Origin of the sequence: Rhodococcus sp. NPDC060084 (assembly GCF_042730335.1) — a bacterium.
Lineage (GTDB): Bacteria > Actinomycetota > Actinomycetes > Mycobacteriales > Mycobacteriaceae > Rhodococcus.
Genome location: NZ_JBHWWX010000031.1, coordinates 1 through 52,544 on the forward strand (window position 1 = coordinate 1; position 52,544 = coordinate 52,544).

A 52,544-nucleotide genomic window follows, 5' to 3' on the forward strand; every position below is an offset into this window, starting at 1 on the left:
GTCAGGTCCCCGTCCATGTATACGAAGGGCGACACGCACACCTCGTGAAACAGAACAACGACGCCGAAGACAAGTTCGACGACGAGAACTTCCCTGCGTACAGCATGGGACGCGCCGCCGAGCTGCTCGGCGTCACCCAAGCCTTCCTCCGGAGTCTCGACACCGCGAACCTGGTCAATCCGATGCGGTCGGAAGGCGGGCACCGGCGGTATTCGCGATATCAGCTCCGCATCGCCGCCCGCGCGAGGGAACTCGTCGACCAGGGCACCGCACTCGATGCGGCGTGCCGGATCATCATCCTGGAGGATCAGCTCACCGAAGCCCTCCGCATCAACGACGAACTGCGCCGAAGCAAACACGACGAGTAACCGGCAACGCGGTCAGCAGCACTTCGCGCCGGGGTTCGCGTCCGCGTCCGCGTGACGTTCCCGCCAGTACTGACGCTCGCTCGGGACACGACATCCCGGGTGGAGCCTGCGGTGCAGTTCCACGTAGCGCGCATAGTCGTGGTCACCCATCAACGCTCCGAGCCACCACCACACTCGGCGCAGTACCGCGGTCATGAGGTGCCCGTCTTCTCGTGAGCGTGCCGGCGCAACGGGCCGTCCCGCGTCACCGCCGCACCGGGAGGCCGGACCTTGCCCGACGCGATCAGTTCGTCCCACTGCTTCTGCAACTCCCGCTCGGCGGGGGTCGGAACGAACCCAGCGGGAGCGAAGATCTTGGACGGTACGTCCGGAGACTCCGTCGTCGGAAGCCCACCCGCACGTACGGCCTTGACGCACACGACGAGACCCGCCGCTACCACGACGAGCACGAGTCCCGCGAACACGATCGACAACGTGCCCTGGATGAACGTGTTCCGGATGACCGCGTCGATCTCGTCGAGGCTGTCCGCCGACCCGAACGCGGTCGCGCCCGAGTTCTTTGCGTCGACGAAGGCGCGGTGCTGTGCCCAGTACCCCACCGCACGGTCCGAGGAGAAGATCTTCTGCCAGGACGCGGTCATCGTCACGATCAGGTCCCACACAAGCGGAACACCGGGAATCCACGCCCACTTCGTCATTCCCTTCTTCACCACGATGGTGAGAACGACGGTCAGCGCGATCGCCGCGAGCAACTGGTTGGCGATGCCGAACAGCGGGAAGAGGGTGTTGATGCCGCCGAGCGGGTCGGTCACGCCCATCAGCAGGATCGCGCCCCACGCGGCGACCACGACCAGCGAGCAGAACCATGCGCCGGGCCGCCAGGACGGATCCTTGAAGCGGCGGGCCGGACCACCGAAGTTGCCGAGCGAGTCCGAGAGCATGAAGCGGGCGACGCGGGTTCCCGCATCCACGGTGGTGAGAATGAACAGCGCTTCGAACATGATCGCGAAGTGGTACCAGAACGACTTGAGAGCGTCGCCACCGAACAGGTCGCTGAGCACCTGGGACATACCGAACGCGAGCGTCGGCGCACCACCTGTGCGGGAGATGATCGATTCCTCCCCGACCGCTGCCGCGGCCCCGGCGATCTGCTCGGGAGTGATATCCGGCGACGACAGGCCGAGTCCGTTGACGTAGGCCGCCGCGGTCTCCGGGGTGCCTCCGGTGAGCACTGCGGGGGCATTGAGCGCGAAGTACAGGTGCTGATCGATGATGCAGGCCGTGACCAGCGCCATGATCGCGACGAACGACTCGGTGAGCATTCCGCCGTATCCGATCAGCCGGATCTGCTTCTCTTTCTCGAGCATCTTCGGGGTGGTGCCCGACGAGATCAGGGCGTGGAAACCGGACAGTGCGCCGCACGCGATGGTGATGAACAAGAACGGGAACAGCGAACCTGCGAACGCGGGTCCGTTCCCGGCGACCGCGAACGACGACACGGCCGGCATCTCGATCACGGGACGGGCGACAAGGATGCCCACGGCGAGCAGGATGATCGTGCCGACCTTCATGAACGTCGAAAGGTAATCGCGCGGCGCGAGCAGCAGCCAGACCGGTAGTACCGACGCCGCGAACCCGTAGGCGATCATCAGCCATGCGATGGTGACCGGAGAAAGGGTGAACCATTCCGTTCCCCAGTTCGTTTCGGCGACCCACCCACCGGAGATGATCGCCAGCAGCAACAGGGCCACTCCGATGAGCGAGACCTCCGCGACTTTGCCGGGTCGCAGGAACCGCAGGTACACGCCCATGAACAGGGCGATCGGGATGGTCATCGCGATGGAGAACAGCCCCCACGGGCTCTCGGCCAGGGCATTGACCACGACGAGTGCGAGTACCGCGATGAGAATGACCATGATGACGAAAACCGCGATCAGGGCGGCGGTTCCGCCGACAACGCCGAGTTCTTCGCGCGCCATCTGTCCCAGGCTGCGCCCACGGCGCCGCGTCGAGATCCACAACACGAGGAAGTCCTGGACCGCTCCGGCGAAGACCACTCCGACGACGATCCAGATCGTGCCGGGCAGATAACCCATCTGCGCGGCGAGAACCGGACCGACGAGCGGTCCCGCGCCTGCGATCGCGGCGAAATGATGACCGAACAACACCCGCCGGTCGGTCGGCATGTAGTCCTTGCCGTTCTCGAGCACCTCGGCAGGAGTGGCACGATCGTCGCGCGGTTGCACGATCTTTCGCTCGATGAACTTGGCATAGAACCTGTACGCGATCAGATAGGTACAGACCGCCGCGATGACGAACCACACGGCGTTGACGTCCTCGCCGCGCACCAGCGCGATCACGGCCCAGGCGACGGCACCGGCGACCGCCAAGAGGACGAACACGATGCGCGCGGTCAGCGACATCGGAGTTCGATCGACGACGCCGACCGGCGGCAGATCCGGGTCCGTACGGAGATATTCGACGTACTCGCGGCTGTGCGGCGACTGCTCGACGGCCATTTCGGCTCCTCACCGGGGCGGCGCGGGACCGTGCGCGACGCCACGGTGGTCCGCGTCGTCGCGCACGATGCTGGCCTGCGTCACGCTACTCGCGCGAAGCCGGTGAGAACCGGGAAAATGGTCCGAATGCAGAGGTTCGGGTGCGTACTGTTGCGCCGACGTACGGCGTCAGCCGCGCGCCGCCATCCGCGCCCGGACCTCGGGACGCCGCAACGGCGGAACGGTGCGGGGAGGCTGTCTCCGTTCGGGCAGCGACGCCAGCAGCCTGGTGGTCGTCGCGGCTACCTCGGCGACAGCCTGGTCGAACGGCTCCCGGGTCGCGTCGGACAAGGACTGGATTCCGGTGACCTTACGGACGTACTGCCGGGCGGCCGCCTCGATTTCCTCGGCGGTCGCTGCCGGCTCGAGTCCGCGCAGCTCTGTGATGTTCCGGCACATATCCCGAAGGGTAGCCCCGAACCACCGTTCCGACAGCGCCTAGCACGTTACGTACGTATACCGGCAGCGCATCACCGAACCGTCGCTTCGGTGACACGCACACGGTGTCCGCCCCGGCGGGCAACCGGGGCGGACACCGAGGGCATCAGGAGTCGAGACGCTCGATGATCGTCACGTTGGCGGTGCCGCCGCCTTCACAGATGGTGAGCAGTCCGTAACGACCGCCGGTGCGCTCGAGTTCGTTCAGGAGCGTCGACATCAACTTGGTGCCGGTCGCGCCGAGGGGATGACCGAGCGCGATCGCGCCGCCGTTGACGTTGACCTTCGCCGGATCGGCGCCGATCTCCTTGATCCAGGCCAGCACCACCGGTGCGAACGCCTCGTTGATCTCGATCAGATCGATGTCGTCGATCGTCAGACCGGTCTTCTCGAGCGCGTGCTGCGTGGCCGGGATCGGGGCGGTCAGCATGAAGATCGGGTCGTCACCGCGGGCGCTGAGGTGGTGGATCCGGGCACGGGGCTTCAGGCCGTACTTCTTCACGGCCTCGTCCGACGCCAGGAGGACAGCGGAGGCACCGTCGGAGATCTGGCTCGCAACAGCCGCCGTGATCCGTCCGCCTTCGACGAGGGGCTGCAACGATGCCATCTTCTCGAGGCTCGTCTCGCGCGGCCCCTCGTCGACGGTCGCGTCACCGAGCGGCACGGTCTCGTTGTCGAAGCGACCGGCAGCGATCGCGGCCTTGGCGCGCTCGTGGCTCTGCAGTGCCCACTGCTCGAGTTCTTCGCGGCTGATGTCCCACTTGTCGGCGATCATCTCGGCGCCCTTGAACTGGGACACCTCGTCGCTGCCGTAGCGCTCGGTCCAGCCCGTCGACCCGCCGAAGGGCGTGTCGAAGCCGTACTGCTGCCCGGCCGTCATCGCCGACGAGATCGGGATCTGCGACATGTTCTGCACGCCGCCCGCAATGATGAGGTCGGCGGTATTGCTCATGATCGCCTGAGCGCCGAAGTGCAGCGCCTGCTGGCTCGACCCGCACTGGCGGTCGACGGTCACCCCGGGCACGTGCTGCGGGTAACCGGCAGCGAGCCAAGCGGTGCGGGCGATGTTGCCGGCCTGACCGCCGATGGCGTCGACGCAGCCGAACACCACGTCGTCCACGTCGCCCGGATCGATTCCGGTGCGCTCGACGACGGCCTTGATGACGTGCGCGCCGAGATCGGCCGGGTGCACGCCGGACAGTCCGCCCTTCTTCTTGCCGATCGGTGTGCGCACCGCGTCGACGATGTAGGCCTCGGTCATGATTGCTCCTTATGCAGATCCGGGTTCGACAGTCCGTCGAGAACGATGGAAAGGTATTGCTGCGCAACTTGTTCTACGGTGAGGGCGCCACCGGGGCGGTACCACCGCACCGCGACCCACACGGTGTCGCGGACGAACCGGAAGACGAGTTCGACATCGAGATGCGGCCGGAACGTACCGTCGGCCACGCCACGCTCGAGGACACCTATCCACAACTCCCGGAATTCGGTGTTCCGTTCGGCGATGTACGCGAAGCGTTCGCCCTCGAGGTGCTTGGCCTCGTCCTGGTAGATCGCCACCGCCGAATGCGACCTGTCGATCGACTCGTACGACGTGGTCACCAGGGCCTCGAGCGTCGCACGGGAGTCGAGCCCCGACGCGACGATCTTGTGATACCGGTCGAACAGGTCGTCGAGGAATCCGCGCAGGATCTCGTCGACCATCGATTCCTTCGAATCGAAATGGTGGTAGAGGCTTCCCGAGAGAATCCCGGCCGCGTCGGCGATGTCGCGCACGGTGGTCGCGCGGACGCCCCGCGAAGCGAAGAGATCGGCAGCAATGGCGAGCAGTTCGGCGCGGCGTCCCGACTTACCGTTGCTGTCGTCGCGAGATGGAGTCATGGAGTCATCCTTTCAAGCTGCCGCGCGCGGTCCCGGTTGCGGGGAGCCGCGCGCGGGCGCATCAGGCGCGCTGCGAGGAGACGGAGACGACCTCGCCGGTCAGGTATGTGGTGTAGTCGCTCGCGAGCATCGCGATGGTGGCTGCGACTTCCCACACCTCCGCGGCCCGGCCGAAGGCTTCGCCCGCGGCAAGCTGGTCGAGCAGTTCCTCGCTGGTCACCTTCGCGAGGAAGGCGTGCCGTGCGATGGACGGTGCGACCGCGTTGATCCGCACTCCGTACTCCGCGGCCTCGATCGCCGAGCATCGGGTGAGCGCCATGACGCCGGCCTTCGCCGCGGCGTAATGCGCCTGCGAGTGCTGGGCACGCCAGCCGAGCACCGACGCGTTGTTGACGAGCACGCCGCCGTGATCGACCGAGCGGAAGTAGCGCAGCGCAGCGCGGGTCGCGCGGAAGGTGCTGGTGAGGGTGATATCGAGGACGCGGTCCCACTGGTCGTCGGTCATGTCTACGATCGGGGTTTCCCCGCCGAGACCCGCGTTGTTGATGAGCACGTCGATGCGGCCGAGTTGTTCGGCGGCACCGGAGATCAGGGCATCGACCTGTTCGGTGGACGAGACGTCGCACACGATCGACGCGACCTGCTGCTCGGGAAACTCCGCCGCGAGCTTGTCGGCGGCCTCACCGAGACGACGCTCGTGGAAGTCGGAGACCAGCACGTCGGCGCCCTCGAGCAGTGCGCGCCGCGCCGAGGAGAACCCGATTCCGGTTCCCGCGGCGGCGGTGACGACGACCTTCTTCCCCGTCAGCAGACCGTGGCCCGGTGTTTCGACGGGCGCGGTGGCCAGGGGTGAAATGGCGCTGGGCGAAGTGGTCACGGACGTGCCTCCCGGGGAAGGCCGAGCACGCGCTCGGCGATGATGTTGCGCTGGATCTCGTTGGATCCGCCGTAGATGGTGTCGGCGCGGGTGAACAGGAACAGTCGCTGCCACTCCGCGAGTTCGAGGTGTTCGGGGTCCGTGAGGACGGACGGCGTGCCGGCGTGGTCGTGGTCGGGACCCACCAGCGAGGCCGCACCTTCCACGTCCATCGCCAGTGCGCCCAGGTCGCGGTGCCAGTTGGCCCAGAACAGCTTCGCGACGGATGCCTGTCCCGGATCTGCGTCGTCCAGGGTACGCACCGCGTGCGCCCGCATCACCCGTAGTCCGATGCGGGCACGGGCGATCTTCTCGCGGACGGCAGGATCGTCGAGCGCGCCGTTCGCCGCGGCGACATCGGTGATGGTCCGGAGTTCGCGCGCGAACCCGATCTGCTGGCCGAGGGTCGAGACACCACGCTCGAAGGTCAGCAGGCCCATGGCGACCTTCCAGCCGTCGCCGGGTGTGCCCACCACGAGGTCGGCGTCGGTCACGGCGTCGTCGAAGAAGACTTCGTTGAATTCGGACGTGCCGGTGAGTTGCTGAATGGGACGCACCGTCACGCCGGGCTGGTCGAGCGGTACGAGCAGGAAGCTCAGGCCGTGGTGCCGGGACGATCCCGGTTCGGTGCGGGCGACGACGAAAGCCCACTGCGCGACGTGCGCGAGGGAAGTCCACACCTTCTGGCCGTTGATGACCCACTTGTCGCCGTCGAGACGGGCGGTGGTGGAGACGTTCGCCAGATCGGACCCGGCGCCGGGTTCGGAATAACCCTGCGCCCACAACTCGGTGACGTTGCGGATTCCGGGAAGGAAGCGCTGCTTCTGTTCCTCGGTTCCGAATGCGATGAGGGTGGGACCGAGCAGTTCCTCGCCGAGGTGATTGACGCGCGCGGGGGCGTCGGCTTTCGCGTATTCCTCGTGGAAGATGACGCGCTGTTCCATCGTCGCGCCCCGCCCGCCGTATTCGGTGGGCCAGCCGATGCAGGTCCAGCCCGACTCCGCGAGGTGGCGATCCCACGCGAGTCGTTGTTCGAAGAATTCGTGTTCGCTACCGGGTCCGCCTTTGCCTCTGAGCCCGGCGAACTCGCCGGTCAGATTCTCTTCGAGCCACTGTCGTACGGTGGCCGCGAACTCCGCATTGTCCAGGCTCTCGCTCTCGTGCACGTCTGTACGATAACCTACCAAGCAATTGCTAGGTAGGGAGCTACGTGAACACAACACCCGGAACCACGCCGGCCGCCCTCATCCGTGCCGTCGGCGACCACGCGAACGGACTCGCCGTCGTCGACGGCGATACCCGTCTGACCTTCTCTGAATTGCACGACCGTGTACGGGACTTCGCTGCCGCACTCGTGGCCCGCGGATTCCGGCCCGGTGACCGCGCCGCTATCTGGTCCCCCAACACTTTCCACTGGGAGATCGCCGCTTTGGGCGTGCACTGGGCGGGCGGAGTCGTCGTCCCCGTCAACACCCGCTACACAGGCAGCGAAGCCGCCGACATCGTCGAGCGAGTGCACGCCGCAGCCCTCGTCGTGGCCGGGGAATTCCTCGGCAGCGACCGTTTCACCCAGTTGCGCAACGCTGCACCCGAACTCGTCCTTCCGACCGTCGTGCGGGTCCCGCTGGGCGGGAACGACGCTCCCCGCGACGACGTATTCGAGTGGGACGACTTCCTGGCAACCGCGACCGAGGATCTGCGCACCGAGGCCGACGCTCGCGCGAACGCCGTGCAACCCGACGATGTGGCCGACATCCTTTTCACTTCCGGCACCACCGGCCGCAGTAAAGGCGTACTGAGCGCGCATCGCCAGACCATCGGTGTCGCCGACGCCTGGGGTGACTGCGCCGAACTGTCTCCCGACGACAACTATCTGATCATCAACCCGTTCTTCCACAGCTTCGGCTACAAGGCCGGCTTCATGGCGGCACTGCTCGAGGGTGCGACGGTGATCCCCATGGCGGTGTTCGACACCGAGAAGGTCATGGAGATCGTGTCACGGGAGGACATCAGCGTGCTTCCCGGAGCACCCACGATCTACCAGTCGATTCTCGATCACCCCCGGCGCGACGAGTACGACATGTCGACGCTCCGCATCGCCATCACGGGAGCCGCGCCGGTGCCCGTCTCCCTGGTCGAGCGGATGCAGCGGGAACTGAGCTTCGACGCGGTACTCACCGCGTACGGGCAGACCGAAGCCGTGGTCGCCACGATGTGCCGGGTCGACGACGATCCGGTGACCGTGTCCACCTCCTCGGGCCGCGCCACCGCCGGCTTCGAGGTACGCATCGGTGAGAAGGACGAGATCCTGCTCCGCGGACCCAACGTGATGCTCGGATACCTCGACGATCCCGAGGCGACCGCCGCCACCATCGACCCGGACGGCTGGCTGCACACGGGCGATGTCGGCGTGCTCGACGAGCGCGGTTACCTCGACATCACCGACCGGCTCAAGGACATGTACATCAGCGGCGGGTTCAACGTGTACCCGGCCGAAGTCGAAGCCGAGTTGCTCCGTGTTCCCGGGGTACACGAGGTGGCGGTCATCGGGGTGCCCGACCCGCGCATGGGCGAGGTCGGGCGGGCGTTCGTCGTCCCACTGGACGGGCAGCAGCCCACAGAGGACGACATCATCGCGTATGCCAAAGAGAAACTCGCCAACTTCAAGGTTCCGCGGTCGGTCCGGTTCGTGGACGCACTGCCCCGAAACCCGTCCGGCAAGGTACTGAAAAACGTTCTGCGTGAGGAGAAGTCATGACCGTCCCGTTCGAACCCGACGTCGTCACCTACGAGGTGCGCGACGGCGTCGCGATCGTCACTCTCAACCGTCCCGACTACCGCAACGCGCAGAACTCGGTCATGACCTACGCCTTGGACGCCGCATTCGAGCGGGCTGTCGAAGACGACGAGGTGAAGGTGATCGTGCTGGCCGGCAACGGTAAGCACTTCTCCGCCGGCCACGATCTCGGCACCCCGGGCCGCGACCACCACGTGCACTACGACAACAAGGCCGTCATGTGGTGGGACCACGTGGACAAGGCCGGCGGCGACCAGCGTTACGCCCGCGAGATGGAGGTGTATCTCGGGATGTGCCGCCGTTGGCGTGAGATCCCGAAGCCGACCATCGCGTCGGTGCAGGGAGCGTGCATCGCCGGCGGCCTCATGCTCGCGTGGGTGTGCGATCTGATCGTTGCCTCGGAGGACGCGTTCTTCTCCGATCCCGTGGTGCGCATGGGTATCCCGGGCGTTGAGTACTTCGCGCATCCGTGGATTCTGGGAACGCGGTTCGCGAAGGAGATCCTCTACACCGGTGATCGCTTCAGCGCGCAGCGCGCCTACGAGGTGGGCATGGTCAGCCGGGTCGTTCCGCGTGAAGAACTCGAATCCGAAACCCTCTCTCTCGCCTCGCGTATCGCCGAGATGCCGCGCTTCGGCCTGGCGCTGACCAAGCGTGCCGTGAACCAGTGCGAAGACCAGATGGGGATGCGCAACGGCATGGATTCCGTCTTCGGCCTGCACCACTTCGCGCACGCGCACAACGCCGAAGTGGGCGCCGACTCGCTCGGTGGCATGAACGCCAAGTCGATGGCCGCGAGCGCGCGGCCCACCCAGGAAGGGAAGTAGTGGACCTCGAACTCGACGACGACACCCTCGCGTTCCGCGACGAGGTGCGCGCGTTCCTGAAAGAGAACGTGCCGCAGACTCCGCTGAAGTCCATGGACACCGCGGAAGGTTTCGAAGAACACCGCCGGTGGGAGCAGCAACTCGCCGATGCGCGGATGTCGGTGGTGTCCTGGCCGGCCGAACTCGGTGGCCGCGATGCGAATTTGCAGCAGTGGGTCGTGTTCGAAGAGGAGTACTACCGCGCGGGTGCGCCCGGGCGCGTGAGCCAGAACGGCATCTTCCTGCTCGCCCCCACGCTCTTCGAACACGCGCACCCCGACCAGCTCGCACGGATCATGCCGCGCATGGCACGCGCCGACGACATCTGGGCCCAGGCCTGGTCCGAACCCGAGTCGGGCAGCGACCTCGCGTCGTTGCGCTCCACCGCGACCCGGGTCGACGGCGGCTGGCTGCTCAACGGACAGAAGACCTGGAGCTCGCGTGCCTCGTACGCGGACATGGGTTTCGGTCTCTTCCGGTCCGACCCGGATGCGCAGCGACACAAGGGCATCACGTACTACATGTTCGATCTGCGGGCCGAGGGCGTCACCGTCAGGCCCATTCCCCAGCTCGACGGTGAGCCGGGGTTCGCGGAGATCTTCCTCGAGAACGTCTTCGTGCCCGACGATCCGGCGAACCCCGGCGAGTCCGGAGTGATCGGCGCGGTCAACGAGGGCTGGCGGGTTGCGATGAGCACCGCGTCCAACGAGCGCGGGCTGTCGCTGCGCTCCCCCGGCCGGTTCCTCGCGGCCACCGACCGCCTGCTGCGCAGCTACCGCGACTCCGACCTGCACGGCGATACGGCGACACGCAACCGCGTGGCCGACGCGTGGATCGGCGCACGTGCCTACGAGCTGTCCACGTGGGCAACGGTCACCCGTCTGCAGAGTGGTGGCCAGCTGGGCGCGGAATCGTCGATCAACAAGGTGTTCTGGTCCGAGTGGGACATCGCGACCCACGAGACCGCTCTCGGCCTGCAGGGACCGGACGCCGAACTCGTCGACGGCTGGACCGACGGTTACCTGTTCTCGCTGTCGGGCCCGATCTACGCCGGCACCAACGAAATCCAGAAGAACGTCATCGCCGAGCGGCTGCTCGGCCTTCCGAGGGGTGACCGATGAGATTCGCACTCGACGAGTCGCACGAAGACTTCGCGTCCAGCATCGACGCCCTGCTCACCAAGTCGGATATGCCCGCGGTGATCCGGGCCTGGAACACCGGCGACACCACCGCCGGTCTCGCAGTGTGGCAGCGGCTCGCCGACACCGGCGTCAACGGGTTGCTCGTCCCCGAGGAGCACGACGGTCTCGGCGCCGACGCGGTCGACCTCGTCGTTGCCCTCGAGCAACTGGGCCGCCACGCCGTTCCCGGACCGGTCGTCGAGACCGTCGCGGTGGCGCCGGCGTTGCTCTCCGCCGTGGCACCCGAGAAACTCGCCGCGCTCGCCGGCGGGTCGCTCGCCACCGTCGCTTTCGCACCGCATGTCCCCTATGCGGTGGACACCGACGTCGCGGCCCTGGTGCTGCACGTCGCCGACGGAACCGTGTCGGTGGGCACTGCCGGACCTGCGCGCGAGTCGGTCGATCGGTCACGCCGCCTGTCCGAAGTCTCGCCGTCCGAGACGCTCGGCACGACCGATACGGCCGCGGCGTTCGACATCGGCGTACTCGCGTCGGCCGCTCAGTTGCAGGGTCTCGGCCGGACGTTGCTCGAGACGACCGTCGAATACGCGCAGCAGCGCAAGCAGTTCGGACGGGCGATCGGCTCCTTCCAGGCGATCAAGCACCACCTCGCCGAGGTGGCCGTGGGTCTGGAGATGGCCCGGCCTCTCCTGCACGGCGCCGCACTCGCGATGCGCGACGGGCTTCCGACCGCGTCGCGCGACGTCTCGGCCGCCAAGGTGGCCTGCGGGGACGCCGCGTACCGGGCCGCTCGCACCGCACTGCAAGTGCACGGCGCGATCGGCTACACCCAGGAATACGACCTGTCGTTGTGGATCACCAAGGTCCGTGCCCTCGTCACCGCCTGGGGCACGCCGGACGCACACCGGGCGCGGATCGTCGACGCGCTGGAGAAGGCCGAGGTGGCGTCGTGACGTTCGAATCCGAAGACCGCGCTGCACTGCGCGAGTCGGTGCGGATGCTGCTCGCCAAGCACTCCGACTCCGCCGCGGTGCGCAAAGCGATCGCCTCGCCCGACGGGTACGACGCCGACCTGTGGACACGGCTCGTCGAGCAGGTGGGCGTGGCCGCGCTTGCGATCCCGGAAGAATACGACGGTGTCGGCGCGTCTCTCGCCGAAACCCACGTGGTCCTCGAAGAACTCGGCCGCACGCTCGCACCCACGCCGTTCCTCGGCTCCGCGGTTCTCGCCGCGCAGGCGCTGCTGCTGTCCGGTGACGCCGACGCCGCAGGGCGGCTGTTGCCCGGAATCGCCGCCGGCGAGATCGTGGCCGTGTGCTGGGCGTCGAAGTCCGGCTGGGACACCCCCGGTGTCGTCGCCGACGGCGACGTCCTGACCGGCACCGCTCACTACGTGCTCGGCGGAGACGTCGCATCGGCACTGCTCGTGCTGGCCACCGACGGCGACACGACCGCGTTGTTCGAGGTGGACCCCGCCGCGGAGGGGGTCAAGCGCCGCCGGGTACCCACGATGGATCCCACCCGCACTCTGGCAGAGGTCTCGTTCTCCGGGGTCACAGGCACCCGTGTGCCGTGTCCTTCCGACCTCGTCGAGCGATTGCGGTCGGTCGCGGTGATCGCGGTGTCGGCCGAGCAGGTCGGGGCGGCGCAGGCAGCGCTCGATCTCACCGTCGAGTACACCAAGAACCGCAAGCAGTTCGGCCGGGTGATCGGGTCGTTCCAGGCACTCAAGCACCGCATGGCCGACATGTACGCGCTGGTCGAGACCGCGCGGTCGATGTCGTACGCCGCTGCACTGTCGCAGGATCCGCAGGACGCGTACGCCGCCAAGGTCTACTGTTCGGAGGCTTTCGAGCAGGTGGCGTCGGAAACGATCCAGTTGCACGGCGGTATCGCCATCACGTGGGAGCACGACGCGCAGTTGTACTTCAAGCGTGCCCACGGCACCGCCCAGTTGTTCGGCCCGCCGCGCGCGTATCTGCAGGCGATCGCGGGCTGACCGGGAATTCGTCTTTCGTCCGTGCCGATTCCCCGTGCCGGGACCGCGCCACCTCGTAGCCCTGCACCAGGGCTCGGGGTGGCGCACCCGGCATGCACGGATGATTGAGCCGGAGCCGCAGTGGTTAGCCTTGAGGGATGACGACTCCCGACATCACGCTGAATTCCGGAACCACGATCCCGCAGCTCGGCCTGGGAGTGTGGCAGGCCGACAACGAGGAAACCGAGAGCGCAGTCCGATTCGCGCTCGACGAGGCCGGATACCGGCACATCGACACGGCAGCCGCGTACGGCAACGAAGAAGGCGTCGGTCGGGGTCTCGCCTCGTCGTCCGTCCCGCGTGAGGACATCTTCCTCACGACGAAGCTCTGGAATTCCGACCAAGGCTACGACCGGGCGCTGGCAGCGTTCGACGAGAGCCTCACCCGTCTGGGCACCGACTACGTGGATCTGTACCTCATCCACTGGCCGTTGCAGGACAACGACCGGCTGCTGCGCACCTGGGAGGCGCTCGAGAAGATCGCCGAATCGGGTAAGGCGAAAGCAATCGGTGTGTGCAACTTCGAGCCGCATCATCTCCAGTTGCTCGTCGACCGCGGCGGCATGCTTCCCGCGGTCGATCAGGTGGAACTCCACCCGCATCTCCCCCAGCACGAAATCCGCACCTTCGCATCCGAGCACGACATCGCCGTCGAATCGTGGAGCCCGCTCGGCGGCACCAGCAACGCCGGCTGGGGCCCGCTCTCGAAGCCGAACACCCTTCTCACCGACCCGATCATCACGCGGATCGCGGACCGGCACAGCGTGTCGCCGGCGCAGGTGCTCATCCGCTGGCACCTGCAGAACGGGCTCATCGTCATCCCGAAGTCGGTCCACAACGATCGCATCGCCCAGAACATCGACGTGTTCGATTTCGAACTCGACGACCTCGATCTGAGCGAGATCGCGACGCTCGACGACGGTGTCCGGGTCGGGATGCATCCGGACGAGATGAACATGGGTGCTCCTGCCTGATCCCTTCCCTTCACGGAGTAGAACGTGTTCTCATTGCTGCACGCGTTCCACGTCGGAGAGGCAGCGATGAGCGACACGACCACCCATTCGATCCTGGGAACTCCGGTCGAGATGCCGGTACAGGTCCGGACCGCGACCGCATTCATGGGCGTGTTCTCGGTTCCTGCGGCACGTGCGCAAGCCCTGATCGCCCCCACGGGCCTCGATATCCTCCGGTACCGGCCGGGTCGAGGACTGTGCACGCTGGTGTTCGTCGACTACGTCGACGGTGATCTCGGGCCGTACAACGAGTTCGGAGTCTGCTTTCTCGTCCGCGATCACGAGCGAGCCGGTGGGGGCGTGGTGCAGGACGTACGGCAGTTGGTGACCGGCGGTGCCGGCGCGCTGATCCATCGTCTGCCCGTGGACGGAGAGTTCACGCTCGCGGCCGGTCGCGGCATATGGGGTTTCCCGAAGACCTTGGCCGACTTCGACGCCGATCACCGGGGCAACATCAAGCGAGGTTCGGTGAGCGCCGACGGAGCGCTCATCGCGAAGCTGACCGTCGCGCCCGGGATCGGGCTTCCCGGCAAGGGGATCGCCGCCTCTCTCGCCGCCTACTCCCACCTCGACGGGACGACGCGACGCACCACCTGGTCGATGAATCCCAGTGGGGTGCGCACCCGGCCGGGAGGGGCCACACTCGAACTCGGATCGCATCCCATCGCGGACGAACTGCGGTCGCTCGGCCTGCCTCGTCGCGCGCTCGTCACCTCGTCCATTCCGGATCTGAAGATGACGTTCGGGGACGCCACCCGGGTGACTTCGTAGACCCCCGCCCTTCCGGGACCCCGCCCTTCCGGGACCCCGCCCTTCCGGGACCCCCGCCTTTCTGGAACCGCTGCCTTCCTAGAGCACGACTCCGTCCCCGGCGCCCTGGAGTCCGCGGAGACGGCGCACGGCGTCGTCGAGGTGCTCGTCGAGCATGCGGTGCACATGGTCGGCCGGCGCCGACCGGATGGCGGTGCGCAACACGACGTGCTCGTCGACCTGCTCGCCGAGGACGGGATAGGTGGTCTGCAGCGCACCCAGGCACATGCGGGTCTCGACCAGAAGGGTGCGCGCCGCCCGGATGAGCCGCGGGCTCGAAGAACTCGCCACCAGTATTTCGTGGAAGCGCTGATCGCCGTCGGACACACCGGCCGGGTCGTCGCGCTCGGCGGCAGCGCGCATCGCGTCGACCGCGGGGCCGAGATCGTGCCACGCCTGCTCCCGGCGGCCTTCGAGGATCAGGTCGAGGGCGCCACCCTCGATGACCCGGCGGCTGCGGTAGATGTCGACGACGTCGTCGAAAGTCAGTTCCGTGACGAAGATTCCGCGATTCCGGATGCTGTAGAGCAGCCCCTCCGAGAGCAAGCGCTGCATCGCTTCGCGAAGCGGTCCACGCGACACTGCGAAATGCGTCGCGAGTTCGGCTTCCCCCAATTGGGTGCCCGGTGCAAGCGCGCCCTTGACGATGGCGGACCGAAGCTGTTCCGCGATGAGTTCCGCTGTCGACGGTCGCGCGACAGGCCGGAGATCGTCGAGATCACCGAGCGCCATGATCGATACCTTCCTCGAACAAAGTGCCCAGTTCCGGGCGTATCACTGTACATCCGGCCAGTCGCAAGCCCTGCCACAGCGTGACCTGATTTGCGGTGAGAACCGGTTTCCCGACGTGCTTTTCGAGTTCTCGGAGAATGCGCAGGGTATGCATCGCGGTATCGGGGACGAGGACCGCGTCGGCATCCGGATGGTCACCGGCCGCAGCGAGGTCCAGCACGTCGTCCGCGGAGAGCGTGCCCACCTCAGCGGCTGTGTCGATCCCCGCGACACCGAACGACACCACGTCACTCCCTGTCGCGGTGAGAAACTCGACGAACAGCGCGCCGACGTCGCGGGGGTAGCTCGCGGCCACCGCGACGCGCGTCGAACCCAGAGCCGTCAATGCCTCGACGAACGCGAAGCTCGTACTCGATGCGGGCACGCCCCCGGCCGCGACAGACAGGTCGTCGACTTGCGTGCGCGCACCCTCCAGCCCGTAGACGAAACTGCCCGATGTGCACGCCCACATCACCGAATCCGGATTTTCCGGTGCCAAGAGGGCGGCACCGGCCGCGAGTTTCCGCGGACCGCCCAGGTCGAGCAACTCGGGTACCGCGTGCAGGTCGGTGCCGTAGATATGCGCGACGGGCAAAGCGGCGCCTACGAGTTCCGCGGCGAACACGAAGTCGTCTTCTGCGGCATGGCCGGGATAGATGATTCCCACCTTCGCGGAACGGTCCTGCTGCATCAGAAAACTCCTCTCAGCCATTTCCCCGGTCCGGTCATCGGTAATCTCATCCGCCCGAGACATGCCCAGATGGTGAGCTGGTTCGCTGTGAGCACGGGCTTGCCGAGTTCTTGCTCGAGCGGGGCGATGAGGTCATAGGTGGGCAAATTGGTGCAGCTGACGAAGATCGCTTCGGAATCGGGACTGTCCGCGGCGATGATTCGCTCGGCGATGGTGCGGTAGTTGACTTTCCAGATGCCGCCGCCGAGTCCCAGGTGAGTCGACCGGACGACCTCGGTTCCGGCTTCGGCGAGAAAGCTGTGCAGGAGTTTGGTCAGTTGCTCGTCGTACGGGGTGATCACCGAGATCCGCGTGAGCTCGAGGTCGTGCAGTGCTTCGAGTAGCGCCCCGGACGTGGTGACCGCGCAGGCGGCGCCGGCCTCGCAGATGGCGTCACACAAGGTCTTCTCGTAGCCGATACCTTTGATGAAGCTGCCGGAGGTGCACAGATAGGCGACCACTTCCGGTTCCACGTGCAGCACGTCGCGGGTAGCGGTGACGAGGTGTCTTCGCTCCGAAACCAATTCGGCCATTTCCAGACTGACCGGGACCGGTTCGTAGGGTGTCCGCGCCAGGTGCAGACTCACCTCGAGCGGTGCCCAGCGCCATAGTTCGCGCTCGAGAGCGAGATCGAAAGGCGCGATGATGCCAACTCCGCGCTGTGCCAGAGGCCCCTCGAATTCGGGGATGTCCAGTTCCATGCAGTCCCCCGAACGACGTCCATTCCGGCAATCCCCCGGCAGGTAAGATTGTTGACAATCATACGATGCGCTCATACGGTGTCAACGTGAACGCGAACCCGGTCGTGGCAGTGCTTCATGCCGAAGCCCTGCCCTCCGCGGTGCGGATGGCTCCGGTCGCCGAGCACGCGACCCTTCGCTACACGAAGCGCGAAGGACTGGCAGGCGCTCTCGACGGCGCCGATGTCCTGTTCGTCTACGACTTCCAGTCCGACGCGCTCCCCGACGCGTGGTACGCGGCGAACGCACTCTCCTGGGTTCACGCGGCCTCGGCCGGTGTCGATCCGCTGATGTTTCCCGAGTTGGTCGACAGCGATGTCACGGTCACCAACTCACGCGGAATCTTCGACGTTCCGATCGCGGAATACGTTCTGGCTCAAATACTGTCGTTCACCAAAGACATCCCGGAATCCCTGCGCCTGCAACGAGACCACACCTGGAGACACCGCGACTCCGAGCGCATCGCCGGCCGCAGCGTCCTGGTTGTGGGCACCGGGCCGATCGGGCGGGCCATCGCGCGACTCCTCACCGCCGTGGGAATGAACGTCAGCGGGTCGGGCCGCCGCAGCAGGACCGGCGACCCGGACTTCGGCACCGTCACCGCAACCGAGGATCTTCCGTCGGCGCTGGCCGCAGCCGACTTCGTCGTACTCGCAGCCCCTCTCACCGACAGCACCCACGGACTGTTCGATGCCGAATTGTTCGGGCACGTGAAGCGCGGTGCACGGTTGATCAACGTCGGTCGCGGTGAACTCGTGCGCACCGACGACCTCGTCGACGCACTCCGCTCGGGCGTGCTCGCGGGCGCCGCGCTCGATGTCGTCGATCCCGAACCGCTACCGCGCGACCACCCCCTGTGGGATCTTCCCGGTGTAGTCGTCACCCCGCACAACGCGGGTGACTTCGTCGGGTGGCAGGACACGCTCGTCGACGCATTCGCCGACAATTTCCGCCGCTGGAGAGCAGGATTGCCACTCGAGAATGTCGTGGACAAGCGACTCGGTTACGTGCCGAGTTCGTGAGGGCCGGTGTGCCCGGGCAGAACCCGGCACACCACCCGGACAAGGAGAACACGATGAACCCGACCGACATGACCGCCGTCGAACTCGTCACCTCGTTCTCCTCCGGTGAGCTGTCGCCGGTCGAAGCCGCACGGGCGGTGTTCGACGAGATCGCCGCACGCGACGGTGAGATCAACGCCTATTGCCTCGTCGACGAAGAGAAGGCCCTCGCTCAGGCGCGGCGTTCCGAGGAGCGCTGGCGCACCGGATATTCCAAGGGTCTCCTGGACGGTGTGCCGATCTCGATCAAAGATGTGTTCCTCACCGCGGGATGGCCGACGTTGCGGGGTTCCCAAGCCGTCGACGAACATCAGCCGTGGCACGTGGACAGCCCGGTGACCGCGAGGCTGCGTGAGGACGGCATGGTGTTCGTCGGCAAGACCACGACGCCCGAAATCGCCTGGAAGGCCGTCACCGATTCCGCGTTGTACGGGATCACCCGCAATCCGGCAGATACGACGAAGACCGCGGGTGGATCGTCGGGCGGGAGCGCCGCGGCGGTCGCAGCCGGATTCGGCCCGTGCTCCGTCGGCACCGACGGCGGCGGGAGCATTCGGATTCCCGCCGCGTTCTGCGGAGTCGTGGGATTCAAACCCACCCACGGACGGATCCCGCTGTTTCCGGCGAGCCCGTTCGGCCCACTCGCCCACGCCGGACCGATCACCCGGACGGTCGAGGACGCGGCGCTGCTCACCGACATCCTGTCGCTTCCCGATCACCGCGATCCCACGGCGCTCGCGCCCCCGATCATGACCTTCAGGGGCGCACTCCAGCGGGAGGTACTGGGCATGGGCGTCGCGTATTCGAAGACCCTCGGATACGTGACGGTCGATCCGGAAGTCGGTGAGATCGTCGACGCGGCGGTGCGAACACTCGACGAGGCCGGACTCCCGGTGACCGAGGCCGATCCCGGTTTCGGCGACCCCCTCGAGGCCTTCGAGATCATGTGGGCCGCGGGCGCGGCCGCAATGCTGGCGTCCTTCCCCGAAGGCACCCGGAACAAGGTCGACCCAGGCCTGGGCGCCGTCTGGGAGCGCGGCGAGCACCTGCGCGCCGTGGACTATCTCGATGCGCGGGCGGTCGCAGCGAGCCTCGGAATCGCGATGGGCCACTTCCACCAGACGCACAACATGCTCCTCACCCCCACGGTGCCGATCACCGCGTTCGACGCGGGTCACGACGTTCCGCCGGGATCCTCGGCAAGCAGTTGGCCGCAATGGACGCCGTTCAGCTACCCCTTCAACCTCACCCAGCAACCGGCGATCAGCATTCCGGTCGGCACGACGGCCGCCGGCCTGCCGGTGGGCCTGCAGATCGTCGGACCACGCCACTCCGACGACCTGCTGCTGGCGGTCGCCCGATTCGCCGAATACGCGCTGAGCTAGTGCGACGTCACGGCGCGAGCACGTAACGGCCGCGCACCCCGCCCGCAGCGACCGCGCGGTGGGCATCGGAGGCCGAATCGAGCGGCACGACGGAATGCACCCGCGCCGGCAGCCCACCCGACGCGGCGCGCACGAGCAGATCACTCAGCCTGGCACCGTCGGGGCGCGTTTCCACGGCCGATACCGAGATTCCGCGCTCGGTGGCCGGAACCGCGTTCGGCTTGACGCCGACGAATCTCCCCCCGTCACGGACCACCTCGAGCGCCCGTTCCTGCAGTGACGCAGCGTCGGCGACCGCGTCCCAGCCCGGCTCTGCGTGCGAAGCGAACCGGACGCCCAGACTCCGCACGAACTCCTCGTCCTCGGGCCGAGCAAGACCTGTTACCTCCCATCCCCGTTCGGGCGCGAGTGCGAGAAGATAGCCGCCCACCGCGCCCGCTGCCCCGGTCACGAGGAGTCGGTGCCCGTCCGCGGGTGCGTCACCGAGCAGGTCGAGCATCTGCACGGCCGCCAACCCGTTGACCGGCACTGTCGATGCCGTGATCAGATCCAGTCCGTCCGGGACGACGGCCAGACCCGCGACCGGTACGACGACTTGTTCGGCATACGTGCCGTAGTCGCGATCGAAGCCGCCCACCATGCCGGCGACACGGGTGCCGATCTCCAGGTCCACACCGGGGCCGGCATCGAGCACCGTGCCGGCGAACTCCCATCCCAGCCCTGTGTATTCGGGCTGGTCGATCAGGCCGATCGTGTGGAAGAACCCGTCCGCGACCCCGAGATCGACCGGATTGACGGGCGCGCCGGCGATCCCGACGCGAACCTGCCCGGGTCCCGGTCGCACGACGGGAACGCTGATGATCTCGATCGAGCCGGGCCCGTTCGGAGTGTGCACCACGGCGGTGCGGAAAGTCGATGTGTTCATCGGTTGCTCCTCGGCACTTGTATCGAATGACCCTCCGCTTCATCATGGGTAGGTAGCTCTCCAAAGGGAAGTACGCACTTCGAAGTGCGTAAGGCACCCGCCGGTAGGAAGGAGCACTCATGCCGACCATGACTGCGGCCCAGAAGCGAGCGCAAGTACAGGCGGAGTACGACGCATTCCTGGCGGAGTGCCCCAGCCGTCAGCTGCTCGCGCGTATCTCGGACAAGTGGGTGGCGTTGATTCTCGCCGCGCTCGGGAGTGACGGGCCCTCCCGCCCCGGCAACGATTGCAGCGGTGAACCACGAGCGATGCGCTACTCGGAACTGTCCCGCAGGCTCGCGGGGGTCAGTCAGAAGATGCTCACGCAGACACTGCGGTCGCTCGAGCGCGACGGCCTGGTGACGCGCACCGTCACCCCGACCGTGCCGGTCACGGTCACATACGAACTCACCGAACTCGGGCTGTCGCTCCACCAGATGATACGCGGGATCAAGGCGTGGGCCGAGGCACACATGGACGAGGTGCTCGCGCACCGCGCACGGTACGACGCGGAGTGACGAGTGACGGGGACCGATCAGTCGCGGGCGAACGTCAGCGTCTCCCCCGCTGCGCCCTCCATCCACAGGTCGTTGCACGCCACCGCGAGGTCGGTCAGGCCCTCCTCGATGGTCGCGAACACGTTGCCCGGCACCCACCCCACATCGCCGTTGAGGAGCAGGTTGTTCCGTCCGTAGAAGAGCGCCAGATCGGTAGCCCCCTGCGCCGCATGCGCTTCCGATCCCGGCTCGTATCCGTATGCGGAGTTCCCGATCTCCCACGGTTCGAAATCGAACAGGCACACGTCTCCGGGGATCGGGGTCACCGTCGGGTTCTCCCGATGCGGAGCACCCGTGATGCGGGGAACGAGGGTGTACACCTCGTTGCGCGCGTACTTGGCATGGAATGCGGATCCGTTCTGCGGCAAAGCGTTCCATACCGCTTCGCAGGTCAGCGGTGCCTCTGTGTCCAGCAGCCGTGCGCGACAGGAGACGCCGCGCTTGTCGAGGGAAATGGTGATGAACCGGGCCACAGGATCTCCTTCGTACGCGGGACAGTTCAGATCTCGGCGAGAACCTCCGACCAGATATCGAGTGCCTCCTCGACCTGTTCTCCGGTCACGACCAGCGGAGGGATCATGCGTACCACGTTCATATAGGCGCCGCAGGTCAACAGCAACAACCCTTTTCGTGCTGCTGCGCGCTGTGCTGCTGTGGCGCCGTCGCGGTCGGGCGCACCGTCGGCATCGGTGAATTCGGATCCCACCATGAGCCCGAGCCCACGAACGTCACCGACGGCGGGTGTCGCCCGCGACTGCGCACCCGCCAGCAACTCGTCTCCACGCAGCGCCGCGTTCGTCACGAGTCCTTCCTTCCGGATCACCTCGAGTGTGGCTACCGCCGCCGCACACGACACCGCGTTGGCACCGTAGGTTCCACCCTGCGATCCCGGCCGGGCACGAGACATGAGTTCCTCGGAGGCCGCGATACCGGACAACGGAAATCCGCTCGCGAGCCCCTTTGCCATCGTGATCACATCCGGGCGCACGTCGAAGTGCTGGTGCCCGAAGAACTTTCCGGTTCGCCCGAATCCCGTCTGGATCTCGTCGAACACGAGGAGGATGCCGTACCTGTCGGCACGCTCCCGCAGGCCCTGGAAGAAGCGAACGTTGCCCGGGACATAGCCGCCCTCGCCGAGCACGGGTTCGACGAAGAATGCCGCCGTTTCGTCGGGTGCGGTGACGGTGGCGAAGAGGAAATCCAATTCTCGGAGCGCGAAATCCGTTGCCTCGTCTTCGCTCCACCCGTACCGGTAGGCGGTGGGGAACGGCGCGACATGCACGCCTCCCATCAACGGGGAGAAGCCTGCGGAGAAGCGGGTGCCCGACGTCGTCATCGATGCGGCGGCGACCGTCCGGCCGTGGAATCCGCCGTGGAAGACGACCACGTTGGGACGGCCTGTCGCCTGCCGTACGAGACGCAGCGCTGCTTCGACAGCCTCGCTGCCGGAGTTCGCAAAGAACAGTGAATCGAGACCTTCGGGTAATACCGGACCCAGTGCCTCGACGAGTTCGAGGAGCGGCCGGTGCATCACGGTCGTGTACTGGCCGTGGATCAGGGTGGCGACCTGCCGCTGCGCCGCCTCGACCACATGCGGATGACAGTGCCCGGTGCCGGTGACACCGATACCGGCAGTGAAGTCGAGGTAGCGACGCCCGTCGCTGCCGTACAGATAACAACCCGACGCGTGGTCCACGGTGACCGGGGTGGCTTGCAGGAGAAGTGGTGACAGTCGTGCCATGAGGGCCCTCCCGGGATGCACCTACCGAATTCGGGCACTTGCTCTTGTCGGATTGTTGACAATATGCATAACATGGGCCCACGCCGAAGGCAACGGCACGCGGGGAGAACCGCACCCGAAGCGGTCCGGCCGAACTCGACCGAGATCGAGCCGGGCCGACCGTCCCGTCCGCGGCAGGCGGCTTCGCCGCGCCCGGGGAGTTTCATCGGTCCGCGAGCAGGGAATGCCCTCAGCGACAACAGCGCCGACCGATGAGGCAATGATGATTACGAACAACGAACTCGATACCCTCGCTCGTGCCACCGCGTACGGTCCGGACGGCACCAAATTAGGAAAAGTAGGCGAGGTATATCTCGACAACAGAACCGGGGAGCCGGGCTGGATCACGGTGGTGACCGGACTGTTCGGTACCCGCCGTCACTTCGTCCCCGTCGACGACGCCACCCTCGACGACTCGGGTGTGCATGTGCCGTTCGGCAAGGACACGGTGACAGGCGCGCCGAACGTCGAGGAGAACGGCGAACTCACGCCCCTCGAAGAAGACGAACTGTACCGCTACTACAGCCGCGCTCACGAGGGCGATTCCGCGTCCACCGACGCACATCGGAACCCGGACGCCGGGCGATCCGGTGATACGGACCGAATCGGTGGCACGGACCGGATCGGTCATTCCGATCGACCGGGTGACACCGGCGGGACGGGCACGCTGCCCCCCGACGCGGCACGCGAAGGCATTGCTGGGAACTACCGCCCGTCGCACGACACCCAGCGCGACGATCCGCTGCAGCACTCGGTCCCCGGTGACACCGCCTCCACCCCGTCGTCCCCCTCGGGCACGGCACGTGGGGTCTCCGAGTCCGGAGACCGGACCACCGGGTCGCCGTCGCAGGGCTTCGGCGATCCGGGATCGTCCGGGCACTCCCACAACCCGACTCCGGGCACCCTGTCCACCCCGACCCCCGGCACGCATTCCATCCCGTCCACGGCGAACACGCACACGGGGTCGGATACGCACACGGGGTCGGATACGCACACAAGTCACCGCGCCCCCGGCAATCTCCCGGGTAACGCGACCCCGGATGCCCGTATCGGCGAGAGTTCCGACACTCACCGTACCGGCACTCCGGACGTCCGCACCGGCGGTGACCGCGACCGGAACAAGGAAGACAAGGGTCACGGCGACGAGCCGCGCAAGCCGCGCCTGGTGAAGCGCGTGGTGACCACGGAGTACTACGAAGAGGATCCGGACGGCTCCACGCAGTCCTGATACCCGCCTGACCGTCGAAACTCCAGACGAAAAAGGGCGCCGGCTCCGGGGTTCGTCCCCGGGTCCGGCGCCCTCTTCTGTGCCCTACAGCCAGGTGTCTTCCGACGCGGTGGTGAGAAACGCTTCGAGATCATCACGCCACGGGGCGGGCACCGTCTTGTCGGGTTCGATGCCGGTGTACTGACCGCGGTAGAAGAGCAACGGACGCTCGGCCTCGTCGCGTACCTCGCTGAGCGACGCGACCCGGCCGAACACCACCCAGTGGTCACCGCCGTCGTGAACGGTCTCGACGGTGCAGTCGATATGAGCGAGTGAACCGGTCAGGATCGGCGAACCCAGATCCGAAGGGCTCCAGTCGATTCCAGCGAACTTGTCGGGTTCGCGAGAGCCGAAGCGCGCACACGTCTCCTGCTGTTCCTCGGCGAGCACATTGACACAGAAGCGGCCCGACCGCTCGATCGCTCCCCACGAGCGGGATTGCTTGGTGGGACAGAACAACACGAGCGGCGGGTCGAGAGACAACGCCGCGAACGACTGGCACGCGAAGCCGACGGGCTCATCGCCGTCCATGGTGGTGATGATCGTGACTCCGGTGCAGAACTGACCTAGAACGGTACGGAACGACTTGGGATCGATCGCACCGCCGGTATCACCGACCGGCACGGTCACGGCTGCATCCCCACCGAGAAATCGTGACCCCAGAGGCTCACCGCGGTGGATTCACGAGCGATCCAGCCCTCGTCCTCCACCTGCAGTCCCTCACAACCGAATTCGACGTCGAAACCGCCCGGCGTCTTCATGTAGAACGACAACATCTTGTCGTTGACATGCCGGCCGAGTGTCGCCGACATCTTGACGTTCTTGCGCAGTGCGCGATCGAGTGCGAGTCCGACGTCGTCGGAGTTCTCCACCTCGAGCATGAGGTGGACGATGCCGCTCGGGGTCGGCATCGGCATGAAGGCGAGGCTGTGGTGGCGCGGGTTGCACCCGAAGAACCGGAGCCACGCCGGATCGCCGTCCGCGGGCCGACCCACGATCTGCGGGGGCAGGCGCATGGAGTCGCGGAGACGGAATCCGAGCACATCGCGGTAGAAGCGCAGCGATTCCTCGTCGTCGCGGGTGGAGAGCACCACGTGACCGAGGCCCTGTTCTCCGGTGACGAACCGGTGACCGTACGGGCTGACGATTCGGCGGTGTTCGAGCGCCGCACCGTGGAACACCTCGAGGGTGTTGTCCGACGGATCCTGGAAGGTGATCAGTTCGACCACACGGCGATCCGCGAGTTGTTCGGCGGTACCTTCCTTGAACGGAACGCCCGCAGCCGAGAGGTTGTCGCGAACCTCCTGGAGTTCGGCAGCATTCGCGGTCTCCCAGCCGGATACGAGGAGTTGATCGGACTCGTGGGGCTCGATGACCAGACGCGCGGGGAAATCGTCCATCCTCAGATACAGCGCGTCGGTGACCGAACCCTTACCCTCGACCATGCCGAGGACCTTGAGTCCGTACTCGCGCCACGCGCCCATATCGGTCGCACCGATGCGAAGGTATGCCAGGGATCGGATACTCATGAATTTTCTCCGTCCGTCAGAAAGTCCACGGTCAGCTTGTTGAATTCGTCGAACTTCTCGAGTTGCGCCCAGTGGCCGCAGCCGCCGAACACGTGCAGTTGCGCGCGGGGAATCATCTTCAGTGCGACCAGCGCGCCGTCGAGCGGGTTGACCCGGTCTTCCCGGCCCCAGATGAGAAGGACGCGCTGGCGCAGCCTGTAGGCGTCGCGCCACAGCATGCCCTTCTCGAACTCTCCGCTGGAGAAGGACTTGCCCATGGCTTTCGCAGCGGCCAGCGATTCCGGTGTGCTCGCGGCAGCGAATCGCTCCTCGACGAGTTCGGGTGTGATCAACGACTGGTCGAACACCATGATCCGCAGGAAGGCTTCGAGGTTCTCGCGGGTGGGCTGGTAGCCGAACTTGCCGAGGTTCTTCACGCCCTCGGTGGGATCGGGCGCGAACAGGTTGACGCTCAGGCCCCCGGGGCCCATCAGCACGAGCCTCCCGGCGCGATCGGGATAGTCGAGTGCGAACCGCACCGCCGCGCCGCCGCCGAGCGAATTGCCCAGCAGGTGCACTCGATCGGTGATGCCGAGGGTGTCGAGCAGATCGGCCAGCGCCGACGCGCTGTGCACGAAGTACTGCGGATGCTCGGTGGGCTTGTCCGAACGTCCGTAGCCCGGCTGGTCGACGGCGATTACGTGGAATCGCCGCGCGAGTACCGGAATGTTCTTGGCGAAGTTCGACCACGAGGACGCGCCCGGGCCACCACCGTGCAGCAACACGATCGTGGTGTCGTGACCGACGCCCGCCTCGTGATAGTGCAGGCGCAGATCGTCGCGCACCTGCGCGAAACGGGAGGTGGACTCGTAGGTGAGCTCTTCTGTTGCAGTCACAGGCGTTCCTAGACCATCGTGTCGGTGAGCGGGAGACCGAACTCGGCGGCGCCGAACATCACGTACGCGCGCTCGGCGTCGTTGGCGGCATGCACCCGGCCGGCGTGGGCGTCGCGCCAGAAACGCTGAATCGGCGTCCCGTTGGCGAGCGCGGTGGCGCCGGAGTTCTCGAAGAGCCGGTCGATAGAGGCGATGGCCCGGCCGGTCGCGCGGACCTGGTCGCGGCGTGCCCGCAGGCGGATCTCCATCGGAACGTCTTCGCCGCGCAGGAGGCACGCGTATTCGTCCGCGACGTTGCCCGAGAGCTGACGCCACGCGGCATCGATGTCGCTCGACGCCTCGGCGATACGGATCTTCGCGAACGGGTCGTCCTTCGCCTTCTCACCCGCGTAGGCGGCGCGCACACGCTTGCCCTGGTGCTCGACGTGCGCGTCGTACGCTCCGTACGCCATGCCGACGATCGGCGCCGAAATGGTTGTGGGATGAATTGTCCCCCAAGGCATCTTGTAGACGGGGGCCGTGTTCTGCTCGAGACCGGGTGAGGCGAGTTCGTTCATCGCCCTGAAGCTCAGGAATCGATGGCGGGGCACCACGACATCCTTGACGACGATGGTGTTCGAACCCGTGCCACGCAGGCCCACCACGTTCCACACGTCGTCGATCTCGTACTCGGATCGCGGGATCAGGAAGCTGCCGAAGTCGACGGGACGCCCGTCCTTGATCACGGGACCGCCGACGACCACCCAGCTCGCATGGTCGCAGCCGGACGACCAGGCCCACGCACCGTTGACCTTGTAACCGCCGTCGACCACTTCGCCCGCGCCCATCGGGGCGTAGGACGAGGAGATCCGGACGTCGGGATCGTCGCCCCATACCTCTTCCTGCGCCTCCTGGCCGAACAACGCCAGGTGCCAATTGTGCACGCCGATGATGCCGGAAACCCACCCGGTGGAACCGCACGCACTCGCGATGTTGCGTACCGCGGTGTAGAAGGTCACCGGGTCTGCTTCGTACCCGCCCCACTGCGCCGGTTGCAGCAACCGGAAGAAGCCGGCTTCCTGAAGTGCCTTGACCGAATCATCCGGGACGCGGCGCAGATCCTCGGCCTCCTGCGCGCGTTCGCGCAGGGTGGGCAGCAGTGCGTCGATCCGCTGCAGTACCTCGTGACTGTCGTGGTCACCCACTGGACGCTCCCGTCTGTTCAGGAATTGATCGCTTGTACCGAGACTAGAACATGTTCCTATTCGTGTCGAGGATCGGGAGATCAGCGCATACACCCCCAAACACTCAGGACCAAAGTCCCGGTTCACTTCCCCTCGAGACCAGAATTCTATAACGTGTTCTAACAGGAGATTGCGGAAGGAAGTGAGCTGACATGGCGCAGATTCGCGAGATCGACATCGGAGAAGCCCGGACACGGTTCGCCCGGGGCTGGCATTGCCTCGGGCTCAGCAGGACGTTCGCCGACGGGCGTCCTCACGCCGTCGAAGCCTTCGGCACCAAACTGGTGGTCTGGGCCGACAGCAAGGGCGAACTGAACGTGCTCGACGGCTACTGCCGCCACATGGGCGGGGACCTCACCCAGGGCGAGATCAAGGGCGACTCGGTGGCGTGCCCGTTCCACGACTGGCGCTGGGGTGGCAACGGCAAGTGCACCGAGATCCCGTATTCGCGCCGAGTTCCCCCGCTGGCACGCACCCGCGCCTGGACCACGATGGTCAAGCACGGCCAGTTGTTCGTGTGGAACGACCCCGAGGGTAATCCGCCGCCCACCGAGGTCACGATTCCCGACATCGAGCACCACGGCACGGGCGAATGGACGGACTGGACCTGGAACCAGATCCTCATCGAGGGCGCCAACTGCCGGGAGATCATCGACAACGTCGTGGATATGGCGCACTTCTACTACATCCACTTCGCGTTCCCGACCTTCTTCAAGAACGTGTTCGAAGGCCATATCGCGGAGCAGTACCTCAACACGCGCGGCCGGCCCGACAAGGGGATGTCGACGCAGTACGGGATCGAATCGACGCTCGAGTCGTACGCCGCGTACTACGGCCCCTCGTACATGATCAACCCGATGACCAACAGCTACGGCGGATACAACGTCGAGTCGGTACTGATCAACTGCCACTACCCCGTGACGCACGACTCGTTCATGCTGCAGTACGGCATCATCGTGAAGAAGCCGACCGGGATGTCCGACGAGCAGTCGGACAAGCTGGCGGCAAAGTTCACCGAGGGGATCGGCGAAGGTTTCCTCCAGGATGTGGAGATCTGGAAGAACAAGACCAAGATCGAGAACCCCTTGCTGTGCGACGAGGACGGCCCCGTTTACCAGCTCCGTCGCTGGTATGAGCAGTTCTATGTCGACGTCGCCGATGTCACCGAAAAGATGACGGGCCGTTTCGAATTCGAGGTCGACACCGCCAAGGCCAACGAGTCCTGGGAAAAAGAGGTCGCCGAGAATCTGGCGCGCAAGTCGGCAGAAGAGAAGTCCGGCAAGCAGGAAGCCGAGGTCTGACGATGAGTTCCTCGACCCGGCAGAGAAGATGGGCGAAGTCACCGGATTTCGCCGATCGGCCCGATCGGGTCGAGGCCATCGCCACCCAGACCGCAATCGACAAGATCAACTATCTCGATTCCGGTCAGCACGAGGTGAGATGTCGCCGGTGCGGCACGTGTGTGCTGGTGCGTAAGAACAGCTACAAACACACCAGCGTGCAGTGGCAGGAGAATCCCGACGCGGTGTGCCCCACCTTCCGCGACTCCGGCGTAGTCCCCGGTGCGTCGATCAGCCCCCGCGAAGGGTGCCCGCAGTTGCAGGCTTCCATCGATCAGGCGGTGCTCGACGGAACGATCAACGTTCCCGACGCGTCGTAGAAGGCGTCACTCTCGCGCGACGGGCACGCACTCGTCGAGCAGGGCCACGATGTCGCGCCACGCCCGGTCCGCGTGGCGCGCATGGTAACCGACGCCGGGAAGTACGACCTGCCCGTCCGTCGGGTGGTGGAAGGCATGCAACGCACCACCGTAGACCACCAGGCGCCAGTCGACGCCCGCGTCCTGCATCTCGGCCGCGAACGCATCCCGCTGCGCCGGCGGCATGATCGGATCCTCCGATCCCACCCCGGCCCACACCGGGCACCGGATGCACGTGGCCCCGCCGAGCCTTCCGGTGGTCAGCGCGTTGATCGTTCCGATCGCGCGCAGGTCCGCGCCGTCACGCCCCAGTTCCAGCGCGATCGCACCGCCGGTGCCGTAGCCGACCGCCGCGATCCGCTCCGGATCGGTCCGCGGCTCCGCGCGCACCACATCCAGCGCCGCCCGGCCCATGGCCAGCATCCGGCCGGGGTCCGCGAGCAAGGGTGTCAGGTACGCGAGCATCTCCGCCGGGTCGGAGAACCAGCGCCCACCGTTGTGATCGAAAGCGAAAGCGACGTAGCCGAGTTCGGCGAGGGCGTCGGCCCGCCGCCGCTGGAAGTCGTTCAGCCCGGGCCCTTCCGGTCCGATCAGGACCGCAGGCCGGAGGTCGGCACCCGTCGGCAGAGCCAGGTGTCCGACCATCGTCAGGCCGCCCGCCGGATACTCGACCGTACGCGTGGCGATCGTCATGAATTCGGACTGTAGCGAGCGCCCGGCCCGATCGTGCGGTATTCAGCCCGGCAAAGATAAAGGGCCCCTCGCCGTCCCCCGCCCGCATCTTGTCCTGGGGCACAACCCAACGCACACATCCCCGGCGAAAGAGTTCGCCGGGGATGTGTCGAGATATCACTTCACAGTGGTTGTTCGGAACAGTGGCCGTTCGGAACAGTGGACGGGGCAGAACACGTCGTTCGGTCGCCGTCCCCCACCGGCCTACTGGCTGGGCTCGGGCATTCCCTCGCACTGGACCTGCGGGTTCACACCCACATAGTTGAGCGGACCTGCTACGACGGTGGTTGCCACCGTTGCCAGGCTGCTGCAGTTCTGCGGGGAATCCTCGAAGTAGCCTCGCTGCCACCCAGCGACGGCCCCGATCACCAGCCAGACCAGCACCAAGAGAGTCAACAAACGCACGGCTCCACCTCGCAGTCGATGATGTGTCCGAGGGTTCGGACGGCTGCGGATACCCACCTCGGAAACGAACAAACCTCCCTATGTCCACCAAGCGGTCAATCCGGTCATACGGCGCCATTCGGCGACGCCCCCGTCTCCACCGGTTCGAGACGGTCCCCTGCACCCGGCTTCCGCCGTCGATACTGGAACGCGTTCCGGTCGCCGCTCTCTGTACCGGCAGTGGGTTGTACAGAAAAGATGGACTCCACACCCCCTCGTTCTATAACGTGTTCTACATGAGCAATCAGGAGTACGACATTGTCGTCGTCGGCAGTGGCGCCGGCGGAATGACCGCCGCGATCACCGCTGCCCGCAAGGGGTCGAGTGTCGTCCTGATCGAGAAGGCATCCCGGTACGGTGGATCGAGTGCCCGCTCCGGCGGCGGCGTGTGGATTCCCAACAACGACGCCCTCGTGGCCGCCGGGGTGCAGGACACTCCCGAGGCCGCTCGCACGTACCTCCACAGCATCATCGGCGACGTCGTGCCCGCCGAGAAGATCGATACCTATATCGATCGCGGGCCCGAGATGCTGTCGTTCGTGCAGAAGCACAGTGCGCTCGAATTGCAGTGGGTTCCAGGCTATTCCGATTACTACCCGGAGGCGCCCGGCGGGCGAGCTGGGGGGCGCTCGGTGGAGCCGACACCGTTCGACGGCCGCCGCCTCGGCGACGATCTCGCTTTGCTCGAGCCCGATTACGCGCGCGCCCCGAAGAACTTCGTCATCACCCAGGCCGATTACAAATGGCTGAACCTGCTGGTGCGCAACCCCCGCGGACCCCTCCGTGCCGTTCGGGTCGGAGCGCGATTCGTGTGGGCCAACATCACCAAGAAGCACCTTCTGGTGCGCGGCCAGGCGCTGATGGCCGGCCTGCGCATAGGTATGCGGGACGCCGGCGTTCCGTTGCTCCTCGATACCGCGCTGACCGACCTGTTCGTCGAGGACGGTGTGGTGCGCGGGGTGACCGTCGACTCGCACGGCGAGCAGCAGATCATTCGTGCCCGCAAGGGCGTGATTCTCGCCAGCGGCGGGTTCGAGCACAACGAGGAGATGCGCAAGAAGTACCAGCGCGCGCCGATCGGCACCGAATGGACGGTGGGAGCCAAAGCCAACACCGGCGACGGAATCCTGGCGGGCCAAAAGCTCGGGGCTGCAGTGGACTTCATGGACGACGCGTGGTGGGGTCCGTCCTTCCCGCTCACCGGCGGTCCGTGGTTCGCGCTGTCGGAACGAAGCCTGCCCGGCTGCATGATGGTCAACAGTGCCGGAAAACGATTCGTGAACGAGTCCGCGCCCTATGTCGAGGCGACACACGCGATGTACGGCGGGAAGTACGGGCGTGGCGACGGGCCCGGCGAGAACATTCCGAGTTGGCTCATCCTCGATCAGCGCTACCGCGATCGGTACACTTTCGCCGGTATCACCCCGCGAACGCCCTTTCCCGGCCGCTGGGAGAAGGCAGGAGTGCTCGTCAAGGCCGGCTCGATCAGCGAACTCGCCGAGAAGATCGGGGTCCCTGCCGCAGCGCTCACCGACACCGTCGAACGGTTCAACGGTTTCGCGCGTGCCGGTAAAGACGAGGACTTCGGCCGCGGCGAGTCGGAATACGACCACTACTACGGCGATCCCCGCAACAAGCCCAACCCGAGCCTCGGCGTCGTCGACAAGGCGCCGTTCTACGCGTTCAAGGTCGTGCCCGGCGATCTCGGAACCAAAGGTGGCCTCGTCACCGACGTCCACGCGCGGGTGCTGCGCGAGGACGGCACCGTGATCGCGGGGCTCTACGCGACGGGCAACGTCGGTTCACCCGTCATGGGACACACGTACGCCGGGCCGGGGGCAACGATCGGCCCCGCAATGACCTTCGGATATCTGGCAGTCCTCGACATCCTCGACTCCGATCACGGTGACCCCGTCGACGACGAACTGACCGAACCCGCCGAAAGCCGCTGACCGATACCGGGCCACCGCGCCGCCGTATTCGCGAAAGGACAACATCGCGTGCCCATCGACCCCGCCGTCGCACTCGGCGCCGAGTTGCCCGCCCAGGAATTCTCCTGGTCGAGCAGCGACATCCAGCTCTACAACCTCGGTCTCGGTGCCGGATCCCGGCCCACCGACGCCGGCGAACTGCGATATCTCGGGGACCACGCACCGCAGGCGCTGCCCACGTTCGCGACGGTCGCGGCCACGTTCCACCAGATCGAACCGCCGAAGGTGTCCTTTCCCGGAATCGAGATCGATCTCGCCAAGGTCGTGCACGGCAGTCAGGAAGTGCTCGTGCACGCGCCCATCCCGCCGTCGGGCAAAGGCCGCACCGTCACCCGCATCTCCGAGGTGTGGGACAAGGGCAAGGCCGCCGTGATCGTGCAGGAATCCACCACCGAAGACCCCGACGGTAATCCTCTGTGGACGGCCCGGTCGTCGATCTTTGCGCGCGGTGAAGGTGGATTCGGCGGAGAACGCGGACCGTCCGAGTCGGTGGAGCTTCCCGAACGGGAACCGGATGCCGAAATCGATGTCCCGACTCTTCCGCAACAGGCGCTGCTGTACCGGTTGTGCGGGGACCGCAATCCCCTGCATTCCGATCCCGAGTTCGCGGCGGCCGCCGGCTTCCCCGCCCCGATCCTGCACGGGCTGTGCACCTACGGAATCGTGTGCAAAGCCGTCACCGACCGGTTCCTCGATGCGGACGCCGCCCGAGTCGCCGGTTTCCGGGCACGGTTCGCCGGTGTGGTGTTCCCCGGGGAGACCCTTCGTATACGGGTCTGGGACGAAGGTACCCGCAAGCTTGCGACCGCCTCGGTGGTCGAACGTGACCTCGCGCCGGCACTGGCCGATGTCGTCCTGACCGTGTCGTGACAACATAACCCTGGGGAAAGTAAACACACACATGGCAATTCGAGATGCGTCGCCGTCCCTGTCCCGGCGTGGCTTCCTTGCTGTGGGCGCCGGAGCCATCGCGGCCACCGCACTGGGCGGCTGGACGCCCGTCCACGCAGTCCCTTCGGGTTCGGCCGCGAGCACCCTTCCGGCACCGCCCTCCTTTCCCGAGGGCATCGCCCTGTACCAGCAGGCGTACCAGAACTGGTCCAAAGAGATCATGCTGGACGCAATCTGGACCTGTGCGCCGCGAACACCGGATGATGTTGTTCAGCTGGTCAATTGGGGCCACCAGAACGGCTACACGATCCGGCCGCGGGGCGCGATGCACGGCTGGACGCCGCTGACGGTCGTCAACGGCGCACCCATCGACCGGGTGATCCTCGCCGACACCATCGCCCACCTCGACTGGGTGGACGTCGATCCCGGAAGTTCTCCCCCCAGGGTGACGGCAGGTCCCGGCGCCACACTCGACGCCATCACGACGGCACTTCAGCAGCACGGCCTCGGCTGGGCGAATCTCCCCGCACCCGGAGTCCTCACGATTGCCGGTTCGCTCGCCGTCAACGCACACGGAGCTGCGCTGCCCGCCGACGGCGAATCCACCGAGCCCGGACACACCTTCGGATCGTTGAGCAATCTCGTCACCGAGCTCACCGCCGTCGTATGGGACGGAAGCGCGTATTCGTTGCGCACATTCACCCGCGCCGATCCCGATATCTCGCCGTTGCTGTGCCATCTGGGCCGCACCTTCGTCACCTCCGTGACCCTGCAGGCGGGTCCGAACTACCGCATGCGCTGTAAGAGCTTCACCGACATCCCGTGGGACGAGTTGTTCTCTCTCCCCGGCGCCCAGGGCCGTACCTTCGAGTCGTTCGTGCGCAGTACCGGGCGCGCCGAGGCCATCTGGTACCCCTTCACCGACAAGCCGTGGCTGAAAGTCTGGTCTCTCGCACCCGAGAAGCCGGTCTCGTCCCGAGAAGTACACGGGCCGTACAACTATCCGTTCTCCGACAACGTCCCGGAGCCGATCACCGATCTGCTGGGCCAGTTGACGGCCGGCAACACCGCGATCGCCCCGGCGTTCGGGCAGACCTATTACGGTGTGACGGTCGCGGGATTGGCGGCGACGGCGTCGTCCGATATCTGGGGATGGTCGAAGGACCTGCAGTTCTACATCAAAGCGACGACACTGCGTCTCACCGAGGGCGGGGGCGCCGTACTCACCGATCGCGCCAATATCGCCACCGTGATTCACGACTTCACGCACTGGTTCCAGGAGCGGATCGAGCACTACCGCGCGCTCGGGCAGTACCCGCTCAACGGGCCGGTCGAGATCCGCTGTTGTGGTCTGGACCGGCCGGAAGATGTTCTCGTGCCGTCCGCCGGGTCGCCGACGCTCGCGTCGACGCGTCCGCGCCCCGACCACCCGGAGTGGGACACAGCCATCTGGCTCAATGTGCTGGGTGTTCCCGGAACACCCGGCATGTTCGCGTTCTACCGCGAAATGGAACAGTGGATGAGGCAGCGGTACAACGGCGAAGATTCGACGTTCCGGCCGGAATGGTCGAAAGGGTGGGCATTCGGCCCGGACCTGCCGTACACCGATGCGACCATCGTCTCCCAGAGCCTGCCCGACACCTATCGCGAAGGCGTTCCATCCGAAGACAATTGGGATTCGGCGCGGGCGGTGTTCAACCGGCTGGATCCTCATCGCGTCTACAGCAACAGCTTCATCGACACGTTGCTCCCCTGACCGGTCTCGTCAGCTTTGCTAATGTTCTGCCCCATGCGGAATCTGCGGCGGTGGGCTGGTGCGGTAGCGGTACCGATCTTGGTGCTGGGAGGCGGGGTGACGCTCGCCGGAACGGCGTCGGCGATGCCCGACACCGGTTCGGTCATCCTGCCCTCGGGGGACGACACCGCAGTAACCTTCGACGCCGACGGCAGTACGTTCCACGGCAGTCTCCGACTCCCGAACGGCGCAACCACCGGTGCTGCGTTGTTGCTGCCCGGTAGCGGTCCGACCGATCGCAACGGCAATCAGCCGGGGGTCGCATCCTCCGATGTGCTGCAGAGGGTCGCCGATTCGCTTGCAGCCCAAGGAATCGCCAGTCTTCGATTCGACAAGATCGGGGCCGGCGACACAGGGCTCGGAAAGTTCACGGCGGAGACCGTCGGCGAGTACGGTTTCGTCGACCAGGTCGATCACGCCGCGGCCGCAGCCGACCTGCTCGCCACCCGGACGGGATTCGCCACGTCGGACGTCCTCGTCCTCGGGCACAGCGAAGGCGGCCTGACCGCACTCGCTCTCGCCGACAGGGGAATCGGTGACGGGTTCGGGCTTCTCCAGCCCCTCCCGATGCGCTATCTCGATCTGCTGTCGGCACAGATCACGGCCGTGGCAGAGTCCGGGCAGCTGAGCCCGGACCAGGCCGAAGCGGTGCGTGCCGACGTGCCGCGAACCGTGGAATCGCTGCGCGCCACGGGTACCGTCCCTGCGGACCAGCATCCTCTGGTTGCGCAACTCGGGTTGAACGAGGCCAACGCCAAGTTCCTCGCCGAGGCGGACAGGCTCGATCCAGCCGCGCTGGCCGCGGGACTGGCGGCGGATACACCGGTGCTGCTCACTTGCTCGGACAAGGATCTCAACATCAGCTGCGCACAGGTCGATCCGCTGCGACGGTCTCTCGAGCACACCGACCTGCAGTTCGAGCACTTCGCTACCGCGAACCACAGCCTCGAAGAACTCGGCCCGCTGCCTCCGAGCCCCGCCGACGTGGTGGCATTGCTCCCCGTCTCGGCGGAGTTCGCGGTGGCGATCAACGACTGGGCAACTCGCCAAGCACGCTGATTCCACCACCGCGAGCGTCCTGCGGGATACCCGATCCACTGGAAACTCGGTGCACCGGAAAACTCAGCGGCTGACCGCTTTCTGATACCGGTAGATCGCGAACGGTACGAACACGATCAGTATCAGCGCCGTCCACAGGAGCGACGCGAGGATCGGATTCTGCAGCGGCCAGACGTCCGGCGGCGGAACCATCGGGTTGGTGTTCCCGAACAGGTTTCGCACGGCCTGCGTGAGTGCCGACAGCGGATTCCACTCGGCGATCGTGCGGAGTACCGGCGGCATGGACGACGGATCGACGAAGGTGTTCGCGACGAACGACAACGGGAAGATCACCATGAAGCTCGCGTTGTTGAACACCTCGGGCGTCCGGACCCACATTCCGACCACGGCCATCACCCACGACAACGCGTAGGCGAACAGCAGCAACAGAAGGTAACCCGCTACGGCCTCCCCGAACGACGAGTGGATCCTCCACCCCACCACCAGACCGGTCAGCGACATCACCACGAGGCTGACCACGTTGATGAGCACGTCCGTGGTCGTCCGTCCGATCAGGACGGCCGAGGGTGCCATGGGCAGCGACCGGAACCGATCGATGATGCCTTTCTGCAGGTCTTCGACCATTCCCAGACCGGTCCACGTGGACCCGAAGATCACCGTCTGAGTGAAGATGCCGGCGATGAGGAATTCGCGATACGACATTCCGGGAATGTCGATCGCGCTACCGAACACGTAGGCGAACAGCAGCACGAACATGATCGGCGAGAGCATCGTGAACACGATGAGATCGGGCACACGCTTGATCTTGATCATGTTGCGCTTGGCTATGGTGAGGCCGTCCGATGTGACCAGCTGTACCGAATTCACTGCGCCGCCTCCTCTGTCTTCTCTGCCTCGTGGCCCGTCAGGGTGAGGAACACGTCGTCGAGTGTCGGCTTTCGCAGTGCCACATCGGTCACGCGAACGCCCGCCACCGCGAGCTTCCCCAGCGCCGCGACGAGGGCTTCGGCGCCCGCCCCGCCCCCCGCGCCACTCAGGGGGACGGTGAGCGTTCCGGTTCCCGAATCGAGCTGGATCTCACCCGACGCGACCGAGGCGAGTTCGCGGCATGCGACTTGCTGGTCTCCGGCATCGGGCACACCGATTTCGATGCGTTCACCACCCACCTGGCTCTTGAGTTCGTCCGCATCACCGCGCGCGATGACCTTGCCGCGGTCGATCACCGCGATGTCGTCGGCGAGGCGCTCGGCTTCGTCCATGTACTGGGTGGTGAGCAGGAGCGTGGTGCCACGCGCCACCAGCGTGTCGATGACCTCCCACAATCCGAGCCGCGCCCGGGGGTCCAGGCCGGTGGTGGGCTCGTCGAGGAAGAGCACCGGCGGTTCGGCGACCAGCGCGCCGGCGAGGTCGAGACGTCGGCGCATACCTCCCGAATAGCCCTTGACCGGGCGATCTCCTGCCTCTTCGAGGTCGAACTGCGCGAGCAGTTCGCGCGCTCTCTCCCTGCTGCGTTTGACGCCCAGGTGGTAGAGCCTGCCGACCATCTCGAGGTTCTCGAAACCGGTGAGGTATTCGTCCACCGCCGCATACTGCCCCGATGCTCCGATGTGGGAGCGGAGTGCGCGGGCGTCGTTCACGACGTCGAAGCCCGCTACCCGCGCGCTACCGGCATCGGGCACGATCAAAGTGGTCAGTACCCGGACCGTCGTCGTCTTGCCTGCCCCGTTGGGACCGAGCAGCGCCGTGACCGTCCCTTCGGGCACCCGGAGGTCGATGCCGTCGAGGGCTTTGACATCTCCGTAGGTCTTGATCAGTCCTTCTGCGACTATGGCGTCGGCCATGAGTCCTCCCTGACTGGTGGTTGCGTCGTCAGTCTGCACTACAGGACCGACACGTTTCGACCGGTTTTCTCATCGCAGAAATCGCACACTTTCGGAATCGGCTGCTCCGGCAGTACCCGATGCACCGACCGCCCGAGGTGCGAACCCGGACTGTTCGGGGTGAGGTACGCGTGAATTCGAAGGTTGGGGCACGTCGCCCAGCACAGGTGGGTAAGCAGCGTCCTGCCCCGCGACGGAAACCGGGCGTCAGGGCCGATCACCGCCCGAAATCGTTGGCGCGGAATCACATCGCGTGCTCTACTGAACGCTCATTCCAGGAGAAGGGGACCTGTATGACCGTACGATTCCTCCGACGCACCGCCGCTTCCGCTCTCGTTGCCGCAGGCATGTTCACCGGACTCGGCGTGGGCGCCGGAACAGCTGCTGCCGAGACTCCGATTCCGATGAACCGCTGCTGGGGCGTGAGCCCTTACATCGTGGACCAGCCGTATGCGCCGGCACGGCTGTTCGGATGGCAGACCGAACCGGGAAGGATCGAGCTGTCCCTACCCGACGTATCCAGCCTGTGGTTCTTCGCCGGTGGATATCGGTCCGACGTGCGCCTGGACTGGCACAACCGCAACACGGGTGCACGCGGAACCCTCACCGACTCCGTCACCGTCGCCTATCCGGGCAGCGGAGTGGCGCGTTTCGATGTGCGTTCGGGCCCCGGCGACGTCGAATTCACCGTCAGCGCAGTGAACAGCATTCCTTTGTGGGCCATCCCGACCACGTCGTGCGGTGGCGTCGTCACGGTCTGGTAGTCGAACGCGCCAACCGGGACAGCTGTACCCAATCCAGAACCGGCCGGGGAATCCGCATCCCCGGCCGGTCGCGGGGCACGAGGACGCGTAACGCACCCGGGGCGACGGTGCAGCGCACCGGCGACGGCATCCGCACCGACTCCCCGTCCACACCGACCGCGATGTCGTGTTCGCCCGAAAACACCACGACTTCCGTGGCCGTGCGCTGGACGAGACCTTTGGTTCGCGCGCGGCGAAGAACTCCGACGATCTGGCCGGCCCCCTGCACCGACAGAGCGATCACGCCGAGCCTGCCTCGATCGAGCCGAAGACGCCGGCCCATCCCTACCAGGTCGTCCGTGGTGTACGGATTGTTGCTGACGAGCAATGCGCGTGGACCCTCGAGGACCGTGCCGTCGATACGTGCGCACAATGCCCCGTGTGCGCTGGTGGCCAGCAGGTCGGGCAACAGGTCGAGAACGGTCTTCGCCTTGTCGTCACGGTAGTGCGGGCTTTCCACGATCTCGGCGTAGACCCCGAAGGACGCGTTGTTGACGAAGGGCCGACCGTCGATGTGTCCGAGGTCGACGTGCAGTTCGACTCCGTCGCGCAGCGCCTCGAGACCGGCCACGGGGTCTTCCCTGTCCAGTCCGAGGTCGAGCGCGAAGTGGTTGCGTGTGCCGGCACTGATCACCAAGAACGGAATCCCTTGTTCCGCAGCCACTCCCGCGACCAGAGCCTGAGTGCCGTCGCCACCGGCAACACCGAGCAGATCGGCTCCCCGCGCCACCGCCCGGCGCGCGAGCGCCTGGACATCGACGAATTCGGGCCCGTCGAGTACTACGACCTCGGCACCGAGTTCCTCGGCACGTCGTCGCAGGTCGAAACGAACGACTTTGCCACCACCGGAGTGCGGGTTCATCACGAGAAACGGCCGGTGCACAGTCTCCGCGGGGTATTCGGACATCGTGGATTCGGAAGCACGGATCCTCAGAGCGGCGCGGGCAGATCCGAATGCCGCGAGCACGAGAGCCACCTCGAGCGGAATCACCCACAACTCGCGTTCTCGCACGATTACGACCAACACGACGATCGGAGCGCACAGCGCCGACACCAGCGCCGCCAGCCGGAGAACACCACGCCACGTGAGAAACCCGTACACCGCAGCGACGGCCACCACCACGGCCGCGATGCTCGTCACCGTGAACAGCACTGCCCCGCGCAGGCCCGCAACCACGATCGGTACGACCAGGGCCGCCGCGAGAAGAATCCAGGCGAGGCGTGCCCACCACAGTGCGAAACCGTTGTGGGACTCGTACACAGGTGCGGTCATCGTCGAGTTCCGGGCGCGCGGAGCGCGGTCACCGAGACCGTGCGGCTAAACCGCCCGGATGCGCCTACACATACGTACGCGGGTTCCAGGTGGAGACTGCCCAGATGACCACCACGTCGAGCGCGATGATGAGAATGGACCACCAGGGGTAGTACGGCAGCCACAGGAAGTTGACGATGATGGAAATCGCCGCGATGACGATGGCTGTCACGCGTGCCCAGGTGGCGCCCGTGAAGAGCGCCGCACCGATGAGGATCATCAGCGCACCGACCACGATGTGGATCCAGCCCCACGTCGTGACGTCGAATTCGTAGGTGTAGGCCACACCGACGACGAAGATTTCGTCCTCCGCGACCGCCGCGATTCCCTGCAGGAGGGACACCACGCCGAGTGTCGCGAGGATGATGGCAGCACCTACCGACGTTCCCGCGGCAATGCCTTGTTTCACGCTGGGGTCTCGTCGGGTCGCACGCATTTCTTCGGACATGGTCGTCCCTTTCGGAGGCGAGTGATAGTCGTAGTATGCGCGCGCCGACCACTCACGTCCGCAAGATCGAATTTTCTCTCCGATAGCCACGTCCGACTCGTAACATCGGCTCGTCGTCCGAGACTCGACCGTCCTCGTCTCCGCAGACCGACGTCGGAGACGTGTGGAAGCATGGCTACCGGAAACGGTTTTCGGTCCACACGCTGCATCCACCGGACACGTGTCGAAGGGACGCAGGATGTCCAGCTCCATATCGGCCGGCGGACCGGATGAAAACGCCGGTGCGAATGCACAAGCCGACAAGACGACCCGCTCGTCGTGGATCCGGCTGAGTGCGCTCGTCGCCGGACTCACCGCAGTCGTCGGCGTGATGCTCCTCGCCTTCGCGCTGCCTGCCATCCATGGCGGACCCCACGACATGAGACTCGGCTTGGCCGGGCCTTCGCCCGCAGTCGACGCCGTCGCAGGAAACCTCACCCCCGATGAATGGGACGTTGTCCGCTTCGACACTCCCGAAGACCTCATCGCCGGCATCGAGAATCGCGAAGCCGCAGGCGGACTCGTTTTCGCGGCCGACGGTGTGGATGTCTACACGGCCACCGCGGGTGGCGCACCCGGCGCCGCGGCCGTCACTGCCCTCGGAACGAGCATCGCCCAGCGGCAGCAAGTGCCGGTACGGACGCACGAACTGGTGGCCTTCCCTGCGGACGACCCCCGAGGAGCCGGACTGACCGCCGCAGCGCTTCCGATGGTCTTCGGTGGACTCATTCCGGCAATTGCACTGACGCAGCTGTTCCCCGGACGCAACCGCCTGCTGCTGCGCTTCGTCGGCGTCGTGGCTTTCGCAGTGATCGCCGGTGCCGCGCTCACCGCCATCCTCCAGTTCGGCACCGGGTCACTGGCCGGAAACTACTGGCTCACCGCAGAGGGTCTCGCGCTCGGCATGGGCGCGCTGGCGTTGACCGTCCTCGGCCTCGAAGCCCTGCTCGGTCCGGTGGGCATCGGCCTCGGCGCTTTTCTGATGATGTTCGTGGGCAATCCACTCTCGGCGCTCGGGACCGGGAGCAACTGGCTTCCCGACGGATGGTCCACTTTCGGGCAGCTGCTGCCCCCCGGGGCGACCGGTTCACTCCTGCGCGCGAACGCGTTCTTCGGCGGCATCGGCAGCGGGTTCCCGAGCGTAGTGCTCGCTTGCTGGGTCGCGTTCGGCCTCGTCCTCGCGCTGATCGCCGCACGCCGCGAACCGAGGGGCGCGACCACAGCCGTCGACCCAGAATGAAACGGGGCATGGGATCCGTCCGCGCCCGATCGCAGTTCAGCGGGTGAGGACGAGACCGGACGTCGGCACGCCCGTGCCCGCTGTGACGAGCACGTTCTCGACGTCGTCGACCTGGTTGCACGACGTCCCGCGGATCTGGCGGACCGCTTCTGCGATTCCGTTCATGCCGTGGATGTACGCCTCGCCGAGTTGCCCACCGTGGGTGTTGATAGGCAGCCTGCCACCGAGTTCGATCCCGTCGGCCACGAAGTTCTTCGCATCGCCCCGGTCACAGAATCCCAGTTCCTCGAGTTGCATGAGCACGTACGGCGTGAAGTGGTCGTACAGGATCGCAGTCTGAATGTCCTTCGGGCCGAGGCCCGATTGTTCCCACAGCTGATTCCCGACGATGCCCATCTCCGGGAGACCTGCGAGCCCGTCGCGGTAATAGCTCGTCATGATGTATTGGTCCGGTCCGCTGCCTTGCGCCGCCGCCGCGATCACCGCGGGCACCTGCTTCAGATCCTTCGCACGCTCCGGTGTGGTCACCACCAGCGCGACACCCCCGTCCGATTCCTGACAGCAATCGAGCAGCCGCAACGGTTCCGCGATCCAGCGGGAATTCTGGTGGTCGTCCAGGGTGATGGGTTTTCCGTAGAAGAACGCCTTCGGGTTGTTCGCCGCGTGGGCGCGGTCCGCGACGGCCACCGCTCCGAAGTCCGCACCGGTGGCACCCGAGACGTGCATGTACCGCTGCGCCACCATCGCGACGAACGATGCGGGTGTGCTCAACCCGTGCGGGTAGGAGAACGCGTTGTCGGTACCGGAGGCGTTGACCTGGGCGGCGAGCGTGCTGTTCACCTGCCCGTATCGCGCGCCGGAACGTTCGTTGAACGCGCGGTACGCAACCACGACGTCGGCCACGCCGGTCGCGACAGCCATCGCCGCCTGCTGCACGGTGGCGCAGGCCGCACCGCCGCCGTAATGGATGCGCGAGAAGAACTTCAGGTTCGGGATGCCCACCGCTCGCGCGACCGCGACTTCGGTATTGGTGTCCATCGTGAACGAGACCAGGCCGTCCACGTCGGAGGGGGCGAGTCCGGCGTCGTCGAGCGCGTCCCGCACGGCTTCCGCCGCGAGTCGCAGTTCGCTCCGGCCGGAATCCTTCGAGAAGTCGGTGGCACCGATGCCCGCCACGACCGCCCTGCCCGACAGACCGCTCATTCGGCATCTCCGATCACGAGGGTGGCCTTCGCGGTGATGTGGTCGCCCAGCGCATTACGCCCGACGACGTCGACGGTGACCAGACCGTCGTCGACGGCCGCCACCGTGCCGGCGAGTGTGAGGGTGTCGTACGCGTACCAGGGCACGCCGAGGCGTAACGAAATCGACCGCACGACGGCACGAGGACCTGCCCAGTCCGTGACGTACCGCTGGACGAGGCCGGTGTCGGTGAGGATGTTGACGAAAATGTCCTCGGACCCGCGCTGCCGCGCCTTGTCGCGATCGTGGTGCACGTCCTGGAAGTCGCGGGTGGCCAACGCCGTCGAGACGACGAACGTCGGGTCGGCGTGAATCGACAAGGGTGGGAGCGCCTGCCCTGCCGTCACCGCATCGATGCTCACGAATCCTCCTCGAGGGGCTTCCAGGCGTACAGCGTCCACGGGGTTCCTTCGGTGTCGTCGTCGCCGGGAAAGTCGAGATAGGTTGCCTCCACGGGCATTCCGATTCTCACGTCCGACGGGTCGATTCCCCGGAGTTCTCCGAGCATGCGCACGCCCTCGTCGAGTTCCACGAGCGCGACGACGAAGGGAACCTGCCGGCCCGGAACTTTCGGGGCATGGTGGACGACGAAACTGAACACCGCACCCCGGCCCGACGACACCACGTAGTCGGTCGTCTCGTCCTTGTCGAGCCACAGCGCCGGTACCGGCGGGTGTTGCAACGTGCCGTCGGGGCGGCGCTGGATGCGCAACTCGTGGCCGGCGACGCCGTCCCAGAAGAACTGCGTGTCGCGCGATGCGGACGGCCGCATCATCCGTGACGGGTCCAGATCCTCGGGCACCGTGGCCCGCGGGGCGGAGTCGGCAGCCTCGCCCGGCGGAGCGAATTTGAGGATGCGGAACAGCATTTCGGCGACGACCTCGTCGCCGACCTTCCACACGTTGCGGGTGGTGAAGAACCACCCTTCCCCGAGACCGGTTTTCTTCGGACCCACCACATCCTCGAGCGTGGACTCGATGGTCACGTGCTCACCGTGGCGAAGATAGCGGTGGTAGGTCTGGTCGCAGTTGGTCGCGACCACCGAGGTGTACCCCGCGTCGTCGAGGATCTGCGTCATCCGGCCGAGTGGATCGTCCTTCTCCCGCTCGGCACCGAGACCCCGCATCGTCCAGACCTGAGCCATCGCGGGCGGTGCGACCGGACCGTCGTGCCCGGCTGCCACCGCAGCGGACTCGTCGGTGTAGATCGGGTTGTCGTCACCGATCGCCTCGAGCCAGTTCCGGATCATCGGGAGATTGACGGGATCGCGACCGAAGCGGGGTGCGGACGGTCCGTCGTTACGCACGCGTTCGGCGGCCGCAAGGATCTCGTCGGCCGTGCTCTCCGCGCCGGCCGTCTGTGCGCCTGTCACCGCGGTACCCGGGGCATACCCAGACCGGCGGTGGCGATGAGTTCTCGCATCACTTCGTTGACCCCGCCCCCGAACGTGATCACCACGTTCCGCTTGGCCATCATGTCGAGCCAGCGCAGCAGATCGGCCGTGTCGGTGTCGGCCGGGTCGCCGTGGCGTCCGACGATCTCCTCGGCGAGCCGGCAGACCCGCTGGATCCGTTCCGTGGCGAACACCTTGGTGGCCGACGCGTCGGCGATGTCGACGGCGTCGTTCTCACTCGCCGCGACCTGCCAGTTGAGAAGCTCGTTGAGCCGATGTGTCGCGTGGATCTCGCCGAGTGCGCGGCGCACGTCGGGTTCGTCCAGGAGGTTGTGCCGTCGCACCCAGTCCTGCAGATGGTCGTAGATGCCCGCGACCCGGCCCGCCGGTCCGAGCATCACGCGCTCGTGGTTGAGCTGCGTGGTGATCAGCCGCCAGCCCTTGTTCTCCTCACCGACGAGCATGTTCGCCGGCACCCGCACATCGTTGTAGTACGTGGCGTTGACGTGGTGCGCGCCGTCGCACGTGATGATGGGCGTCCAGCTGAATCCCGGGTCGGTCGTGTCGACGATGAGAATGGAGATACCCCGGTGCCTCGAGTCGGCCGAGCCGGTGCGGACAGCGAGCCAGATGTAGTCGGCGTCGTGACCCCCGGTGGTGAAGATCTTCTGCCCGTTGACCACGTACTCGTCGCCGTCACGTACAGCGGTGGTGCGCAGCGCCGCGAGGTCCGTCCCGGCTTCGGGCTCGGAGTAACCGATGGCGAAATGGACCTCACCGGCGAGGATTGCGGGGAGGAACTTCCGCTTCTGCTCGTCGGTTCCGTAGACCTGCAAGGTGGGACCGACGGTCTGCAACGTGACACCGGGCAGCGGCACGTCGGCACGCATGGCTTCGTTGGCGAAGATCTGCTGCTCGACGTCGCCGAAGCCGTGGCCGCCGAACTCGACGGGCCATCCCACTCCCAGCCATCCGTCCTTACCCATTCGGCGGACCACCTCACGGTAGGTGGGGCCGTGCCGCTCGGTGCGCATGATCGCGGCTTCGTCGGCGGAGACGAGATTCGAGAAGTAGCTGCGCAACTCGGCTTGCAGCGCACGCTGGTCGTCGGTCAGATCGATGAACACCGGGCCCCCACGAGGTCGAGTCGGTACGAAGCGCCGCCGAGCCACCGTGCAAGGTCCTTGGCGGTCGACGAGTATCTGTGCAGCGGATAGGTCGCATCCACTCCGATGCCGCCGTGCAGGTGGTGCAACACCCGCATGGCCGGAGGAAGTTCCGCAGCGATCCAGTACGCGGTGACGTCGAGATCGTCGTCGGCGTCGAGACCTCGGGAGACACGCCAGACCGAAGACAACGCGGCGACGTGCAGGGTCCGGGCGGTGACGTAGACGTCCGCGATCTGCTGGGCCACTGCCTGGAAGGTGGCGAGCGGCTTACCGAACTGGTGCCGCTCACTGACGTGGCGGGCAGTGAGATCGGTTGCTCCCGAGAGCAATCCGTCCGAGTAGGCGGCTGTCGCGGCGATTGCCAGACGGTAGAGCGTCGCTACGGACTCCGCACCGTCGAGGCCGTCGCCGAGCAGGGTTCCCACCGCTCCGTCGAGCCGCATCGAGAACTCGGGGTCGCCGACCGCGGACGGACTCTCCCTCAGCGTGACGCCCTCGGCGTTCGGGTCGACCGCGACGACCCCGGAGTCGGTCGGTACCAGGACGAACCGCGCGCGATCGGCGTAGGGCACGGCCACGAACGATCCGGTGACGGCGTGCCCGCCGTCGGTGGCGGTGACGGTGGCCCCGGGCCGGCCGGGGAACGGCCGGCCCGGTTCGGCGAGCGCGGCGGAGAGGACCGCGCCGCCGGGGACACCGTCGAGCAGGACGTCCTGCTGTGCCTCGGTGGCGAGGGCGAGAACGGGAAGTACCCCGAACCCGACGGTCGGCAGCGCGGGGATCCGTGCCGCCGAACGTCCGACCTCGGTGAGCACGGTGGCAGCCTCGGCGACGCCGAGTGCCGAGCCCCCGAGTCGCTCGGGCAGGGCCAGCGACAGCAGGTCGGCCTCTGCCATGGCTCTCCACAGGTCGTCGGCGCCCAGGTCGCGGGCGAGCAGGTCGGCCGCGACGCCGGCAACGTCCTCCTGCGTCTCGTCACGTGCGAAGTCCACCGTTACCACCTTCGTGCTAGAACGTGTTCCAGTTGTAGCACTTGGTGGTGTCCCGCGGGAAGGACCCCCTACTCCCGCGGAAGTCCGAGCAGCCGCTCCGCTGCGACCGTGAGCAGAATCTGCTCGGTACCACCGGCGATCGTCAGGCACCGGGTGTTGAGGAATTCGCGGGTGAGCGGACCTTCCACCCAGCCCGCCTCGCCCGCGAGATCCATGGCGAGTTCGGCGGTGTCCTGTCGCTGACGCACGCCGACGAGTTTGCGCACGCTCGAGGCAGCACCGGGATCTTGCCCACCCAGCTGGGCGAGCGTGGTGCGCAGATCGAGCAGCGACCCGGCGGTCGCCTCCCCGATCTGTACGGCGATCCGGTCGTCGGCGACGGCGTCACCCGGTGTGGACAGTTCCAGGAGTTCCTCGATCGCCGCACCGAACGACGATTTGCCCCCCATCGCCACGCGTTCGTTCGCGAGCGTGGTGCGGGCGAGTTTCCACCCGCCACCGAGCGGACCGACGACGCAGTCGTCCGGAACGAACACCGAATCGAGGAACACCTCGTTGAACAGCGCGTCGCCGGTGATCTCCCGCAGCGGCGATACCGCGATGCCCTCCGATTTCATGTCGACGAGGAAATAGGTGATGCCCTTGTGCTTGGGTGCCTCGCGGTCGGTTCGCGCCAGGCAGATCGCCCAATCCGCTTCGTGCGCGAGCGAGGTCCACACCTTCTGCCCACGCAGGATCCACCCCCCGTCCACCTTCTCCGCAGTGGTCCGGAGTGCGGCGAGATCGGAACCGGCACCGGGCTCGGAGAACAACTGGCACCACACGATGTCGCCACGCAGCGTCGGCATCGCGAATCGTTCTCGCTGTGCCGGAGTTCCGTGCTCGAGGATCGTCGGCACAGCCCACGATCCGATCACCAGGTCGGGCCTCTCGACACCGGCCTCGGCGAGTTCCTGCTGGATGAGGATCTGCTCGGCCGGGCCCGCCGCGCGCCCGTAGGGGGTCGGCCAGTGCGGCGCGAGATACCCGGATTCGGCAAGCGCGGTACGGCGCTGCCCTTCGGGTTGCGCTGCGATGGAAGCGATGTCGTCCCGGATTCGCCCACGATCGTTCTCGTGCCCGGACAGATCGATACCGAGGTGCCGGCGGGCGCCGCCGCGCGCGAGTTCGGTGACGCGGGCGCGCCACGCCGTGGAACCGCCCAGCAACTGGCGGGTGGCGACGGCGCGGCGCAGGTAGTAATGGGCGTCGTGCTCCCACGTGAAGCCGATGCCGCCGAGCACCTGGATCGAGTCCTTCGCGGTCTGCACGGCAGCGTCGAGTGCCACGGCAGCCGCAACGGCCGCCGACACGGGAAGCTCGTCCGGGTCGGTATCGATCGCGCGTGCCGCATCCCACGCCACGGCCCGAATCTTCTCGGTGCGGCACAGCATTTCGGCGCACAGATGTTTGACGGCCTGGAACGCGCCGATGGGTTTGCCGAACTGTTCGCGGATCTTCGCGTACTCGACCGCCGTCGTCAGTGCCCACCCGGCGATGCCGGCGAGTTCGGCGGCTGCCAGCCCCGCGGTGAGGTCCCGCACGAATCCGCTGGGGACCTCGACGACACGGTCCGCCGTCACGGCGACACCGTCCAGACGCACCCGGGCGAGCGCCCGCGACTTGTCGAGCGTGTCGAGTGGCTCGAGACGCACACCGGCAGCGTCGGCGTCGACGAGCGCCCAGCGTTCGCGATCCCCGGCCAGTCGCACGAGCACCGCGACGCCCGGCTCGGCAGCGATGGCGGGGCCCGCGTCACCGGTGAGGACGAACCCCTCGGTCGCCGGTTCCGCCCGCACCTCGGAGTCGAGTGCGAGAGCCGCCGGAAGGGCGCCCTCGACGAGTTGCGCGGTGGTCTTGGCCGTCGCGTCGCCGCCGCGGCCGAACACCAGTGCCACCGCTGCAGTGGTCAGCACCGGACCCGCGGCCAGCTCGTGTGCGGCCTGCTCGAGCATGACCGCGAGATCGACGGTGGTCGCCCCGAACCCTCCGGATGCCTCCGGAACAGCAACACCGAACAGTCCCAGTTCCGCGAGAGACGACCACCCGTCACGCCACGCCCCGTCGGTCTCCCGACGTATGGTTGCCAGTGGAGCCGTGGCTCGTGACCAGGCATGTACGGACGCCTGAACGGCCCGCTGTTCCTCGGTGGTGGCGATACTCACAGCGGGTCTCCGCCTTTCGGAATGACATGGTTACCTAGAACGTGTTCTAATATGACACCGGTTCAGAGTCAAGGCGTGAGGAAACGAAGTTATGGCCACCCCGTCCCGCTCACGTTCCAACGGCACCGGAACGTTGACCGCCCTCACCGAGGACGATCTCAGTTCCAATGCCCAGAAGGAACGTCGCAAGCGGATACTCGACGCCACCCTCGCGTTGGCGTCGAAGGGCGGATACGAAGCCGTCCAGATGCGCGCCGTCGCCGAACGGGCGGACGTCGCAGTGGGCACGCTCTACCGGTACTTCCCGTCCAAGGTCCACCTGCTGGTCTCGGCCCTCGGGCGTGAATTCGCCCGGATCGAGAGCAAGGGAAAGATCCCGCCGGGGCACAGCCCGCTGGAACGGATGCACCTCATCCTCAGTCTCATCACCAAGGCGATGCAGCGCGATCCACTTCTCACCGAGGCCATGACGCGCGCCTTCATGTTCGCCGACGCATCCGCCGCCGCCGAGGTCGACCAGGTCGGCAAGCTCATGGACCGGTTGTTCGCCAAGGCCATGAACGACGGCGAGCCCGACGAAGAGGAACTCGCGATCGCCCGCGTCATCAGCGACGTGTGGCTGTCCAACCTGGTCGCCTGGCTGACCCGCCGGTCGTCCGCGACGGATGTCGCGCGACGCCTGGAACTGACGGTCGATCTGCTGCTCGGAGAGGGCGCACGTCCGTCGTCCGCCACTGCCGGCGCCTGATGTAACGGGAAACACCACCCCAGAGGCCGCTCCGGCGGCACTCTGCCGCTTTTCTTCGCTTACCTTGGTTCGCGTGAGTGCCCACGACCTTCCGATCGATCTCCGACGCGCCCTCGTCGCCGCAGCGCGTACTCCGCGGCTGCTGGTGGCAACCGACTACGACGGCACCCTCGCGCCGATCGTCGCCGACCCGGGGCAGGCGTATCCCCGCGCCGACGCCGTCCGCGCCCTGCGTGGACTCGCCGCTCTCCCTTCGACGTCCGCCGCGGTGATCTCCGGCCGATCGTTGAAGGATCTCGCCGCGCTGTCGCGTCTCCCCATCGAGGTGAAGCTGGTCGGCAGCCACGGTTCCGAGTTCGACATCGGTTTCATCAACGAGATCGATCCCGAAGCCAAGCAACTGCTGACCGTGCTCGTCGACGGACTCGCGTCGGTCGCCGACAAGTTCGAGGGCGTACACATCGAGACCAAGCCCGCGAGCGTCGCCCTGCATGTCCGCAACGCGTCCGCGGAGGATGCCGAGCGCGCACTCGAGATCGCGCGCGGGGACCTCGCGTTGCGTCCGGGCGTGCAGGTCACCGAAGGCAAGTCGGTGATCGAGTTGTCCGTCGTGGCCACCGACAAGGGCGCGGCCCTCGACCTGATCAGGCACCAGGACGCCGCCACCGCGGCGGTCTTCTTCGGCGACGACGTCACCGACGAGAAAGCATTCGCATCACTGCACGGTCCCGACGTGGGTGTGAAGGTCGGCGACGGCGACACCGCCGCGGAGTACCGGGTCGGCACCACCGAGGACGTCAACTCGGCGCTCGCGCTTCTCCTCGAGGAGCGCCGCACGTGGTTGTCCGGTGCCAATGCCGCACCGATCGAGCGATTGACGATGCTCGCGAGCCCCCGCTCCAAGGCGCTCGTCACCCCCGACGGCACCATCACCTGGATGTGCCACCCGGAGCCGGACTCCGCCGCACTGTTCGCCCACCTGCTCGGCGGAGAACCCGCCGGCCACTTCACGATCGGCCCCACCCGCGAGTCGCTGCCGCTGAGCCAGCGCTACGTGGACTCGACGATGACTGTCGTCACCCGCTGGGCTGCCCTCGCCGTCATCGATTACCTGCCGCACGACGTCGAGCCGGGCCGAACCGACCTCACCCGCGTGATCACCGGCCGCGCGACCGCACTGGTGACCTTCGCGCCGCGTCCCGAGTTCGGACAGGGACAGGTGACCTTGGAAGTCACGGACGACGGAATCCGGGTGATGGGTTTCAACGAGCCCTACGTTCTCCGGTCCCCCGGCGTGCGCTGGGACATCAGCACCGACGGCGCGCACCAGTCGGCGCACGCCGTCGTGGATCCCTCCCAGGGGGACGTCGTGCTCGAACTTCGGTGCGGTACAGATGATCTGAGCGAGCATCCGGTGCCCCATGAGGAGCGCCGCGCCCAGGCCGAAGCGTATTGGAGCACGTGGGCGAACAACCTGGAACTGCCGCCCCTCAAGCCCGATCTCATGAAGCGCTCGGCTCTGACCCTGCGCGGCCTCGTCCACGCGCCGACCGGGTCGATCCTCGCAGCGGCCACCACGTCGCTTCCCGAGGAGATCGGTGGGGTCCGCAACTGGGACTACCGCTACTGCTGGCTGCGGGATGCGGCGCTGACCGCACAGGCACTGGTGAGAGTCGGATCGCTCGAAGAAGCCGAGAACTACCTCGACTGGGTGCACGGGGTGCTCGAGACCCTGCCCGGACCGGAGCGACTGCATCCGCTGTACACGCTGGCAGGTGGCGCACTGCCTCCGGAAGCTGTCCTCGACAGCTTGCCGGGGTACGCCGGTTCGCGCCCCGTTCGCGTCGGCAACGCGGCGAACCAGCAGGTTCAGCTCGACGTATTCGGTCCGATCGTCGACCTGATCTCCGAACTCGCGCATCGGCGCGAGGAGCGGGGCGTGGCCCACGCGCAGGCACTCACCGACCGCGATTGGGAACTGGTCTGCGCCATGGTGCTCGCGGTCGAGCGCCGCTGGTTCGAACCGGACCACGGCATCTGGGAGATCCGCGACAACCCGCGGCACCACGTGTATTCGAAGGTCATGGGCTGGCTCACCGTCGACCGCGCACTCACCCTCGCGGAGAAGTTCGGCCGTCCCGCCGGTGAAGGCTGGGCCGAGCTTCGTCGCGAGATCGCCGAGGAGGTCAAGGAGAAGGGCTGGAACGAAGACGTCCAGTCGTACACCGCGGCGTACGACGGCACCGATCTCGACGCGGCGACGTTGTTCATCGGCCTGACCGGGCTGGTGGACCCGGACGACAAGCGATTCCACGCAACCGTGCAGGCAACCGAAGCGGAACTACGCAGCGGGTCGACGGTGTACCGGTACCGGCACGACGACGGGCTTCCCGGCACCGAAGGCGGTTTCCACCTCTGTGCGGCGTGGCTGGTCGGGGCGTATCTCCTGATCGGGCAGCGGAACGACGCCGAGGCGCTGTTCACGCAACTAGTCGCCGCTGCGGGCCCGACCGGCCTGCTCAGCGAGGAATACGATCCCGTGGCGGAACGCTCGCTCGGCAATCATCCGCAGGCCTACAGCCACATCGGGCTGTTGCGGTGTGCCCAGTTGCTGTCCGGGCCGCCGCGCTGAGAGACGGTTATTCGGCGTACCACTCGCGCTCGACGGCGCCGGAGGTCTTGCCGAACCAGAGCTGGGTATCGAGCGTCTCCAGCACCGGAACGCCGGAATGCGCCGGGGCGGCGAGCAGTAGC

51 protein-coding genes are annotated in these 52,544 nt (G+C 66.5%); 22 read left to right on the forward strand and 29 right to left on the reverse strand.

Annotated features, from left to right (window positions below; all coding sequences use genetic code 11):
- The first annotated feature begins 44 nt into the window (after nucleotides 1-44).
- Nucleotides 45-368: a helix-turn-helix domain-containing protein gene (locus ACFWBU_RS15550; protein WP_378528697.1), complete on the forward strand. Its 324-nt coding sequence runs from the start codon at nucleotides 45-47 to the stop codon at nucleotides 366-368.
- Nucleotides 369-380: 12 nt separating this feature from the next.
- Here ACFWBU_RS15550 and ACFWBU_RS15555 read toward each other — a convergent pair whose 3' ends face one another.
- The 7 genes from ACFWBU_RS15555 to ACFWBU_RS15585 form a co-directional block, all read right to left on the reverse strand.
- Nucleotides 381-563, reverse strand: a complete 183-nt coding sequence (locus ACFWBU_RS15555; protein WP_378528680.1) for a YbdD/YjiX family protein — start codon at nucleotides 561-563, stop codon at nucleotides 381-383.
- Nucleotides 560-2,887, reverse strand: a complete 2,328-nt coding sequence (locus ACFWBU_RS15560) for a carbon starvation CstA family protein (RefSeq protein ID WP_169623089.1) — start codon at nucleotides 2,885-2,887, stop codon at nucleotides 560-562. Before ACFWBU_RS15560 ends, ACFWBU_RS15555 begins: the two co-directional genes overlap by 4 nt.
- Nucleotides 2,888-3,055: 168 nt before the next feature.
- Complete coding sequence (locus ACFWBU_RS15565) at nucleotides 3,056-3,325, reverse strand: DUF2277 domain-containing protein (protein ID WP_169653326.1); 270 nt, start codon at nucleotides 3,323-3,325, stop codon at nucleotides 3,056-3,058.
- 145 nt (nucleotides 3,326-3,470) lie between these two features.
- Nucleotides 3,471-4,625 carry an acetyl-CoA C-acetyltransferase gene (locus tag ACFWBU_RS15570; RefSeq protein WP_378528681.1) on the reverse strand — a complete coding sequence of 385 codons (1,155 nt, stop codon included), beginning with the start codon at nucleotides 4,623-4,625 and terminating at the stop codon, nucleotides 3,471-3,473.
- Nucleotides 4,622-5,245, reverse strand: coding sequence for a TetR/AcrR family transcriptional regulator (locus ACFWBU_RS15575; RefSeq protein WP_169623086.1), 624 nt, complete (start codon nucleotides 5,243-5,245; stop codon nucleotides 4,622-4,624). The genes ACFWBU_RS15570 and ACFWBU_RS15575 overlap by 4 nt, the downstream gene beginning before the upstream one ends.
- Nucleotides 5,246-5,306: 61 nt before the next feature.
- Nucleotides 5,307-6,122: an SDR family oxidoreductase gene (locus ACFWBU_RS15580; protein WP_169653328.1), complete on the reverse strand. Its 816-nt coding sequence runs from the start codon at nucleotides 6,120-6,122 to the stop codon at nucleotides 5,307-5,309.
- The gene (locus ACFWBU_RS15585) at nucleotides 6,119-7,327 is read right to left on the reverse strand and encodes an acyl-CoA dehydrogenase family protein (RefSeq protein WP_378528682.1); all 1,209 of its coding nucleotides are present in this window, start codon (nucleotides 7,325-7,327) and stop codon (nucleotides 6,119-6,121) included. The genes ACFWBU_RS15580 and ACFWBU_RS15585 overlap by 4 nt, the downstream gene beginning before the upstream one ends.
- Nucleotides 7,328-7,371: 44 nt before the next feature.
- Between ACFWBU_RS15585 and ACFWBU_RS15590 the strand changes: the two genes are divergently transcribed.
- The 7 genes from ACFWBU_RS15590 (at nucleotide 7,372) to ACFWBU_RS15620 (ending at nucleotide 14,788) form a co-directional block, all read left to right on the forward strand.
- Nucleotides 7,372-8,919 carry a FadD3 family acyl-CoA ligase gene (locus tag ACFWBU_RS15590; RefSeq protein ID WP_378528683.1) on the forward strand — a complete coding sequence of 516 codons (1,548 nt, stop codon included), beginning with the start codon at nucleotides 7,372-7,374 and terminating at the stop codon, nucleotides 8,917-8,919.
- Complete coding sequence (locus ACFWBU_RS15595) at nucleotides 8,916-9,785, forward strand: enoyl-CoA hydratase (protein WP_169623082.1); 870 nt, start codon at nucleotides 8,916-8,918, stop codon at nucleotides 9,783-9,785. Before ACFWBU_RS15590 ends, ACFWBU_RS15595 begins: the two co-directional genes overlap by 4 nt.
- Complete coding sequence (locus tag ACFWBU_RS15600) at nucleotides 9,785-10,945, forward strand: acyl-CoA dehydrogenase family protein (RefSeq protein ID WP_169623081.1); 1,161 nt, start codon at nucleotides 9,785-9,787, stop codon at nucleotides 10,943-10,945. Before ACFWBU_RS15595 ends, ACFWBU_RS15600 begins: the two co-directional genes overlap by 1 nt.
- Nucleotides 10,942-11,919, forward strand: coding sequence for an acyl-CoA dehydrogenase family protein (locus ACFWBU_RS15605; protein WP_169623080.1), 978 nt, complete (start codon nucleotides 10,942-10,944; stop codon nucleotides 11,917-11,919). The genes ACFWBU_RS15600 and ACFWBU_RS15605 overlap by 4 nt, the downstream gene beginning before the upstream one ends.
- Nucleotides 11,916-12,965: an acyl-CoA dehydrogenase family protein gene (locus ACFWBU_RS15610; RefSeq protein WP_378528684.1), complete on the forward strand. Its 1,050-nt coding sequence runs from the start codon at nucleotides 11,916-11,918 to the stop codon at nucleotides 12,963-12,965. The genes ACFWBU_RS15605 and ACFWBU_RS15610 overlap by 4 nt, the downstream gene beginning before the upstream one ends.
- Before the next feature lie 137 nt (nucleotides 12,966-13,102).
- Nucleotides 13,103-13,978 (forward strand): aldo/keto reductase, encoded by an 876-nt coding sequence (locus ACFWBU_RS15615; RefSeq protein ID WP_169623078.1) that lies wholly within the window; start codon nucleotides 13,103-13,105, stop codon nucleotides 13,976-13,978.
- Nucleotides 13,979-14,044: 66 nt separating this feature from the next.
- Nucleotides 14,045-14,788, forward strand: coding sequence for an acetoacetate decarboxylase family protein (locus tag ACFWBU_RS15620; protein WP_169653340.1), 744 nt, complete (start codon nucleotides 14,045-14,047; stop codon nucleotides 14,786-14,788).
- A gap of 78 nt (nucleotides 14,789-14,866) precedes the next feature.
- Here the strand turns inward: ACFWBU_RS15620 and ACFWBU_RS15625 are convergent, their stop codons facing one another.
- The 3 genes from ACFWBU_RS15625 to ACFWBU_RS15635 are packed head-to-tail and all read right to left on the reverse strand — an operon-like array spanning nucleotide 14,867 to nucleotide 17,029.
- Nucleotides 14,867-15,559 carry a GntR family transcriptional regulator gene (locus tag ACFWBU_RS15625; protein ID WP_169623077.1) on the reverse strand — a complete coding sequence of 231 codons (693 nt, stop codon included), beginning with the start codon at nucleotides 15,557-15,559 and terminating at the stop codon, nucleotides 14,867-14,869.
- On the reverse strand, nucleotides 15,546-16,289 hold the full coding sequence (locus ACFWBU_RS15630; RefSeq protein ID WP_378528686.1) for a maleate cis-trans isomerase: 744 nt from the start codon (nucleotides 16,287-16,289) through the stop codon (nucleotides 15,546-15,548). The genes ACFWBU_RS15625 and ACFWBU_RS15630 overlap by 14 nt, the downstream gene beginning before the upstream one ends.
- The gene (locus ACFWBU_RS15635) at nucleotides 16,289-17,029 is read right to left on the reverse strand and encodes an Asp/Glu/hydantoin racemase (protein ID WP_169623075.1); all 741 of its coding nucleotides are present in this window, start codon (nucleotides 17,027-17,029) and stop codon (nucleotides 16,289-16,291) included. The genes ACFWBU_RS15630 and ACFWBU_RS15635 overlap by 1 nt, the downstream gene beginning before the upstream one ends.
- 86 nt (nucleotides 17,030-17,115) lie before the next feature.
- Between ACFWBU_RS15635 and ACFWBU_RS15640 the strand changes: the two genes are divergently transcribed.
- Nucleotides 17,116-18,090 (forward strand): D-2-hydroxyacid dehydrogenase, encoded by a 975-nt coding sequence (locus tag ACFWBU_RS15640; RefSeq protein WP_378528687.1) that lies wholly within the window; start codon nucleotides 17,116-17,118, stop codon nucleotides 18,088-18,090.
- Nucleotides 18,091-18,143: 53 nt separating this feature from the next.
- On the forward strand, nucleotides 18,144-19,514 hold the full coding sequence (locus ACFWBU_RS15645; RefSeq protein ID WP_169623074.1) for an amidase: 1,371 nt from the start codon (nucleotides 18,144-18,146) through the stop codon (nucleotides 19,512-19,514).
- A gap of 7 nt (nucleotides 19,515-19,521) precedes the next feature.
- Here ACFWBU_RS15645 and ACFWBU_RS15650 read toward each other — a convergent pair whose 3' ends face one another.
- A complete protein-coding gene (locus ACFWBU_RS15650; RefSeq protein WP_378528688.1) occupies nucleotides 19,522-20,439 on the reverse strand; it encodes an NADP-dependent oxidoreductase in 918 nt (305 codons plus the stop codon).
- A 119-nt stretch (nucleotides 20,440-20,558) separates the two neighbouring features.
- Between ACFWBU_RS15650 and ACFWBU_RS15655 the strand changes: the two genes are divergently transcribed.
- A complete protein-coding gene (locus ACFWBU_RS15655) occupies nucleotides 20,559-20,996 on the forward strand; it encodes a winged helix-turn-helix transcriptional regulator (protein WP_378528689.1) in 438 nt (145 codons plus the stop codon).
- A gap of 17 nt (nucleotides 20,997-21,013) precedes the next feature.
- On the opposite strand, the gene ACFWBU_RS15660 is transcribed toward ACFWBU_RS15655, so the two are convergent.
- Entirely contained in the window at nucleotides 21,014-21,508 is a 495-nt protein-coding gene (locus tag ACFWBU_RS15660; RefSeq protein ID WP_169623071.1) for a DUF3830 family protein, read from the reverse strand.
- A 26-nt stretch (nucleotides 21,509-21,534) separates the two neighbouring features.
- A complete protein-coding gene (locus ACFWBU_RS15665; protein WP_378528690.1) occupies nucleotides 21,535-22,776 on the reverse strand; it encodes an aspartate aminotransferase family protein in 1,242 nt (413 codons plus the stop codon).
- Nucleotides 22,777-23,038: 262 nt separating this feature from the next.
- Between ACFWBU_RS15665 and ACFWBU_RS15670 the strand changes: the two genes are divergently transcribed.
- Complete coding sequence (locus ACFWBU_RS15670) at nucleotides 23,039-24,043, forward strand: PRC-barrel domain-containing protein (protein WP_296549808.1); 1,005 nt, start codon at nucleotides 23,039-23,041, stop codon at nucleotides 24,041-24,043.
- 84 nt (nucleotides 24,044-24,127) lie between these two features.
- On the opposite strand, the gene hsaB is transcribed toward ACFWBU_RS15670, so the two are convergent.
- From hsaB to hsaA, 4 genes are read right to left on the reverse strand one after another with little or no spacing between them, the layout of a single operon-like run.
- Nucleotides 24,128-24,712 (reverse strand): 3-hydroxy-9,10-secoandrosta-1,3,5(10)-triene-9,17-dione monooxygenase reductase subunit, encoded by a 585-nt coding sequence (gene hsaB / locus ACFWBU_RS15675; protein ID WP_169623069.1) that lies wholly within the window; start codon nucleotides 24,710-24,712, stop codon nucleotides 24,128-24,130.
- The gene (gene hsaC / locus ACFWBU_RS15680; RefSeq protein WP_169623068.1) at nucleotides 24,709-25,611 is read right to left on the reverse strand and encodes an iron-dependent extradiol dioxygenase HsaC; all 903 of its coding nucleotides are present in this window, start codon (nucleotides 25,609-25,611) and stop codon (nucleotides 24,709-24,711) included. Before hsaC ends, hsaB begins: the two co-directional genes overlap by 4 nt.
- Complete coding sequence (gene hsaD / locus ACFWBU_RS15685; protein WP_378528691.1) at nucleotides 25,608-26,486, reverse strand: 4,5:9,10-diseco-3-hydroxy-5,9,17-trioxoandrosta-1(10),2-diene-4-oate hydrolase; 879 nt, start codon at nucleotides 26,484-26,486, stop codon at nucleotides 25,608-25,610. Before hsaD ends, hsaC begins: the two co-directional genes overlap by 4 nt.
- An 8-nt stretch (nucleotides 26,487-26,494) precedes the next feature.
- On the reverse strand, nucleotides 26,495-27,670 hold the full coding sequence (gene hsaA / locus ACFWBU_RS15690) for a 3-hydroxy-9,10-secoandrosta-1,3,5(10)-triene-9,17-dione monooxygenase oxygenase subunit (protein ID WP_169622736.1): 1,176 nt from the start codon (nucleotides 27,668-27,670) through the stop codon (nucleotides 26,495-26,497).
- A 191-nt stretch (nucleotides 27,671-27,861) separates the two neighbouring features.
- Here hsaA and ACFWBU_RS15695 point away from each other — a divergent pair, with 191 nt between their 5' ends.
- A complete protein-coding gene (locus ACFWBU_RS15695; RefSeq protein ID WP_169622737.1) occupies nucleotides 27,862-29,010 on the forward strand; it encodes a Rieske 2Fe-2S domain-containing protein in 1,149 nt (382 codons plus the stop codon).
- A gap of 2 nt (nucleotides 29,011-29,012) precedes the next feature.
- Nucleotides 29,013-29,369 (forward strand): hypothetical protein, encoded by a 357-nt coding sequence (locus tag ACFWBU_RS15700; protein WP_169653337.1) that lies wholly within the window; start codon nucleotides 29,013-29,015, stop codon nucleotides 29,367-29,369.
- 6 nt (nucleotides 29,370-29,375) lie between these two features.
- Here the strand turns inward: ACFWBU_RS15700 and ACFWBU_RS15705 are convergent, their stop codons facing one another.
- Entirely contained in the window at nucleotides 29,376-30,101 is a 726-nt protein-coding gene (locus ACFWBU_RS15705) for a dienelactone hydrolase family protein (RefSeq protein WP_378528692.1), read from the reverse strand.
- A 243-nt stretch (nucleotides 30,102-30,344) separates the two neighbouring features.
- Nucleotides 30,345-30,545 (reverse strand): hypothetical protein, encoded by a 201-nt coding sequence (locus ACFWBU_RS15710; RefSeq protein WP_169622740.1) that lies wholly within the window; start codon nucleotides 30,543-30,545, stop codon nucleotides 30,345-30,347.
- A 275-nt stretch (nucleotides 30,546-30,820) separates the two neighbouring features.
- Here ACFWBU_RS15710 and kstD point away from each other — a divergent pair, with 275 nt between their 5' ends.
- The 4 genes from kstD to ACFWBU_RS15730 are packed head-to-tail and all read left to right on the forward strand — an operon-like array spanning nucleotide 30,821 to nucleotide 36,320.
- Nucleotides 30,821-32,536 (forward strand): 3-oxosteroid 1-dehydrogenase, encoded by a 1,716-nt coding sequence (kstD, locus tag ACFWBU_RS15715; protein WP_378528693.1) that lies wholly within the window; start codon nucleotides 30,821-30,823, stop codon nucleotides 32,534-32,536.
- A gap of 48 nt (nucleotides 32,537-32,584) precedes the next feature.
- A complete protein-coding gene (locus ACFWBU_RS15720; protein ID WP_378528694.1) occupies nucleotides 32,585-33,445 on the forward strand; it encodes a MaoC/PaaZ C-terminal domain-containing protein in 861 nt (286 codons plus the stop codon).
- Nucleotides 33,446-33,476: 31 nt separating this feature from the next.
- The gene (locus tag ACFWBU_RS15725; RefSeq protein ID WP_378528695.1) at nucleotides 33,477-35,222 is read left to right on the forward strand and encodes a cholesterol oxidase substrate-binding domain-containing protein; all 1,746 of its coding nucleotides are present in this window, start codon (nucleotides 33,477-33,479) and stop codon (nucleotides 35,220-35,222) included.
- Nucleotides 35,223-35,255: 33 nt separating this feature from the next.
- The gene (locus tag ACFWBU_RS15730; protein WP_296551602.1) at nucleotides 35,256-36,320 is read left to right on the forward strand and encodes an alpha/beta hydrolase; all 1,065 of its coding nucleotides are present in this window, start codon (nucleotides 35,256-35,258) and stop codon (nucleotides 36,318-36,320) included.
- Between the two features lie 63 nt (nucleotides 36,321-36,383).
- On the opposite strand, the gene ACFWBU_RS15735 is transcribed toward ACFWBU_RS15730, so the two are convergent.
- A complete protein-coding gene (locus ACFWBU_RS15735; RefSeq protein WP_169622745.1) occupies nucleotides 36,384-37,187 on the reverse strand; it encodes an ABC transporter permease in 804 nt (267 codons plus the stop codon).
- On the reverse strand, nucleotides 37,184-38,161 hold the full coding sequence (locus ACFWBU_RS15740) for an ATP-binding cassette domain-containing protein (protein ID WP_169622746.1): 978 nt from the start codon (nucleotides 38,159-38,161) through the stop codon (nucleotides 37,184-37,186). Before ACFWBU_RS15740 ends, ACFWBU_RS15735 begins: the two co-directional genes overlap by 4 nt.
- A gap of 332 nt (nucleotides 38,162-38,493) precedes the next feature.
- On the opposite strand from ACFWBU_RS15740, the gene ACFWBU_RS15745 reads away from it, so the two are divergent.
- Nucleotides 38,494-38,964, forward strand: a complete 471-nt coding sequence (locus ACFWBU_RS15745) for a hypothetical protein (protein WP_169622747.1) — start codon at nucleotides 38,494-38,496, stop codon at nucleotides 38,962-38,964.
- On the opposite strand, the gene ACFWBU_RS15750 is transcribed toward ACFWBU_RS15745, so the two are convergent.
- Both ACFWBU_RS15750 and ACFWBU_RS15755 read right to left on the reverse strand, forming a co-directional pair.
- Nucleotides 38,951-40,276, reverse strand: coding sequence for a diacylglycerol kinase family protein (locus tag ACFWBU_RS15750; protein ID WP_296551607.1), 1,326 nt, complete (start codon nucleotides 40,274-40,276; stop codon nucleotides 38,951-38,953). The genes ACFWBU_RS15745 and ACFWBU_RS15750 overlap by 14 nt on opposite strands.
- Before the next feature lie 64 nt (nucleotides 40,277-40,340).
- The gene (locus ACFWBU_RS15755) at nucleotides 40,341-40,763 is read right to left on the reverse strand and encodes a hypothetical protein (protein WP_169622749.1); all 423 of its coding nucleotides are present in this window, start codon (nucleotides 40,761-40,763) and stop codon (nucleotides 40,341-40,343) included.
- Nucleotides 40,764-41,001: 238 nt separating this feature from the next.
- Here ACFWBU_RS15755 and ACFWBU_RS15760 point away from each other — a divergent pair, with 238 nt between their 5' ends.
- Complete coding sequence (locus ACFWBU_RS15760) at nucleotides 41,002-42,042, forward strand: ABC transporter permease (RefSeq protein WP_296551609.1); 1,041 nt, start codon at nucleotides 41,002-41,004, stop codon at nucleotides 42,040-42,042.
- 36 nt (nucleotides 42,043-42,078) lie between these two features.
- On the opposite strand, the gene ACFWBU_RS15765 is transcribed toward ACFWBU_RS15760, so the two are convergent.
- The 6 genes from ACFWBU_RS15765 to ACFWBU_RS15790 form a co-directional block, all read right to left on the reverse strand.
- On the reverse strand, nucleotides 42,079-43,245 hold the full coding sequence (locus tag ACFWBU_RS15765) for a lipid-transfer protein (RefSeq protein WP_169622750.1): 1,167 nt from the start codon (nucleotides 43,243-43,245) through the stop codon (nucleotides 42,079-42,081).
- Nucleotides 43,242-43,646, reverse strand: a complete 405-nt coding sequence (locus ACFWBU_RS15770) for a MaoC family dehydratase (protein WP_169622751.1) — start codon at nucleotides 43,644-43,646, stop codon at nucleotides 43,242-43,244. Before ACFWBU_RS15770 ends, ACFWBU_RS15765 begins: the two co-directional genes overlap by 4 nt.
- The gene (locus ACFWBU_RS15775; RefSeq protein ID WP_169622752.1) at nucleotides 43,643-44,656 is read right to left on the reverse strand and encodes a bifunctional MaoC family dehydratase N-terminal/OB-fold nucleic acid binding domain-containing protein; all 1,014 of its coding nucleotides are present in this window, start codon (nucleotides 44,654-44,656) and stop codon (nucleotides 43,643-43,645) included. The genes ACFWBU_RS15770 and ACFWBU_RS15775 overlap by 4 nt, the downstream gene beginning before the upstream one ends.
- Nucleotides 44,653-45,804 (reverse strand): acyl-CoA dehydrogenase family protein, encoded by a 1,152-nt coding sequence (locus ACFWBU_RS15780; protein ID WP_169622753.1) that lies wholly within the window; start codon nucleotides 45,802-45,804, stop codon nucleotides 44,653-44,655. Before ACFWBU_RS15780 ends, ACFWBU_RS15775 begins: the two co-directional genes overlap by 4 nt.
- Entirely contained in the window at nucleotides 45,789-46,838 is a 1,050-nt protein-coding gene (locus tag ACFWBU_RS15785; protein ID WP_169622754.1) for an acyl-CoA dehydrogenase family protein, read from the reverse strand. The genes ACFWBU_RS15780 and ACFWBU_RS15785 overlap by 16 nt, the downstream gene beginning before the upstream one ends.
- A gap of 68 nt (nucleotides 46,839-46,906) precedes the next feature.
- The gene (locus ACFWBU_RS15790) at nucleotides 46,907-49,042 is read right to left on the reverse strand and encodes an acyl-CoA dehydrogenase (RefSeq protein WP_378528696.1); all 2,136 of its coding nucleotides are present in this window, start codon (nucleotides 49,040-49,042) and stop codon (nucleotides 46,907-46,909) included.
- A gap of 91 nt (nucleotides 49,043-49,133) precedes the next feature.
- Here ACFWBU_RS15790 and kstR point away from each other — a divergent pair, with 91 nt between their 5' ends.
- On the forward strand, nucleotides 49,134-49,790 hold the full coding sequence (kstR, locus tag ACFWBU_RS15795; RefSeq protein WP_169622756.1) for a cholesterol catabolism transcriptional regulator KstR: 657 nt from the start codon (nucleotides 49,134-49,136) through the stop codon (nucleotides 49,788-49,790).
- A gap of 73 nt (nucleotides 49,791-49,863) precedes the next feature.
- On the forward strand, nucleotides 49,864-52,422 hold the full coding sequence (gene otsB / locus ACFWBU_RS15800; RefSeq protein ID WP_169653266.1) for a trehalose-phosphatase: 2,559 nt from the start codon (nucleotides 49,864-49,866) through the stop codon (nucleotides 52,420-52,422).
- Nucleotides 52,423-52,544: the final 122 nt, after the last annotated feature.

Excerpts from the sequence above, each read along its gene's own strand:
- ACFWBU_RS15695 (WP_169622737.1), top strand. The coding sequence starts at position 27,862 with ATGGCGCAGATTCGCGAGATCGACATCGGAGAAGCCCGGACACGGTTC.
- ACFWBU_RS15570 (WP_378528681.1), bottom strand. The coding sequence starts at position 4,625 with ATGACCGAGGCCTACATCGTCGACGCGGTGCGCACACCGATCGGCAAG.
- ACFWBU_RS15670 (WP_296549808.1), top strand. The coding sequence starts at position 23,039 with ATGATTACGAACAACGAACTCGATACCCTCGCTCGTGCCACCGCGTAC.
- ACFWBU_RS15605 (WP_169623080.1), top strand. The coding sequence starts at position 10,942 with ATGAGATTCGCACTCGACGAGTCGCACGAAGACTTCGCGTCCAGCATC.
- ACFWBU_RS15760 (WP_296551609.1), top strand. The coding sequence starts at position 41,002 with ATGTCCAGCTCCATATCGGCCGGCGGACCGGATGAAAACGCCGGTGCG.
- ACFWBU_RS15745 (WP_169622747.1), top strand. The coding sequence starts at position 38,494 with ATGACCGTACGATTCCTCCGACGCACCGCCGCTTCCGCTCTCGTTGCC.
- ACFWBU_RS15725 (WP_378528695.1), top strand. The coding sequence starts at position 33,477 with ATGGCAATTCGAGATGCGTCGCCGTCCCTGTCCCGGCGTGGCTTCCTT.
- kstD (WP_378528693.1), top strand. The coding sequence starts at position 30,821 with ATGAGCAATCAGGAGTACGACATTGTCGTCGTCGGCAGTGGCGCCGGC.
- ACFWBU_RS15555 (WP_378528680.1), bottom strand. The coding sequence starts at position 563 with ATGACCGCGGTACTGCGCCGAGTGTGGTGGTGGCTCGGAGCGTTGATG.
- ACFWBU_RS15595 (WP_169623082.1), top strand. The coding sequence starts at position 8,916 with ATGACCGTCCCGTTCGAACCCGACGTCGTCACCTACGAGGTGCGCGAC.
- ACFWBU_RS15700 (WP_169653337.1), top strand. The coding sequence starts at position 29,013 with ATGAGTTCCTCGACCCGGCAGAGAAGATGGGCGAAGTCACCGGATTTC.
- ACFWBU_RS15655 (WP_378528689.1), top strand. The coding sequence starts at position 20,559 with ATGCCGACCATGACTGCGGCCCAGAAGCGAGCGCAAGTACAGGCGGAG.
- ACFWBU_RS15705 (WP_378528692.1), bottom strand. The coding sequence starts at position 30,101 with ATGACGATCGCCACGCGTACGGTCGAGTATCCGGCGGGCGGCCTGACG.
- ACFWBU_RS15615 (WP_169623078.1), top strand. The coding sequence starts at position 13,103 with ATGACGACTCCCGACATCACGCTGAATTCCGGAACCACGATCCCGCAG.
- ACFWBU_RS15620 (WP_169653340.1), top strand. The coding sequence starts at position 14,045 with ATGAGCGACACGACCACCCATTCGATCCTGGGAACTCCGGTCGAGATG.
- ACFWBU_RS15650 (WP_378528688.1), bottom strand. The coding sequence starts at position 20,439 with ATGAACACATCGACTTTCCGCACCGCCGTGGTGCACACTCCGAACGGG.
- ACFWBU_RS15560 (WP_169623089.1), bottom strand. The coding sequence starts at position 2,887 with ATGGCCGTCGAGCAGTCGCCGCACAGCCGCGAGTACGTCGAATATCTC.
- kstR (WP_169622756.1), top strand. The coding sequence starts at position 49,134 with ATGGCCACCCCGTCCCGCTCACGTTCCAACGGCACCGGAACGTTGACC.
- ACFWBU_RS15645 (WP_169623074.1), top strand. The coding sequence starts at position 18,144 with ATGAACCCGACCGACATGACCGCCGTCGAACTCGTCACCTCGTTCTCC.
- ACFWBU_RS15565 (WP_169653326.1), bottom strand. The coding sequence starts at position 3,325 with ATGTGCCGGAACATCACAGAGCTGCGCGGACTCGAGCCGGCAGCGACC.
- ACFWBU_RS15730 (WP_296551602.1), top strand. The coding sequence starts at position 35,256 with ATGCGGAATCTGCGGCGGTGGGCTGGTGCGGTAGCGGTACCGATCTTG.
- ACFWBU_RS15750 (WP_296551607.1), bottom strand. The coding sequence starts at position 40,276 with ATGACCGCACCTGTGTACGAGTCCCACAACGGTTTCGCACTGTGGTGG.
- ACFWBU_RS15665 (WP_378528690.1), bottom strand. The coding sequence starts at position 22,776 with ATGGCACGACTGTCACCACTTCTCCTGCAAGCCACCCCGGTCACCGTG.
- hsaC (WP_169623068.1), bottom strand. The coding sequence starts at position 25,611 with ATGAGTATCCGATCCCTGGCATACCTTCGCATCGGTGCGACCGATATG.
- ACFWBU_RS15575 (WP_169623086.1), bottom strand. The coding sequence starts at position 5,245 with ATGACTCCATCTCGCGACGACAGCAACGGTAAGTCGGGACGCCGCGCC.
- ACFWBU_RS15625 (WP_169623077.1), bottom strand. The coding sequence starts at position 15,559 with ATGGCGCTCGGTGATCTCGACGATCTCCGGCCTGTCGCGCGACCGTCG.
- ACFWBU_RS15765 (WP_169622750.1), bottom strand. The coding sequence starts at position 43,245 with ATGAGCGGTCTGTCGGGCAGGGCGGTCGTGGCGGGCATCGGTGCCACC.
- ACFWBU_RS15740 (WP_169622746.1), bottom strand. The coding sequence starts at position 38,161 with ATGGCCGACGCCATAGTCGCAGAAGGACTGATCAAGACCTACGGAGAT.
- ACFWBU_RS15630 (WP_378528686.1), bottom strand. The coding sequence starts at position 16,289 with ATGCAGCAGGACCGTTCCGCGAAGGTGGGAATCATCTATCCCGGCCAT.
- ACFWBU_RS15755 (WP_169622749.1), bottom strand. The coding sequence starts at position 40,763 with ATGTCCGAAGAAATGCGTGCGACCCGACGAGACCCCAGCGTGAAACAA.
- ACFWBU_RS15635 (WP_169623075.1), bottom strand. The coding sequence starts at position 17,029 with ATGGAACTGGACATCCCCGAATTCGAGGGGCCTCTGGCACAGCGCGGA.